This window comes from Enterobacter sp. RIT637 (genome assembly GCF_019718755.1).
Lineage (GTDB): Bacteria > Pseudomonadota > Gammaproteobacteria > Enterobacterales > Enterobacteriaceae > Enterobacter.
In genome coordinates, this window is the sequence record NZ_JAIHAZ010000004.1 from 80788 (window position 1) to 138035 (window position 57248).

The 57248-nt window shown below is 55.4% G+C and carries 52 protein-coding genes and 6 tRNA genes (1 of these 58 running past the window's edge); 27 read left to right on the forward strand and 31 right to left on the reverse strand.

All coding sequences use genetic code 11. The features are described from left to right. Positions 1–1475 (reverse strand): thiamine pyrophosphate-binding protein (locus K5E19_RS09070; RefSeq protein ID WP_221551060.1); only part of this gene is annotated, 1475 nt, incomplete at its 3' end. A 185-nt stretch (positions 1476–1660) separates the two neighbouring features. Here K5E19_RS09070 and mgrA point away from each other — a divergent pair. Together mgrA and K5E19_RS09080 are read left to right on the forward strand one after the other, a co-directional pair. Next, on the forward strand, positions 1661–2650 hold the full coding sequence (gene mgrA, locus K5E19_RS09075; protein ID WP_221550914.1) for an L-glyceraldehyde 3-phosphate reductase: 990 nt from the start codon (positions 1661–1663) through the stop codon (positions 2648–2650). A gap of 133 nt (positions 2651–2783) precedes the next feature. Further along, positions 2784–3140 carry a DUF2502 domain-containing protein gene (locus K5E19_RS09080; protein WP_221550915.1) on the forward strand — a complete coding sequence of 119 codons (357 nt, stop codon included), beginning with the start codon at positions 2784–2786 and terminating at the stop codon, positions 3138–3140. Positions 3141–3172: 32 nt separating this feature from the next. Here K5E19_RS09080 and K5E19_RS09085 read toward each other — a convergent pair whose 3' ends face one another. Next, positions 3173–4411 carry an Nramp family divalent metal transporter gene (locus K5E19_RS09085; RefSeq protein WP_221550916.1) on the reverse strand — a complete coding sequence of 413 codons (1239 nt, stop codon included), beginning with the start codon at positions 4409–4411 and terminating at the stop codon, positions 3173–3175. A gap of 350 nt (positions 4412–4761) precedes the next feature. On the opposite strand from K5E19_RS09085, the gene nupC reads away from it, so the two are divergent. Next, positions 4762–5949, forward strand: a complete 1188-nt coding sequence (nupC, locus tag K5E19_RS09090; RefSeq protein ID WP_010433166.1) for a nucleoside permease NupC — start codon at positions 4762–4764, stop codon at positions 5947–5949. Positions 5950–5995: 46 nt separating this feature from the next. Here nupC and K5E19_RS09095 read toward each other — a convergent pair whose 3' ends face one another. From K5E19_RS09095 to K5E19_RS09105, 3 genes are all read right to left on the reverse strand, one after another. Next, positions 5996–8185 carry an EAL domain-containing protein gene (locus K5E19_RS09095; RefSeq protein ID WP_221550917.1) on the reverse strand — a complete coding sequence of 730 codons (2190 nt, stop codon included), beginning with the start codon at positions 8183–8185 and terminating at the stop codon, positions 5996–5998. Positions 8186–8397: 212 nt separating this feature from the next. Then, positions 8398–8473, reverse strand: a tRNA-Ala gene (locus tag K5E19_RS09100). A 41-nt stretch (positions 8474–8514) separates the two neighbouring features. Further along, positions 8515–8590: transfer RNA gene (locus K5E19_RS09105), tRNA-Ala, on the reverse strand. Between the two features lie 217 nt (positions 8591–8807). Between K5E19_RS09105 and K5E19_RS09110 the strand changes: the two genes are divergently transcribed. Then, positions 8808–9170 carry a YfeC-like transcriptional regulator gene (locus K5E19_RS09110; protein ID WP_221550918.1) on the forward strand — a complete coding sequence of 121 codons (363 nt, stop codon included), beginning with the start codon at positions 8808–8810 and terminating at the stop codon, positions 9168–9170. A gap of 1 nt (position 9171) precedes the next feature. Beyond that, a complete protein-coding gene (locus K5E19_RS09115) occupies positions 9172–9558 on the forward strand; it encodes a YfeC-like transcriptional regulator (RefSeq protein WP_221550919.1) in 387 nt (128 codons plus the stop codon). A 51-nt stretch (positions 9559–9609) separates the two neighbouring features. Here K5E19_RS09115 and gltX read toward each other — a convergent pair whose 3' ends face one another. After that, positions 9610–11025 (reverse strand): glutamate--tRNA ligase, encoded by a 1416-nt coding sequence (gene gltX, locus K5E19_RS09120; protein WP_221550921.1) that lies wholly within the window; start codon positions 11023–11025, stop codon positions 9610–9612. Between the two features lie 257 nt (positions 11026–11282). Here gltX and K5E19_RS09125 point away from each other — a divergent pair. From K5E19_RS09125 to K5E19_RS09145, 5 genes are all read left to right on the forward strand, one after another. Continuing rightward, positions 11283–11358 (forward strand) — tRNA-Val (locus K5E19_RS09125). Positions 11359–11400: 42 nt separating this feature from the next. After that, positions 11401–11476, forward strand: a tRNA-Val gene (locus K5E19_RS09130). Between the two features lie 29 nt (positions 11477–11505). Beyond that, positions 11506–11581, forward strand: a tRNA-Val gene (locus K5E19_RS09135). A 4-nt stretch (positions 11582–11585) separates the two neighbouring features. Next, positions 11586–11661 (forward strand) — tRNA-Lys (locus K5E19_RS09140). Positions 11662–11797: 136 nt separating this feature from the next. After that, positions 11798–12139: a FlxA-like family protein gene (locus K5E19_RS09145; RefSeq protein WP_221550922.1), complete on the forward strand. Its 342-nt coding sequence runs from the start codon at positions 11798–11800 to the stop codon at positions 12137–12139. Here K5E19_RS09145 and K5E19_RS09150 read toward each other — a convergent pair. After that, positions 12130–13062, reverse strand: a complete 933-nt coding sequence (locus K5E19_RS09150; protein ID WP_221550923.1) for a LysR family transcriptional regulator — start codon at positions 13060–13062, stop codon at positions 12130–12132. The two genes, K5E19_RS09145 and K5E19_RS09150, sit on opposite strands and share 10 nt — an antisense overlap. Positions 13063–13151: 89 nt before the next feature. Here K5E19_RS09150 and K5E19_RS09155 point away from each other — a divergent pair, with 89 nt between their 5' ends. Further along, positions 13152–14147 (forward strand): bile acid:sodium symporter family protein, encoded by a 996-nt coding sequence (locus tag K5E19_RS09155; protein ID WP_221550924.1) that lies wholly within the window; start codon positions 13152–13154, stop codon positions 14145–14147. On the opposite strand, the gene K5E19_RS09160 is transcribed toward K5E19_RS09155, so the two are convergent. The 3 genes from K5E19_RS09160 to zipA form a co-directional block, all read right to left on the reverse strand. Beyond that, a complete protein-coding gene (locus tag K5E19_RS09160) occupies positions 14144–14359 on the reverse strand; it encodes a DUF3820 family protein (protein WP_003861328.1) in 216 nt (71 codons plus the stop codon). The genes K5E19_RS09155 and K5E19_RS09160 overlap by 4 nt on opposite strands. A 1-nt stretch (position 14360) precedes the next feature. Beyond that, positions 14361–16376 (reverse strand): NAD-dependent DNA ligase LigA, encoded by a 2016-nt coding sequence (gene ligA / locus K5E19_RS09165; RefSeq protein ID WP_221550925.1) that lies wholly within the window; start codon positions 16374–16376, stop codon positions 14361–14363. Between the two features lie 69 nt (positions 16377–16445). Further along, on the reverse strand, positions 16446–17435 hold the full coding sequence (gene zipA / locus K5E19_RS09170; protein ID WP_221550926.1) for a cell division protein ZipA: 990 nt from the start codon (positions 17433–17435) through the stop codon (positions 16446–16448). Between the two features lie 230 nt (positions 17436–17665). Here zipA and cysZ point away from each other — a divergent pair, with 230 nt between their 5' ends. The 5 genes from cysZ to crr all read left to right on the forward strand — a co-directional run bounded on the left by cysZ (position 17666) and on the right by crr (position 22459). Beyond that, on the forward strand, positions 17666–18427 hold the full coding sequence (gene cysZ, locus K5E19_RS09175) for a sulfate transporter CysZ (protein ID WP_221550927.1): 762 nt from the start codon (positions 17666–17668) through the stop codon (positions 18425–18427). A 163-nt stretch (positions 18428–18590) separates the two neighbouring features. Beyond that, positions 18591–19562, forward strand: a complete 972-nt coding sequence (gene cysK / locus K5E19_RS09180; protein ID WP_010433759.1) for a cysteine synthase A — start codon at positions 18591–18593, stop codon at positions 19560–19562. A gap of 317 nt (positions 19563–19879) precedes the next feature. Continuing rightward, a complete protein-coding gene (ptsH, locus tag K5E19_RS09185; protein WP_000487600.1) occupies positions 19880–20137 on the forward strand; it encodes a phosphocarrier protein Hpr in 258 nt (85 codons plus the stop codon). 44 nt (positions 20138–20181) lie between these two features. Then, a complete protein-coding gene (gene ptsI, locus K5E19_RS09190) occupies positions 20182–21909 on the forward strand; it encodes a phosphoenolpyruvate-protein phosphotransferase PtsI (RefSeq protein WP_221550928.1) in 1728 nt (575 codons plus the stop codon). A gap of 40 nt (positions 21910–21949) precedes the next feature. Beyond that, on the forward strand, positions 21950–22459 hold the full coding sequence (gene crr / locus K5E19_RS09195) for a PTS glucose transporter subunit IIA (RefSeq protein ID WP_003861316.1): 510 nt from the start codon (positions 21950–21952) through the stop codon (positions 22457–22459). Positions 22460–22503: 44 nt separating this feature from the next. Here crr and pdxK read toward each other — a convergent pair whose 3' ends face one another. The 10 genes from pdxK to K5E19_RS09245 form a co-directional block, all read right to left on the reverse strand. Then, the gene (gene pdxK / locus K5E19_RS09200) at positions 22504–23340 is read right to left on the reverse strand and encodes a pyridoxine/pyridoxal/pyridoxamine kinase (RefSeq protein ID WP_221550929.1); all 837 of its coding nucleotides are present in this window, start codon (positions 23338–23340) and stop codon (positions 22504–22506) included. A 5-nt stretch (positions 23341–23345) separates the two neighbouring features. Then, positions 23346–24257 (reverse strand): cysteine synthase CysM, encoded by a 912-nt coding sequence (cysM, locus tag K5E19_RS09205; RefSeq protein ID WP_221550931.1) that lies wholly within the window; start codon positions 24255–24257, stop codon positions 23346–23348. A gap of 113 nt (positions 24258–24370) precedes the next feature. Then, complete coding sequence (cysA, locus tag K5E19_RS09210; RefSeq protein ID WP_221550932.1) at positions 24371–25465, reverse strand: sulfate/thiosulfate ABC transporter ATP-binding protein CysA; 1095 nt, start codon at positions 25463–25465, stop codon at positions 24371–24373. Continuing rightward, on the reverse strand, positions 25455–26330 hold the full coding sequence (cysW, locus tag K5E19_RS09215) for a sulfate/thiosulfate ABC transporter permease CysW (protein WP_221550933.1): 876 nt from the start codon (positions 26328–26330) through the stop codon (positions 25455–25457). Before cysW ends, cysA begins: the two co-directional genes overlap by 11 nt. Continuing rightward, a complete protein-coding gene (gene cysT / locus K5E19_RS09220; protein WP_126544309.1) occupies positions 26330–27163 on the reverse strand; it encodes a sulfate/thiosulfate ABC transporter permease CysT in 834 nt (277 codons plus the stop codon). Before cysT ends, cysW begins: the two co-directional genes overlap by 1 nt. Next, positions 27163–28176 (reverse strand): thiosulfate/sulfate ABC transporter substrate-binding protein CysP, encoded by a 1014-nt coding sequence (gene cysP, locus K5E19_RS09225; RefSeq protein WP_221550934.1) that lies wholly within the window; start codon positions 28174–28176, stop codon positions 27163–27165. The genes cysT and cysP overlap by 1 nt, the downstream gene beginning before the upstream one ends. Positions 28177–28349: 173 nt before the next feature. Beyond that, entirely contained in the window at positions 28350–29249 is a 900-nt protein-coding gene (locus K5E19_RS09230) for a Dyp-type peroxidase (protein WP_221550935.1), read from the reverse strand. 92 nt (positions 29250–29341) lie between these two features. Then, positions 29342–29917 carry an RpoE-regulated lipoprotein gene (locus K5E19_RS09235; protein WP_221550936.1) on the reverse strand — a complete coding sequence of 192 codons (576 nt, stop codon included), beginning with the start codon at positions 29915–29917 and terminating at the stop codon, positions 29342–29344. 63 nt (positions 29918–29980) lie between these two features. Next, positions 29981–30430, reverse strand: coding sequence for a DUF2919 domain-containing protein (locus K5E19_RS09240; protein WP_221550937.1), 450 nt, complete (start codon positions 30428–30430; stop codon positions 29981–29983). Next, the gene (locus K5E19_RS09245) at positions 30417–30842 is read right to left on the reverse strand and encodes a GNAT family acetyltransferase (protein WP_003861292.1); all 426 of its coding nucleotides are present in this window, start codon (positions 30840–30842) and stop codon (positions 30417–30419) included. Before K5E19_RS09245 ends, K5E19_RS09240 begins: the two co-directional genes overlap by 14 nt. A gap of 212 nt (positions 30843–31054) precedes the next feature. Between K5E19_RS09245 and amiA the strand changes: the two genes are divergently transcribed. Beyond that, positions 31055–31930: an N-acetylmuramoyl-L-alanine amidase AmiA gene (amiA, locus tag K5E19_RS09250; RefSeq protein WP_221550938.1), complete on the forward strand. Its 876-nt coding sequence runs from the start codon at positions 31055–31057 to the stop codon at positions 31928–31930. After that, complete coding sequence (gene hemF, locus K5E19_RS09255; RefSeq protein WP_221550940.1) at positions 31930–32829, forward strand: oxygen-dependent coproporphyrinogen oxidase; 900 nt, start codon at positions 31930–31932, stop codon at positions 32827–32829. The genes amiA and hemF overlap by 1 nt, the downstream gene beginning before the upstream one ends. Positions 32830–32908: 79 nt before the next feature. Here hemF and maeB read toward each other — a convergent pair whose 3' ends face one another. Next, positions 32909–35188: an NADP-dependent oxaloacetate-decarboxylating malate dehydrogenase gene (maeB, locus tag K5E19_RS09260; RefSeq protein WP_221550942.1), complete on the reverse strand. Its 2280-nt coding sequence runs from the start codon at positions 35186–35188 to the stop codon at positions 32909–32911. Positions 35189–35477: 289 nt separating this feature from the next. Here maeB and tal point away from each other — a divergent pair, with 289 nt between their 5' ends. Together tal and tkt are read left to right on the forward strand one after the other, a co-directional pair. Continuing rightward, on the forward strand, positions 35478–36428 hold the full coding sequence (tal, locus tag K5E19_RS09265; protein WP_221550944.1) for a transaldolase: 951 nt from the start codon (positions 35478–35480) through the stop codon (positions 36426–36428). Positions 36429–36447: 19 nt separating this feature from the next. Continuing rightward, the gene (tkt, locus tag K5E19_RS09270; protein WP_221550946.1) at positions 36448–38436 is read left to right on the forward strand and encodes a transketolase; all 1989 of its coding nucleotides are present in this window, start codon (positions 36448–36450) and stop codon (positions 38434–38436) included. 96 nt (positions 38437–38532) lie between these two features. On the opposite strand, the gene K5E19_RS09275 is transcribed toward tkt, so the two are convergent. From K5E19_RS09275 to aegA, 3 genes are all read right to left on the reverse strand, one after another. Next, a complete protein-coding gene (locus tag K5E19_RS09275) occupies positions 38533–39576 on the reverse strand; it encodes a DUF1176 domain-containing protein (protein WP_221550948.1) in 1044 nt (347 codons plus the stop codon). Positions 39577–39685: 109 nt separating this feature from the next. Next, positions 39686–40276 carry a GDP-mannose pyrophosphatase NudK gene (gene nudK / locus K5E19_RS09280; RefSeq protein ID WP_100165781.1) on the reverse strand — a complete coding sequence of 197 codons (591 nt, stop codon included), beginning with the start codon at positions 40274–40276 and terminating at the stop codon, positions 39686–39688. Between the two features lie 67 nt (positions 40277–40343). Next, positions 40344–42320: a formate-dependent uric acid utilization protein AegA gene (gene aegA / locus K5E19_RS09285; protein WP_221550950.1), complete on the reverse strand. Its 1977-nt coding sequence runs from the start codon at positions 42318–42320 to the stop codon at positions 40344–40346. A 151-nt stretch (positions 42321–42471) separates the two neighbouring features. Here aegA and narQ point away from each other — a divergent pair, with 151 nt between their 5' ends. Together narQ and acrD are read left to right on the forward strand one after the other, a co-directional pair. Then, positions 42472–44166: a nitrate/nitrite two-component system sensor histidine kinase NarQ gene (gene narQ, locus K5E19_RS09290; protein ID WP_221550951.1), complete on the forward strand. Its 1695-nt coding sequence runs from the start codon at positions 42472–42474 to the stop codon at positions 44164–44166. Positions 44167–44308: 142 nt separating this feature from the next. Further along, positions 44309–47422, forward strand: coding sequence for a multidrug efflux RND transporter permease AcrD (gene acrD, locus K5E19_RS09295; protein ID WP_221550952.1), 3114 nt, complete (start codon positions 44309–44311; stop codon positions 47420–47422). 107 nt (positions 47423–47529) lie between these two features. Here acrD and ypfM read toward each other — a convergent pair whose 3' ends face one another. Next, positions 47530–47589, reverse strand: coding sequence for a protein YpfM (gene ypfM, locus K5E19_RS09300; protein ID WP_015572204.1), 60 nt, complete (start codon positions 47587–47589; stop codon positions 47530–47532). Positions 47590–47976: 387 nt separating this feature from the next. On the opposite strand from ypfM, the gene K5E19_RS09305 reads away from it, so the two are divergent. The 3 genes from K5E19_RS09305 to K5E19_RS09315 are packed head-to-tail and all read left to right on the forward strand — an operon-like array spanning position 47977 to position 49685. Continuing rightward, positions 47977–48327, forward strand: a complete 351-nt coding sequence (locus tag K5E19_RS09305) for an ArsC family reductase (RefSeq protein WP_221550953.1) — start codon at positions 47977–47979, stop codon at positions 48325–48327. Between the two features lie 10 nt (positions 48328–48337). Next, positions 48338–49465: a succinyl-diaminopimelate desuccinylase gene (gene dapE / locus K5E19_RS09310; protein WP_221550954.1), complete on the forward strand. Its 1128-nt coding sequence runs from the start codon at positions 48338–48340 to the stop codon at positions 49463–49465. Between the two features lie 22 nt (positions 49466–49487). Further along, a complete protein-coding gene (locus tag K5E19_RS09315; RefSeq protein ID WP_000383991.1) occupies positions 49488–49685 on the forward strand; it encodes a YpfN family protein in 198 nt (65 codons plus the stop codon). Positions 49686–49723: 38 nt separating this feature from the next. On the opposite strand, the gene ypfH is transcribed toward K5E19_RS09315, so the two are convergent. The 6 genes from ypfH to dapA form a co-directional block, all read right to left on the reverse strand. Continuing rightward, complete coding sequence (ypfH, locus tag K5E19_RS09320) at positions 49724–50419, reverse strand: esterase (RefSeq protein WP_221550955.1); 696 nt, start codon at positions 50417–50419, stop codon at positions 49724–49726. Between the two features lie 73 nt (positions 50420–50492). Beyond that, on the reverse strand, positions 50493–52439 hold the full coding sequence (locus K5E19_RS09325; protein WP_221550956.1) for a tRNA(Met) cytidine acetyltransferase TmcA: 1947 nt from the start codon (positions 52437–52439) through the stop codon (positions 50493–50495). Beyond that, positions 52439–53308 (reverse strand): neutral zinc metallopeptidase, encoded by an 870-nt coding sequence (locus tag K5E19_RS09330; RefSeq protein ID WP_221550957.1) that lies wholly within the window; start codon positions 53306–53308, stop codon positions 52439–52441. Before K5E19_RS09330 ends, K5E19_RS09325 begins: the two co-directional genes overlap by 1 nt. A 120-nt stretch (positions 53309–53428) precedes the next feature. Further along, positions 53429–54142 (reverse strand): phosphoribosylaminoimidazolesuccinocarboxamide synthase, encoded by a 714-nt coding sequence (gene purC / locus K5E19_RS09335; protein ID WP_010433825.1) that lies wholly within the window; start codon positions 54140–54142, stop codon positions 53429–53431. A 109-nt stretch (positions 54143–54251) separates the two neighbouring features. Beyond that, positions 54252–55286: an outer membrane protein assembly factor BamC gene (gene bamC, locus K5E19_RS09340; protein ID WP_126544286.1), complete on the reverse strand. Its 1035-nt coding sequence runs from the start codon at positions 55284–55286 to the stop codon at positions 54252–54254. A 16-nt stretch (positions 55287–55302) separates the two neighbouring features. Then, positions 55303–56181, reverse strand: a complete 879-nt coding sequence (gene dapA / locus K5E19_RS09345; protein ID WP_089597856.1) for a 4-hydroxy-tetrahydrodipicolinate synthase — start codon at positions 56179–56181, stop codon at positions 55303–55305. Between the two features lie 145 nt (positions 56182–56326). Between dapA and K5E19_RS09350 the strand changes: the two genes are divergently transcribed. After that, on the forward strand, positions 56327–56896 hold the full coding sequence (locus K5E19_RS09350; protein WP_221550958.1) for a glycine cleavage system transcriptional repressor: 570 nt from the start codon (positions 56327–56329) through the stop codon (positions 56894–56896). Further along, positions 56896–57248 carry the 5' portion of a thioredoxin-dependent thiol peroxidase gene (gene bcp / locus K5E19_RS09355; protein WP_221550959.1) on the forward strand. 118 nt of this gene lie beyond the right edge of the window, so 353 of the gene's 471 nt are visible here — the first part of the coding sequence; its start codon is at positions 56896–56898; its stop codon lies beyond the right edge, outside the window. The genes K5E19_RS09350 and bcp overlap by 1 nt, the downstream gene beginning before the upstream one ends.

The following is a 57248-nucleotide window of genomic DNA, read 5'->3' on the forward strand; positions in this document are numbered from 1 at the left end:
GCCTGCGGGATCTGCGTCCAGTTCCACAGGGCGATATCGTTATACCGCTGTTCAGGCCCGTGTATGGCCCTCTCAACCGTGTAGCCTTCGTTGTTGAGCACCAGGATAATCGGGTGCTGTTTATCGCGCAGCATTGAGCCCATTTCCTGAATCGTCAGCTGGGCAGCACCATCCCCGGTCAGGACAATCACGCGCCGGTCCGGACATGCCGTCTGCGCGCCGAAGGCCGCTGCCAGCGTGTAGCCAATCGACCCCCAGAGCGGCTGAACGATAAAATTCACGTCCGCAGGTAAGCGAAGATCGATCGCGCCAAACGCCGAGGTGCCCTGATCGGCAAGAATAATGTCGCCGGGGCGAATGAAGGTTTGCAGCATACTCCAGAAGTTCTCCTGCGTGAGCGAAGCGCCCTCTGCAGGCCAAGAAAAACCAGTTTGTGTTGAGGTGACAGGGCTTTCATGTACATGCTGTTTGCATAACTCTGCCAGCGTCTCAATCGCCTGCAGCATAGGAATGCCCGTGAACCAGACGTCGCCCACGCGGGAAGCATGAGGCTGCACTTCGATGGTCTGAGCAGGCGTGAGCTGATGAGTGAACCCGGCGGTCAGGGTATCGGTAAAGCGCGTTCCAATACACAGCACCGTGTCGGCTCTTTCAATCGCCTCTTTGACAGGCTCCGCACTTGCTGAACCACTGTAGGTACCGTAAAAACCCGCCTGCCGCTCGTCAAAAATGCCTTTCCCCATCAGCATGGTGGCGTGCGCCATCGGCACCTCTTTCACCCATTTCTGCAGCGCAGGTTTCAGCCCATGGCGGAGCACCAGAAAATCAGCCAGCAGCGCGGTCCGCTTGCTCATGGCCAGGCGACTCCGGGCGGCATCACGAAACGCTTTGAGACAGGCATTGTCCGCGTGAACAGGCTTGACGGTGAGAGCGCTTACAGGCGGAGTCGCAGCTTTTTTCGCCACATCCGCAGGCAACATCAAATAGCCAGGACGGCGTTCGCGCAGCATGGTGGTCAGCACGCGGTCGATTTCGTAGCAGGCATTTTGTTCGGTCAGGATCGCCTGCGCGACGGTGATGGGCTCGCTCATATGGTAAAAATGACGGAACTCACCGTCACCTAAGGTATGGTGCAATAACTCTTTTTTTTGCTGCGCCGCCATTCCCGGCGCCCCCACAATATGCAGCACCGGAACGTGTTCGGCAAAGCTCCCCGCCACCCCGTTCATGGCGCTTAGCTCTCCGACGCCGAATGTGGTTAACAGCGCGGCAAAGCCCTTACATCGGGCATAACCGTCTGCGGCATATGACGCGTTAAGCTCGTTGGCACAACCCACCCAACAGATATCCGGGCTGTCTATTACATGGTCGAGAAACTGCAGGTTATAGTCGCCCGGCACGCCAAACAGATGATCGGTTCCACAATCAGTCAGACGGTCCAGCAGGTAATCGGCGACGCAGTATGGGGTACGCATAAACAGGTATCCTTCTAATGTTGTTCTCACCTTGAGTATTAAATAAGCGTGATGACTGTCCAGAAATGGCAGTAAGAAGGAGTTGGAAAGAATGCTTTACAAAAAATGCTGCGCTATTCTCTCTTTTTTCGCGTTAGTGTAACCGTATACACACGTTTTTCTTATCAGCGTCAGAGGTCACGATCATGCATTATCAGCCGGATAAAAATCGTTATCAGACAATGCAGTATCGCCGCTGCGGACAAAGCGGGCTGAAACTTCCCGCTATCTCGCTTGGGCTTTGGCATAACTTTGGCGATGCCACGCTCATCGAAAACAGCCGTCAACTTTTACAGCGCGCGTTCGATTTGGGGATTACGCATTTCGACCTTGCCAATAACTATGGTCCTCCTCCCGGTTCAGCCGAACGTAATTTTGGGCGCATTTTGCTGGAAGATTTTCTCCCCTGGCGCGATGAGTTAATTATTTCGACGAAAGCAGGATATACCATGTGGGACGGTCCCTACGGCGACTGGGGCTCGCGTAAATATCTGGTATCGAGTCTGGATCAGAGCCTGAAGCGCATGGGGCTGGAGTATGTCGACATCTTCTATCATCACCGCCCGGACCCGGAAACACCGCTTCAGGAAACAATGAAAGCGCTCGACCATCTCGTTCGACAGGGCAAGGCACTGTACGTGGGGTTATCCAACTACCCTGCGGAACTGGCGCGTCAGGCAATTGAAATCCTTCACGACCTCGGTACCCCTTGTCTTATCCACCAGCCTAAATATTCGATGTTTGAGCGTGCCCCAGAAGCAGGTTTGCTGGAAGTACTGCAGCAGACAGGGGTTGGTTGCATACCTTTCTCTCCTCTCGCGGGCGGGCAATTAACCAACCGTTATCTGAACGGCATTCCAGCGGACTCCCGCGCGGCCAGCGGCAGCAAGTTCCTGAACCCGGATCAGCTCACCGAAGAAAAGCTGGAAAAAGTGCGCAAGTTAAACGCCCTGGCCGAACGCCGTGGTCAGAAGCTGTCGCAGATGGCACTGGCCTGGATTTTACGCCACGACGCCGTGACCTCCGTACTGATTGGGGCCAGTAAAACCGCGCAAATTGATGACGCTGTGGGCATGCTGGACAATCGCCATTTCTCGGAAGAGGAATTAACGCAAATCGAAGATATTCTGAGCTGAACAAATTAAAGTCAATTTTAGCAAAAAGTGCTCTTATCCAGGAATTCGGAGTTGAGGCGATGAAACGAGGCTTTACCAACTCGTAATATTGCGTTAACAGGCCCACAAGGCCCCGATCGTGAAGGAGAAGAGTATGTTCAGGTCACTGATTTTTGCAGCGGTACTTATGGCTGCGGCCCCGCTGGTCGCCAATGCTGGCGAAATCACCCTGTTGCCATCAGTAAAATTACAAATTGGCGATCGTGATGATTACGGCAGATACTGGGACGGTGGCTACTGGCGCGACCGTGACTACTGGAACCGTCATTATGAATGGCGTGGTGACCGCTGGCGCAGGCACGATAATGGCCTGCATCGCGGCTGGTATAAAAACAACGCCTATGAACGCGGCTACCGTGAAGGCTGGAACGATCGCGATGACCGTCGCGGTGGCTGGGGCGGACGCGGTGGTAAAGGACATGGTCATGGTGGTCACGGCCATCGTCACTAACGTAAAAAGGAGCCTTTTGGCTCCTTTTTGTTTTAAAGACCCAGCGCGGTTCCGACTAACAACCACAGATTCAGCGCCACCACCACGACCACAATCGCCCACCCGGCCCTTTTCACCAGCGTCGAGTTCACGAGATCGCCCATCAGCGTTTTATCGCTGGTAAAAATCAGCAATGGCACCAGCGCAAGAGCAATACCAAAACTCAGCAGGACCTGGCTCATCACCAGAATGCGGGTAGGATCCAGCCCCATCAAAATTACAATAAATGACGGCAGCATGGTGACGGCGCGACGCACCCACAGCGGAATATGGAAACGCACGAACCCCTGCATCACCACCTGCCCCGCCAGCGTGCCTACCACCGTGGAAGAGAGGCCCGCAGCCACCAGGCTCAGCCCAAATATCGTTGCTGCGGCATGGCTCAGTAACGGTTCCAGCGTCAGATAAGCCTGATCGAGATCGGCAATCCCCGTGTGACCATTAAAGTGGAAAGCGGCAGCGGCGGTGGCCATCATCGCCAGATTCACAAAACCGGCAATCGTCATGGCAAACGCGACATCCCATTTTGTCGCGGAATAGCGTTCCTTGCGCGTTCCACCGTGCAGATGCTGTGTCAGGGAGGAGTGCAGGTAAATCACATGCGGCATAATGGTCGCCCCGAGGACGCCAGCAGCCAGGAATACCGCTTCAGAGGTGGGCAGACTTGGAATCACCATCCCTTTACTCAGTTGCACCAGACTCGGCTGGGAGAAGATCAGCTCCACAATATAGGCTGCAGCAACGAACAGCAGCAAACCACCGATGACTTTTTCCAGCGGCTTCTGCCCGCGGCGCTGCAGCATCAGAATCAGGAAAGTCGCAATCCCGGTCAGCACCGCCCCCTGCAACAGCGACACCCCGAGGATCAGTTTAAATCCAATGGCAGCCCCAATGAATTCAGCAAGGTCGGTCGCCATGGCGATAATTTCAGCCTGGACCCAGTACAGCCATACCGCCGGACGCGGGTAGTGGTCGCGGATCTGCTCCGCCAGATTTTTCCCCGTGGCAATACCGAGCTTCGCTGAGAGCATCTGGATCAGCATGGCCATCAGGTTTGCCCAGACTACCACCCACAGCAATGTGTAGCCGAAGCTGGCTCCGGCCTGAATGTTGGTCGCAAAATTGCCCGGATCGATATAGCCAATGGCAGCAATGAACGCAGGTCCCATTAATGCGAACCGCAACTTGCGCGCTGCCCTGCCACTGCTACCCTCTACGCGACTGTTTGTCATTTCTGCCTCTGAAATATAGCCTTTGCTATGTTTAATGCTATCAAAATGAGAATGATTATCAAGATCATTTGTAAGGTTTGTAATGATTTCTCTGATAGCTTTTGACAATAGATGGGCAGGTGAGATGCGGGTGCTCTAAATCAAACATAGTTAGCGCACACTTTTGTGAAGCCTAGCACACAAACTTAACTTTTCACTCATTTACCTAACATAACAAAAATGTATTGTTGATCACTATTTTTGAGACTCGTCACAGGATGTAACTATAGTGTGTTCTTGATCTCGTTTTCTTTTCGCTTGTTACATAGAATGTGCACGAAAATTAAACCTGCCTCATATTTGGAGCAAATATGGACCGCGTCCTTCATTTTGTCCTGGCACTCGTTGTCGTTACTGCACTCGCATTGCTGGTCAGCACAGACCGCAAAAATATTCGTATTCGCTATGTTGTCCAACTGCTGGTCATTGAAGTATTACTTGCGTGGTTCTTCCTGAACTCCAACGTTGGCCTCGGCTTCGTGAAAGGCTTCTCCGAGATGTTCGAAAAACTGCTCGGGTTTGCTAACGAAGGGACTAACTTCGTCTTTGGTAGCATGAACGATCAAGGTCTGGCCTTCTTCTTCCTGAAGGTGCTGTGCCCTATCGTCTTCATCTCTGCACTGATTGGTATTCTGCAGCACATCCGCGTTCTGCCGGTGGTAATCCGCGCGATTGGCTTCCTGCTGTCCAAGGTGAACGGCATGGGCAAACTGGAATCGTTCAACGCCGTAAGCTCTCTGATCCTCGGTCAGTCAGAAAACTTCATCGCGTACAAAGATATCCTGGGCAAAATGTCCCGTAACCGCATGTACACCATGGCGGCGACCGCAATGTCTACCGTATCTATGTCTATCGTGGGTGCGTACATGACGATGCTGGAGCCAAAATACGTGGTGGCGGCGCTGGTCCTGAACATGTTCAGCACCTTTATTGTACTGTCGCTGATCAACCCTTACCGTGTTGACGCAAGCGAAGAGAACATCCAGATGTCAAACCTGCATGAAGGACAGAGCTTCTTCGAAATGCTGGGTGAATACATTCTGGCAGGCTTCAAGGTCGCCATTATTGTTGCCGCGATGCTGATTGGTTTTATCGCGCTGATCGCCGCCCTGAACGCCCTGTTCGCAGCGGTTCTCGGTATCTCCTTCCAGGGCATCCTGGGCTACATCTTCTATCCAATTGCATGGGTGATGGGTGTTCCGGCTCATGAAGCGCTGCAGGTTGGCAGCATCATGGCAACCAAACTGGTTTCTAACGAGTTCGTGGCAATGATGGATCTGCAGAAAATTGCCAGCACGCTCTCTCCACGTGCGGAAGGCATTCTTTCCGTGTTCCTGGTTTCATTCGCAAACTTCTCTTCCATCGGTATTATCGCCGGTGCGATTAAAGGCCTGAACGAAGAGCAGGGTAACGTGGTTTCTCGCTTCGGCCTGAAGCTGGTGTACGGTTCTACGCTGGTGAGCGTACTGTCTGCCTCTATCGCAGCGCTGGTACTCTAACTCACAGCGTGAAAAAAACCGGGAGCATGAAAGGCTCCCGGTTTTTTTATGCCCGTAATTCGGCAAGCGGTCTGGGTTTACCGAAGAGGTAGCCCTGCAGATAATCGACGCCAAAGTGCAGCAACATATCCCGCTGCGCCGGGGTTTCCACATATTCCGCAACCACACAGAGCGATTTTGTTTTTGCCAGATTACAGATCGACTGCACAATCATCGCATCCATGTTGTCGCTACAGATATCTTTTACGAAGCAGCCATCAATCTTGATGATGTCGGCCTGCAGGCGCTTCAGACGCTCAAAGTTGGCATAGCCAGTTCCAAAGTCATCAATAGCAATACGGAACCCATGATCCCTCAGCTGCTGGATATTGTTAATGCTACTGCCCGAATTGGAGAAAGCCTGTTCTTCGGTTATCTCGATGACCACGGCCTGGGGCGGGACGGTATAGCGAGCGAAGAGCGCGATAATCTCCGTGGCAACCTCTTTTTGCATCAAGGTCATCGGCATCAAATTGACGGAGAAACGCGTACCGGCATGCGTGGCGGGATTGTCCCGCAGCCAGACCAGTAGCTTCTCAACCACATTCATATCAAAGCGATGGCTCAGGTTAAACTGGGCAATCAGCGGAATAAAGCGATCGGGGGTGATCATCTCTCCCTCGCTCTCCAGGCGCGAGAGGATTTCGTAATATCCCTTCCCCTCGGCATTCTGAATCGACTGGGCATACAGCTGAAGCCCGTCGGCATCAAGCGCACGCTTAATACGCCCTAACATCAGCACCCTGTCGGTGGTTTGCCCGGAGACGTCCTCAATGCTGTTGGTTAAAGCGAGCACATTATGCGCAGCACACGACTGCTCCGCCAGCCAGCTAAGCTGCCCTAGCGTATGGTGCAGATTCTCACCGTCTTCAACCTCACCCCAGGACGCCCCAAACTCTATATCCAGCCCAGTATTGTTCCAGTAAATCTTACGGCTATTCAGTTGATCGACCATATGTTGCAGACGCTCTGAGGTTCCCGGCCCCAGCAATACCAGCACCAGCTCACTGCCGGGCAACTGGAAAAGCTGCTCGTCTTTTTGCAGCAGGGGCTGGAGCGACGCGGTAATCATCCGCTTGCAGTGAACCCGCATCAGAATGCCGTAGTGGCGGCTCAGAAACTCCAGGTTATCCATTCGCAGACAACACACCTTGGCATCAGGGTGAATCAGGAGAAAGTCATCCAGCGCGCGAATGTTAGGCAAACCGGTCAACGGATCGGTTAACGCCCTGTCCTGCCAGCCCTTCTTCATCCATTCGCTTCGCCGGTAAATCCGCGACATGTAAAGCAAACAGATGGCGAAAGAGATGAGTACAGACAGGATAAAGGAGAGCGAGTGCCCCGACTCCACGCCGTTAAGAAAGTTGTCGTTGTAGGTCAGTAGCAGGAGTGCGGATCCCGCCCATAGCAATGACATGAGCGCATAGCTTAAACAGCTGATGCCCAACGTAAAAAGAATAAAAATAATGGGCACAAGATATCCTGCAATTATAGGTGACTTTAGTGGTGCACATAAAATTGCCATAAGAGCGATCAGAAGCGTCAGCCAGACTAATATAAACAAGGATTTTTTGTGAAAAAACACGGGCTTTACGCTCCGCCGCCAGAAGGTTCTGGCGTAGCGGGGATTAATAATCATTCTTAATGGATAATAGAACATCATGGTGAAAATCAACGCCGCGCAGATCAGGCTTTGAATATCCACAACGCTGTAAATAAGGGTGCCTTCACCGAAGTACGTGGAGATTGTTACCGGGAAATGGAATAAATAGCCAGCCAGATACATTGATATTTTGATACCTATCGGCACCATAAAACCCAGCCAGAAAATACGGATCCCGATGTATTTATTCGGCACGCTGTGGCGCCAGCGCCTGCCCAGCACAAGGCGGATGATGCCACACGCAGCGAACACTGAAAAAGTCTGACAGAAAAGAAGAACTGCATATTGTAGCGGTGCTAAATCAACGGCATATATATTAGCAATAGTAAAACCTAACAAAACGGGAATAATTGCCCGGCGTCCAAACAACAAAATTACCGCCAGCATAACGCTTAATGGTAACCATGCTAAATAGACGTCATGCCCGTTAACAATAGCGCGCGGGGAGATATAACGGGAAAATGGCACCGCAATCAGGCATAGCGCCAGGGCAAGCATAAATATTTTTACATTATTGTAAGTTTTTCTATTCATTCAGTCAGGGAATCTATTTTACCAACGTATCATTGACCGGATGGATAATAGGTTTATTAATTGCTCGAATCAAGTTCAAGTCTATTTATAGACTCGTTTATTGATTTGAATTGAGGTGAGGTATAGAAAAAACGTTTTATCGCAACAAAAGCAGTATAAACATTTTACAAAGGCATAAAAAAACCCCCGTCTTTCGACGAGGGTTCAAATTTTGGTGGAGCTAAGCGGGATCGAACCGCTGACCTCTTGCATGCCATGCAAGCGCTCTCCCAGCTGAGCTATAGCCCCACATGTTACTTTACTTACCGCACTCTGTTGGGTTCAGAGTTTGGTGGAGCTAAGCGGGATCGAACCGCTGACCTCCTGCATGCCATGCAGGCGCTCTCCCAGCTGAGCTATAGCCCCGTCGTAAAGCTGTCATGTTGACGGGCGGCATAATATGAATTCCGCTGCTGAGTGTCAACGGCAAAATCAATCCCTCCCTTTCAATCGCTGAAAAATCATGCAAATGAAACACTTTGCGAGCCTGCTCGCAGTCAGGAGTTAAGCCTGTCACGTTTTCGTGTAAAACGGTGCTATAAGATGAACCACTAATTAACCCTACGAACACTCAGGAAATTGCATGATCAAGGAACGAATGACGCCAGAAGAGTTAGCCCTGCTCACTGGCTATAGCCGTCAGACCATCAATAAATGGGTACGTAAAGAAGGCTGGATTACATCGCCAAAACCAGGCGTTCAGGGTGGCAAGGCGCGTCTGGTACATGTGAATGAAAAGGTACGGGAATTTATCCGCAGTGCCCGCAGGGCCTCAGAGACGCCTGACGCGTCAGAAAGCGCCTGCTACGAGGGTTCACTTCATACGTTACTTCTGACACTGGCAAATGAGATGACGCCGGATGAGCAAAAGCAGCTGACATCGCTGTTACTGCGGGAAGGGATTACCGGATTGTTGCAACGTTTAGGGATTCGCGACCAGAACTAATATGAAAAGATTACGCAGCAAAATGACCACGGATGAACTGGCTGACTGTCTGGGTGTCGCCAGGCAAACCGTTAACCGCTGGATACGCCAGAAGGGATGGAAAACGGAAGGTGTTAACGGCGTAAAAGGTGGAAGAGCAAGACTGATCCATGTCGATGCGCGAGTGAAGGAACATATTATTAGCCTTCCTGCCATCCGTCACCGACAGGCGATTTACCAGGTAGCCGAAACGCCCTCTCTCTATGGGATACCGTCATCGTCTACCCTGCTCCCACAAATTATCGACTCGCTGGAGAACATGACGCAGGGTGAACAGGAGCGTCTTCTCATATTGCTGAAGCGGGAAGGGGTAAAAGGATTTCTGTCACGTCTCGGTATTGCTGAATAGCAGATAAAAAAAACGGCAGGTTACCCTGCCGTTTGATTGACTGGCGATTGATTACTGCTGGCTTTCACGCTCAGCAATAAAATCCAGTGCCTTATTGATACGCGCCACGCTACGAGACTTCCCAATAGCATGAACAGTGACGTCCAGCGCTGGAGACTGGCCCGCACCGGTCACGGCGACGCGCAGCGGCATCCCCACTTTGCCCATACCGACTTCAAGCTCATCTGCGGTTGCCTGAATCGCATGATGGACATTCTCCGCGGACCATTCTGTGATGGCAGCGATTTTGTCACGCACCACTTCCAGCGGCTGGCGGGCGACCGGACGCAGGTGTTTCTTCGCCGCGTCGGCATCAAACTCGTCGAATTCTTCGTAGAAGTAACGGCAGCTTTCGGCGATCTCTTTCAGCGTTTTGCAACGTTCGCCGAGCAGTTTCACCAGATCCGCCAGCTCAGGGCCAGTGCGGGTATCAATATTTGCCTGCTCAATGTGCCACTGCAGATACGTCACGACATATTCTGGCTGCATGGTATTGATGTAATGATGGTTCAGCCACAGGAGCTTATCGGTGTTGAATGCGCTTGCTGATTTGCTCACAGAGCTCAGAGAGAACAGTTCGATCATCTCTTCGCGGCTGAAGATCTCCTGGTCGCCGTGGGCCCAGCCCAGACGCACCAGATAGTTCAGCAACGCTTCCGGCAGATAACCGTCGTCGCGATACTGCATCACGCTCACCGCACCATGACGTTTAGACAGCTTTTTACCGTCGTCGCCGTTGATCATGGACACGTGCGCATACACCGGCACGGGTGCATTCAGCGCCTTGAGGATGTTGATTTGACGTGGCGTGTTGTTGATATGGTCTTCACCACGGACAACATGGGTGATCTCCATATCCCAGTCGTCTACCACCACACAGAAGTTGTAGGTTGGTGAGCCGTCGGTACGGCGAATGATCAGATCGTCCAGCTCCTGGTTGCTGAATTCAATCGGGCCACGGATCTGGTCATCAAAGATAACAGAACCCTCTTGCGGGTTAGCAAAACGCACAACGCACGGCTCATCAGCAGTGTGCTCGCTATGGTCGTGGCGGCAACGACCGTCATAACGCGGCTTGTCACCGTTCGCCATCTGCTCTTCACGCAAGGCATCCAGACGCTCTTTGGAGCAATAGCACTTATACGCCGTGCCCGCGACCAGCATTTCATCAATGACAGCGTTATAGCGGTCAAAACGTTTGGTCTGGAAATACGGACCTTCGTCCCATTCCAGATTCAGCCAGTTCATACCATCCATAATGGCTTCAATTGCTTCCGGCGTGGAGCGCTCAAGATCGGTGTCTTCAATACGCAGCACGAACTCACCTTTGTTGTGGCGTGCAAAAAGCCAGGAATAGAGAGCGGTACGTGCACCACCGACGTGCAGATAGCCTGTCGGGCTCGGCGCGAAGCGAGTTTTGATTTTCATGAAATGGCCTTACGTTATAAAGATGCCGGCAATCGGCAAATCCTGGGGGAAAACAATGGGCAATATTCTATCACTGTGCGGCGATTCCTCAATGTTGTTCCCTGAATCGGGCTTGAGTTTACTGTTTTTGTTTAGAAATCATGCGCCATCGCCCGTTTCGCGATCGTTTTGTCTAATTTTACGACGAACGAATAAAAACTTTAGAAAATGCGTTGACTCATTTTCAACTCTCCCTATAATGCGACTCCACACAGCGGGGGTGATTAGCTCAGTTGGTAGAGCATCTCCTTTACACGGAGGGGGTCGGCGGTTCGAGCCCGTCATCACCCACCATCTACTTTAAGTAGACTCGCAGTGTAGATAAGAATTGAGATTGGGCGATTAGCTCAGTTGGTAGAGCATCTCCTTTACACGGAGGGGGTCGGCGGTTCGAGCCCGTCATCGCCCACCATTCTCACCTTATCGCAGCAGTTCCGAAATGGGCGATTAGCTCAGTTGGTAGAGCATCTCCTTTACACGGAGGGGGTCGGCGGTTCGAGCCCGTCATCGCCCACCATTTCGGGTCGTTAGCTCAGTTGGTAGAGCAGTTGACTTTTAATCAATTGGTCGCAGGTTCGAATCCTGCACGACCCACCAATGTAAAAAAGCGCCCTAAAGGCGCTTTTTTGCTTTCTGCGATTTAATCCATTCGAACCTGCCAGATATGGCAGTTTTACTCAAGCTAATCCTTTCCTTGCCGATACCTCTGTTTTATGGCGAAAAGGATCTCATTATGACAACCCTCAATGCAGTTTCTCTGTCGGCGATGGAAATCGGCAGCGCTGATAACAGTTCTGGTAGCAATGACATTGCCTCCCAGATCAATCGGCTGATGAAACAGATAACAAAAGCCACTCAGCAGCTCAAAGAAGTGGCACTGAGTGATGCAACAGCGGAAGAGAAACAAAAGCAGCAGGAGCTACTCGAATCTCAGTTGACTATGCTCCAGGCACAGCTGGCACAATTGCAGCGTCAGCAGGCAGAAGAAGAAATGCCCAAACAGGAAAGCAGTCAGCCAGTGGCGGAAGGCGTCAACAAGCCCTCTGCTGAGCACAAGATTGATATCTATATCTGATCGTTAAACAGGGGATCGCGCGTGCGGGCTTCCATTAAGCGCTGAGCCTGCATGCGCACCACGTCCCAGCAGGCGTGAGCCGCCCCTGAGAGAGAACGGTTTTTGCGTCGGACCAGCATCAGCTGGCGTTGAACGCAGGGCGTAAAACGCCTCACCGTTAAGCGACTCCCCTGCGGTAACGGCAGCGCAAGCGCCGGTAGTACGCTTATCCCAATCCCGGCTTCGACCATGGGGAACAGCGTGGCCGGGTGCCCTATCTCCTGCACAATGGTTGCCTTCACGCCTTGTGCGACAAGCGCGGCATCAATCAACGGGCGGCTTCCTGAAGCATAATCCTGTAGCACCAGATTTGCCCCTTGCAACGCCTGCCATGTCACGTGCGGCAGCGATGCCAGCGGGTCGTCATCGCGGCAAAGCAACAAAAAGGGCTCTGAGAGCACCGCTTCACATTCAAGGTCGCTTACCGCACCAGGGTCAATAACAATGCCGAAATCCACATCCCCCTGACGGATACTCTCCAGCACCCACTGCTGCGGCCTGTCATGCAAAACAAAATCAATATCCGGATAGCGATGATTACTTTCAGCAATACACTGGGGAATGAGATGCGCGGAGATGGTCTGGCTCGCCGCCACCCTCACCGTGCCGGAAAGCTGTTGTCCGAGTCGCCCCACATCCCTGAGCGTGCTGTTCAGCTCGTCCAGCAGCCTCTCCAGACGCGTCGCCAGCTGCTGTCCCGCTTCGGTAAGCACCACCTCACGCGTCGTTCGGTCGAGCAGTTTCACTCCCGTCTGCGTTTCCAACTCCTTAACGCTATGGCTGACGGCCGACTGGCTGAGGCCGATCATCTCCCCCGCCCGGCTAAAACTGCGAGCCTGCGCCACTGTGACAAAAACACGAAGCTGCCGTAGTGAATAATTCATCTGTTTAATTCATGAATGGATGCAATAAATCAATTTTATTTCTCAAACGGAAGAAAGCACAATAGCGACATCTGCTTTCAGGAGTGATTATGAAACTTTTTCGTATCCTTGATCCGTTCACGCTTACCCTGGTGGTGACCGTTTTACTGGCTTCGTTTTTCCCGGCTCGCGGTGGCTTCGTCCCCTTCTTTGAAGGACTGACCACGGCGGCCATCGCCCTGCTGTTCTTTATGCATGGTGCCAAACTCTCCCGCGAGGCCATTATCGCAGGCGGTGGTCACTGGCGGCTGCATCTATGGGTAATGTGCAGCACCTTCATTCTGTTCCCGATACTCGGCGTACTGTTTGCCTGGTGGGCACCGGTCAATGTCGATCCTGCCCTGTATACCGGGTTCCTGTATCTGTGCATTCTCCCCGCTACCGTGCAGTCTGCCATCGCCTTTACCTCGCTGGCAGGCGGTAACGTAGCGGCAGCAGTCTGTTCAGCATCCGCCTCCAGCCTGTTAGGGATTTTCGTCTCCCCGCTGCTGGTGGGCCTGCTGATGAACATGCACGGCGCAGAGGGCAACCTGGAGCAGGTCGGAAGAATTTGTCTGCAACTGCTGCTGCCGTTTGTGCTTGGGCATCTTTCCCGACCGTGGACCGGCGCATTTGTGGCGAAGCATAAAAAATGGATTTCAAAAACCGACCAGACGTCGATTCTGCTGGTGGTTTACTCCGCCTTCAGCGAAGCGGTGGTAAACGGCATCTGGCATAAGGTGGGCGCAGGTTCACTGCTGTTTATCGTGGTGGTCAGCATTATCCTGCTGGCGATAGTGATTGCGGTGAATGTGTTTGTGGCGCGCAAATGCGGCTTTAATAAAGCGGATGAAATCACGATTGTCTTCTGCGGCTCGAAGAAGAGCCTGGCGAACGGGATCCCGATGGCGAACATTCTGTTCCCGACCTCGGTGATTGGGATGATGGTGCTGCCGCTGATGATTTTCCACCAAATCCAGCTGATGGTCTGCGCGGTGCTGGCGCGTCGCTACAAGCGCCAGACCGAAAAGCTGGCGCAGGAAGAGACCCGCGCCGCGAAGGCTTAAGGACGTTTCAGGGGCTGAACCAGCTGGGTCAGCCCCTCGGTTTTAATCAGTAACGTGATAGCCATCAGCTCGCCCAGTCGCCCGGCCGGGAATTCATCCTTGCGGGCAAACCACAGCAGATACTCCTCCGGCAAATCAATCAGCCTGCGGCCCTTGTATTTACCGAACGGCATCTCGGTATTGGCGATCTCAACGAGCTGCTCTTTCTCCACGTTACTCTCCTAACAGGCGCATCATTTCGGCTTCGTCGATAACGTCAATGCCAAGCTCCTGGGCTTTAGCAAGCTTCGAACCCGCAGCTTCCCCGGCGATCACCAGGTCGGTTTTCTTCGATACGCTGCCCGCCACTTTGGCCCCCAGCGCCACCAGACGCGCTTTAGCGTCGTCGCGGGAAAGCTGGCTCAGGCTGCCGGTCAGCACCACGGTTTTACCGGCAAACGGGCTGTCGATCTCTTCGGCGTTAACCACTACCGGCGCGGGCCATCTGATGCCCTCTTCCAGCAGCTTGCCGATGACTTCGCGGTTGCTCTCTTCGGCAAAGAAGTTAAAGACGTGCGTGGCAACCACAATACCGACGTCCGGTACTTTTTGCAGTTCGTCAATGCTCGCTTTCTCCAGTGCGTCAAGCGTGCCGAAGTACGCCGCCAGCCCTGCCGCGGTCGCTTCGCCCACTTCACGAATGCCCAGCGCGTACAGGAAACGGGCGAAGGTGGTCTCTTTCGCCGCCTCCAGCGCGTTAACGACATTCTGCGCTGACTTCGGCCCCATGCGATCCAGTCCGGTCAGTTTACCTGCGGTCAGTTTGAAGAGATCCGCCGGCGTGTGGACATACTCTTTCTCAACCAGCTGATCGATAATTTTATCGCCCATGCCGTCAACGTCCATGGCCCGACGGGAGACGAAGTGCTTCAGCGACTCTTTACGCTGCGCACCACAAATTAAGCCACCCGTACAGCGCGCCACCGCTTCACCTTCCACACGCTCAACGTCGGAGCCGCACACCGGGCAATGGGTCGGGAAGGCAATCTCGCGCGTTTCGGCAGGGCGTTCTGACTCTACGACGCTCACCACCTGCGGGATAACATCGCCCGCGCGGCGGATCACCACTTTGTCCCCAATGCGCAGGCCCAGGCGTTCGATTTCATCAGCGTTATGCAGCGTGGCGTTACTCACCAGCACACCCGCAACCTGGACCGGCTCCAGACGCGCAACGGGAGTAATTGCCCCCGTACGGCCAACCTGGAACTCTACGTCACGAACGAAGGTCATCTGTTCCTGAGCCGGGAACTTAAACGCCACCGCCCAGCGCGGCGCGCGCGCCACAAAGCCCAGCTGTTCCTGCAGCGCCAGTGAATTGACCTTGATGACAACACCGTCAATATCAAAGCCGAGCGTTGGGCGATCATCTTCCACTTTATGGTAGAACGCCAGGACCTCCTCCGGAGAGTCGCAGAGCTGAACGCGGTTACTGACCGGCAGACCCCACGCCTTAAACTGCAGCAGACGCCCGAGGTGCGTGTCCGGCAGCTCGCCGCCCTCCAGAATACCGACACCGTAGCAGAAGAAAGTAAGCGGTCGCTTCGCGGTGATACGCGGGTCAAGCTGGCGCAGAGAGCCTGCCGCCGCATTACGTGGGTTAGCAAACACCTTCCCGCCGGTGCGGCGCGCCTCTTCGTTTATTTTCTCAAAGCCCGCCTGAGGCAGGAACACTTCACCGCGCACTTCCAGACGCGCAGGAATATTCTCACCATGCAGCTTGAGCGGGATCGCGCGGATGGTACGCACATTGCTGGTGATGTCTTCGCCCGTCGTACCGTCACCACGCGTCGCGGCACGCACCATCACGCCGTTTTCATAAAGAATGCTGACCGCCAGGCCATCCAGCTTTAGCTCGCAGCACCAGCTCAGCGAATCACTGCTTTTCAGACGATCCAGGACGCGCTTGTTAAACGCCAGGAAACTCTCTTCATCAAAGACGTTATCCAGCGACAGCATCGGAACTTCATGGCGTACCTGACTGAAAGCACCCAGCGGTTCCGCACCGACGCGCTGCGTCGGGGAGTCCGGCGTGATGAGCTCTGGATGCTGCGCCTCTAATTCGCGCAACTCGCGCATCAGGCGGTCATATTCCGCATCCGGTACTTCCGGCGCGTCCATAACATGATAGAGATATTCATGATGGCGAAGCGTGGTTCGCAGTTCAGTGAGTTGTTGTTCGATTGAGTCCATATCGCACCATCAATGAGAAAAAACCCCCGACAGGCGGGGGTTGAGGAGGAGTTGAAGTAAACGCGACGATTACGCGTTGGCTTCCTTAACTTCGCGGATGCGGTCCTGATACTCGCGCAGCTTCTGCGGGGTCATCATTCGACGCTGATCGTCGAGCACTACACCACCCACTTCGTCGGCAATGTGCTGAGCGGACTGCAGCATCAGCTTGAAGTTTTGCAGCTCGTCACCGTAGGACGGGACCTGCATAAAGATAGTCACACCCGGGGTCACGAAATCCCCGGTCATTTCAGGGTCAAAGGTACCTGGGTTGACCATATTTGCCAGGCTGAACAGCGCCGGGCCGCTACCGTCAGGGCTCAGGTGGCGATGGAAAATATTCATGTCGCCAAATTTGAAACCTGCCTGCTCAATGCTGTTGAGCAGCACGTCACCATTAAGGTGGCTACCGTGATGGGCGCCAACGTTCATGATGATTACTGCCTCTTTGCGCTGCGGTTTTTCGACAACAGGTTCCGGCTCGACAACGGGCTCTGGCTCAACGTGTGGCGCAGGAGCTGGCTGAGGCGCAGGCTGCACGTGGACAGGCTGCTGTTGCTGTTGCGGCTGCTGAATCGGCTGCACTGGCTGCTGTACAGGTTGTTGCGCAGGCTGTTGAGGCACAGGTTGCGGCGCAGCGGGCTGCTGATGAACCGGCTGTTGCGGCGGCTGACGCACCGGCTCTTCCACAGACTGCGGCGCTGACTGGCGCGGCTGTGCGGAAGCGTACGGCGGTTGATACTGGTGCTGCGATGGACGAGGCGCTTCTTGCTCCCCATGTCCTGCGCCGGGCGCAGTATTGACCCGATGAACACGAACTTCACCCACGCCGTCGTCGTCGCTACCGTCGATGTCGTCTTCAACATCATCGTCATCACGACTGGACTTCATGCGCTTCAGTGGGCGATCGCGAAACATAGAAGAACGCTCTTTACGGCTGGTCCAGAAACCATGTACCAGTAAAGCGATTATGGCGATCGCGCCAACAATGATTAATATCAGACGCAAATCCTGCATCATTATATTCTCTGTTGTTCTAACACCTTGCCACCACGGCAAACATTTACTCACTAAGAGTATTTGCCGTTTAACTCAAGTGCAAGTGTATGCAGAGCATTCACAGCATAAAGATGCGCTAAAACGTGCTTTTTGCTGTTTTTTCGAACATTTCCGAACTGGTGATTGGTCCGTAACTGGATAATATAGGCGGGCAATTCCACTGGTTGTGTAAAAAGGAGTACAGCCTGGTTATGGTTTCAACATCTTCTTCATCCCCGCGCAGCGGTGTCTGGTATTTTTCTCAGGGCTGGAAACTGGTCTCTCTACCGGGTATTCGCCGCTTCGTCATACTGCCCCTGCTCATCAACATTGTGCTGATGGGCGGCGCGTTCTGGTGGCTGTTCACAAAGCTCGAGAGCTGGATCCCGTCGCTGATGAGCTACGTGCCGGACTGGCTGCAGTGGCTTGACTACCTGCTCTGGCCGGTGGCGGTGATCTCCGTGCTGCTGGTGTTTGGCTATTTCTTCTCGACCATCGCGAACTGGATAGCCGCACCGTTTAACGGCCTGCTGGCAGAACAACTCGAAGCACGGCTCACCGGCGCAACGCCGCCGGACACGGGCGTACTGGGGATCATGAAAGATCTCCCGCGCATCATGAAACGCGAATGGCAGAAGTTTGCGTGGTACCTTCCTCGCGCAATTGTGTTGCTTATTCTGTATTTCGTGCCCGGTATCGGCCAGACGGTAGCGCCCGTGCTGTGGTTCCTGTTCAGCGCCTGGATGCTGGCTATTCAATACTGCGACTACCCGTTCGATAACCATAAGGTGCCGTTTAAAGAAATGCGCACCGCCCTGCGCACGCGGAAAGTGACCAATATGCAGTTTGGCGCGCTGACCAGCCTGTTCACCATGATTCCGTTCCTGAATCTGTTCATCATGCCCGTTGCCGTTTGCGGCGCGACGGCGATGTGGGTCGACTGCTACCGTGCTAAGCACGCGTTATGGAAATAATGCAAAAATGTGTAAAGCAGGGGTGGCTTATGCCGCCCCTTATTCCATACTGATCCCCATTATTTCCCTGCAGTATATAGATATGCGAATTCCTTACTTCCCCCTACCTGTTCAACAGGTATGCTGGGTCGGTATCCCAATTTCATACAGTTAAGGACAGGCCATGAGTAAGATTTATGAAGACAACTCGCTGACTATCGGTCACACGCCGCTGGTTCGACTGAACCGTATCGGTAATGGACGCATTCTGGCGAAGGTCGAATCACGTAACCCGAGCTTCAGCGTAAAATGCCGCATCGGTGCAAACATGATTTGGGATGCGGAAAAACGTGGTGTGCTGAAACCAGGCGTAGAGCTGGTGGAGCCGACCAGCGGCAACACCGGTATCGCTCTGGCTTATGTCGCTGCAGCACGTGGCTACAAGCTGACGCTCACCATGCCTGAAACCATGAGTATTGAACGTCGCAAGCTGCTGAAAGCGCTGGGGGCAAACCTGGTCCTGACCGAAGGCGCGAAAGGCATGAAGGGTGCCATTCAGAAAGCCGAAGAGATTGTGGCCAGTGATCCGGCAAAATATCTGCTGCTGCAGCAGTTCAGCAACCCGGCTAATCCGGAAATCCACGAGAAAACGACCGGTCCGGAAATCTGGGAAGATACGGACGGTCAGGTTGATGTGTTTATTTCCGGCGTAGGCACCGGCGGAACGCTGACCGGCGTGTCCCGCTATATTAAAGGCACGAAAGGTAAAAAAGACCTGATTACCGTTGCCGTCGAACCGACTGACTCACCGGTTATTACTCAGGCTCTGGCAGGTGAAGAGCTGAAACCGGGCCCGCATAAAATTCAGGGTATCGGCGCAGGCTTCATTCCAGGCAACCTGGATCTGAAGCTGATTGATAAAGTTGTGACCATTACCAACGAAGAAGCGATCTCAACCGCACGTCGTCTGATGGACGAAGAAGGCATTCTGGCGGGTATCTCTTCCGGTGCTGCCGTGGCGGCCGCGCTCAAACTTCAGGAAGATGAGACCTTTACCAATAAGAATATTGTGGTTATCCTTCCGTCTTCGGGTGAGCGTTACTTGAGCACTGCACTGTTTGCCGATCTCTTCACTGAGAAAGAACTGCAACAGTGATGCCAGCATGTTAAAAACGCGTAAAAAAGCACCTTTTTAGGTGCTTTTTTGTGGCCTGCTTCAAAGTTTTACCCCTCCTGGCATTGCTTCACCCCGTTGTGTCTGGTATTTAAACCAGCAATTATTTTGATGCGTGAAATTAATCAGTGAACGAAATAGCCTTGCTGAATCGATTTTATGATTTGGTTCAAGTCTTGCTTTCGCTGCATAATGTTTAATGACGATTGAAACGTCAGCGCTAACAATACAGGCTAAAGTTAAGCCGCCAGGCTAGACTTTAGTTCCACAACACTAAACCTATAAGTTGGGGAAATACAATGTTCCAGCAAGAAGTTACCATTACCGCTCCGAACGGTCTGCACACCCGCCCTGCTGCTCAGTTTGTTAAAGAAGCGAAAGGCTTCACTTCTGAAATCACTGTAACTTCCAACGGCAAAAGCGCTAGCGCAAAAAGCCTGTTCAAACTGCAGACTCTGGGCCTGACTCAGGGCACCGTAGTCACCATCTCTGCGGAAGGTGAAGACGAGCAGAAAGCAGTTGAGCATCTGGTTAAACTGATGGCTGAGCTCGAGTAAGTTTACGGGTTCTTTTCAATATCAGTCACAAGTAAGGTAGGGTTATGATTTCAGGCATTTTAGCATCCCCGGGTATCGCTTTCGGCAAAGCACTGCTGCTGAAAGAAGACGAAATCGTCATTGACCGGAAAAAAATTTCTGCCGACAAGGTTGATCAGGAAGTTGAACGTTTTCTGAGCGGTCGTGCCAAGGCATCTGCGCAACTGGAAGCGATCAAAACTAAAGCTGGCGAAACTTTCGGTGAAGAAAAAGAAGCCATCTTCGAAGGGCACATCATGCTGCTCGAAGATGAGGAGCTGGAGCAGGAAATCATAGCCCTGATTAAAGATAAAGGCATGACGGCCGACGCGGCTGCGCATGAAGTTATCGAAGGTCAGGCAACTGCCCTGGAAGAACTGGATGATGAATACCTGAAAGAGCGTGCTGCTGACGTACGTGACATCGGTAAGCGCCTGCTGCGCAACATCCTGGGTCTGGCCATTATCGATCTGAGCGCGATTCAGGACGAAGTTATCCTGGTTGCCGCCGACCTGACCCCGTCAGAAACCGCACAGCTGAACCTGAAAAAGGTGCTGGGTTTCATCACTGATGCAGGTGGCCGTACTTCCCACACCTCTATCATGGCGCGTTCTCTGGAACTGCCAGCCATCGTGGGTACCGGTAGCGTCACTGCTCAGGTGAAAAACGACGATTATCTGATTCTGGATGCCGTAAACAACCAGGTTTACGTCAACCCAACTAACGAAGAGATCGAGCAGCTGCGCGCCGTTCAGGAGCAGGTTGCAACCGAGAAAGCGGAACTCGCTAAACTGAAAGACCTGCCAGCCATTACGCTGGACGGCCATCAGGTAGAAGTGTGCGCGAACATCGGTACCGTACGCGACGTTGAAGGCGCTGAGCGCAACGGTGCGGAAGGTGTGGGTCTGTATCGTACTGAATTCCTGTTCATGGACCGCGACGCACTGCCAACTGAAGAAGAACAGTTCGCTGCGTACAAAGCCGTGGCTGAAGCCTGTGGCTCTCAGGCGGTTATCGTCCGTACCATGGACATCGGTGGCGACAAAGAGCTGCCGTACATGAACTTCCCGAAAGAAGAGAACCCGTTCCTGGGCTGGCGTGCAGTGCGTATCGCCATGGATCGCAAAGAGATCCTGCGTGACCAGGTTCGCGCTATCCTGCGTGCATCCGCTTTCGGTAAACTGCGCATCATGTTCCCGATGATCATCTCTGTTGAAGAAGTGCGTGCACTGAAGAAAGAGATCGAAATCTACAAACAGGAACTGCGCGACGAAGGTAAAGCGTTTGACGAGTCAATCGAAGTGGGTGTGATGGTGGAAACACCAGCAGCCGCGACAATTGCGCGTCATTTAGCCAAAGAAGTTGATTTCTTTAGTATCGGTACCAATGATTTAACGCAGTACACCCTGGCAGTTGACCGTGGTAATGATATGATTTCACATCTCTACCAGCCAATGTCACCGTCCGTACTGACGCTTATTAAGCAAGTAATTGATGCTTCTCATGCAGAAGGTAAATGGACTGGCATGTGTGGTGAGCTTGCAGGCGACGAACGTGCTACACTTCTGTTGCTGGGTATGGGTCTGGACGAATTCTCTATGAGCGCCATTTCCATCCCGCGCATTAAGAAGATTATCCGTAACACGAACTTCGAAGATGCGAAGGTGTTAGCAGAGCAGGCTCTTGCTCAACCGACAACGGACGAGTTAATGACGCTGGTTAACAAGTTCATTGAAGAAAAAACAATCTGCTAATCCACGAGATGCGGCCCAATTTACTGCTTAGGAGAAGATCATGGGTTTGTTCGATAAACTGAAATCTCTGGTTTCTGATGATAAGAAAGACTCCGGAACTATTGAGATTGTTGCTCCGCTCTCCGGCGAGATCGTCAACATCGAAGACGTGCCGGATGTAGTGTTTGCTGAGAAAATCGTTGGTGATGGCATTGCTATCAAACCAACTGGCAACAAAATGGTTGCTCCAGTTGACGGCACCATCGGTAAAATTTTTGAAACCAACCATGCGTTCTCTATCGAATCTGATAGCGGTATCGAACTGTTCGTTCACTTCGGTATCGACACCGTTGAACTGAAAGGCGAAGGCTTCAAGCGTATCGCAGAAGAAGGCCAGCGTGTGAAAGTTGGCGACCCGGTGATTGAATTCGATCTACCACTGCTGGAAGAAAAAGCGAAGTCTACTCTGACTCCGGTTGTCATCTCCAACATGGACGAAATCAAAGAACTGATCAAACTGTCCGGCAGCGTGACCGTGGGCGAAACCCCGGTTATCCGCATCAAGAAGTAATTCTTGCCGCACAAAGAAATGGCGCCTTCGGGCGCCATTTTTGTTTATACGGGGAGAATAAGCTCGTCGTAACCTTTCGACTGGGTATAAAGCATCACGTCAGTCACTCGATCGCCGGCCATGCGAATGGCGTCGGCGACGGTTTTCCCCTCTACAATTCCGCTCACCAACTCCGAACAGAACAGGTCGCCCGTCCCTTTCAGATCGGTTTCTACGCGCGGGTGCGCGCTGACGGTCACGCCTTCATTCGTCACCAACACCACGTGGATGTTTTCCGGGTCGTCAGCGACCGGCGCGCTGGTGATCGCCACCCATTTCAGGGTGTCGGAGAGAAGTCCCTGCGCCGCCGTGATGGCGCTTTCCGGCGTGCGGCACGGTTTGCCACTTAACACTTCCAGCTCAAAGACGTTCGGCGTAATCCCCTGCGCCAGCGGCAGCAGGTGCTCGCGATACGCTTCAGGGATATCCGGTTTCACATACATCCCGCTGTCGATATCGCCGATAACCGGGTCGACCAGCACCAGCAGATCGGGATGCTGTATTTTGATGATCTTGAGCCACTGGGCCAGCAGTTTTATCTGGCTGGCACTGCCCATATAGCCGGTAGTGACCGCTTTAAGCTCGCGCAGGATCTCGCGCTCGTTAAGGGCCTTAAGATAGCCGCTAAACCACTCGTCGGGGATCACCCCACCGTAGAAGGTGTCGTAGTGCGGCGTGTTGCTGAACAGCACCGTCGGCACGGCAGTCACGTTCAGCCGATGGGTACGAATATTTGGCACAGCGATACTGTTGCCCACGCTGCCGTAAACCACCTGCGACTGCACCGCAACAATATCGGTTTGCTGCGCCCGGGTTTTATCCCGGAATAGAATCATCTCCATGACGCTTAAATCCCCGCCCCCTGCGAATAACTCTCTTCACCAAAGACGCCGGTAGAGAGGTAACGATCGCCGCGATCGCAAATAATCGCCACCACTACGGCACCCGGGTTTGCCTTTGCCACCCGAATCGCACCCGCTACCGCGCCGCCCGAGCTGACCCCGCAGAAAATACCTTCGCGCACGGCCAGCTCACGCATGGTATTTTCCGCCTCGCGCTGGTGAAGATCCAGCACCTGATCCACAAGCTGCGCATTAAAGATGCCGGGCATATACTCCGCAGGCCAGCGGCGGATACCCGGAATGCTGCTCCCCTCTTCCGGCTGCAGACCAACAATGGTGACGGCCTTTTCCTGCTCGCGCAGAAAACGCGATATCCCGGTAATGGTGCCGGTGGTGCCCATGCTGGAAACAAAATGGGTGATGCGCCCGTCGGTTTGTTGCCAAATCTCCGGGCCGGTGGTGGTGTAGTGCGCGTACGGGTTGTCCGGGTTGTTAAACTGATCGAGCAGTTTACCTTCGCCGCGCTCGGCCATTTCAAACGCCAGATCGCGCGCGCCTTCCATTCCCTGCTCTTTGGTCACCAGGATCAGCTCGGCCCCGTAGGCACGCATCGCGGCACGGCGCTCCTGGCTCATGTTGTCCGGCATCAGCAGCTTCATGCGGTAGCCTTTCAGCGCGGCGATCATCGCCAGCGCGATGCCGGTGTTGCCGCTGGTGGCCTCAATCAGCACGTCGCCAGGCTTGATTTCACCGCGTTTTTCGGCCTGAACAATCATCGACAGCGCGGCACGGTCTTTCACCGACCCCGCCGGGTTATTGCCTTCGAGTTTGACCCAGATTTCACTGCCGTTGTCTGGCCCCATGCGCTGAAGCTTGACCAGAGGAGTGTTGCCGATGGTGTGTTCTAATGTATTCATGATCGCTGTCCAATAAAAAGCCCGGTGGCGCTTCGCTTACCGGGCCTACAGACGTCATATTGTAGGCCGGGTAAGCGCAGCGCCACCCGGCAAAACTACGTAATCCTAACCTATCAGGCTGTCTCTGCCAGAGCAATATCCTCGCGCGTCTCGATGCGCTCCTTCCCGTGATAAATACGCGCGTGCTGCAGCCCGACAAACAGGCGCTCGCCCCGGTGCGGCGGCTCATCGTCGCGCATCACCACGGTCAGCGGCTCGGTGTACCAGCCCAGCGGCTGTACCACCAATTGGGTGTAGTGACCTTTAGGGCTAGCTTCCAGCACCTGCACCGGCAGCGGTGAATCCAGGCTGGTTCGGCGGCTCACGTCCACTTCCCACGGACGCAGGAACAGATCGACCGGCCCCTGATGCGCGGAGGTATAGCCCAGCGGCCAGCGGTGCGCGCCGACGTGGAACTGGCCGCCGCGAATGGTGCCCTGCAGACGGTTCACTTCGCCCATGAACTCCAGCACGAAGCGGGTCGCCGGTTCACGCCAGAGCTGTTCCGGCTCGTCAACCTGCTCAATGTTGCCCTGGCTCATGACCACCACGCGATCCGCGACTTCCATCGCCTCTTCCTGATCGTGGGTCACGAAGACGCTGGTAAACTTCAGCTCTTCATGGAGCTGACGCAGCCAGCGGCGCAACTCTTTACGCACCTGCGCGTCCAGCGCGCCGAAAGGTTCATCCAGCAGCAGGATTTGCGGCTCAACGGCTAACGCGCGCGCCAGCGCCACGCGCTGTTTCTGACCGCCGGAAAGCTGGGCCGGGAAACGATCTGCCAGATGCGCAAGCTGCACCATCTCCAGCAGTTTGGTCACTTTGGCTTTGATAGCCGCTGCATTTGGACGCTCGCGACGCGGCAGCACCGTCAGACCAAACGCAATGTTGTCGAACACCGTCATATGGCGGAACAGCGCGTAATGCTGGAACACAAAGCCCACTTTACGGTCGCGGGCATGCAGGCGGCTCACGTCGGTGCCGTGAAAGCGGATATGCCCGCTGGTCTGATGCTCAAGCCCGGCGATAATACGCAGCAGCGTGGTTTTACCGGAACCAGACGGCCCCAGCAGCGCGACCATTTGTCCGGAAGGGATATCCAGCGAGATATCATTCAGCACCTGGGTGCGACCAAAAGACTTCTTAATATTGGCAATCTCAATGCTCATGATTTCCCTCCTGATGCAGACGTTTTTCCTGATTCTCTAAACGCCACTGCACCACACTCTTCAAAAACAGGGTCAAAATCGCCATCAGCGTCAGCAACGCTGCGGCAGTAAAGGAGCCGATGGTGTTGTAGTCCTGCTGCAGCAGTTCAATCTGTAGCGGCAGCGAAAGCGTTTCACCACGAATGGAGCCGGATACAACAGAAACAGCCCCGAACTCCCCAATCGCGCGGGCGTTGGTTAGCACCACGCCGTAGAGCAGCGCCCAGCGGATGTTCGGCAGCGTCACGCGGCGGAACATCTGCCAGCCGGAAGCGCCCAGCAGTACCGCCGCTTCGTCTTCGTTGCTCCCCTGGCTTAACATCACCGGCACCAGCTCACGCACCACAAACGGACAGGTCACAAAGATGGTCACCAGCACCATGCCCGGCCAGGCGAACATGATCTGCAGGTTGTGCTCATCCAGCCAGCCGCCCAACGGGCCGTTAGAGCCGTAAAAGAGCAGATAAACCAGACCGGCAACAACAGGCGACACGGCAAACGGAATATCCAGCAGGGTCAGCAGCATCTGACGTCCAGGGAAGTTGAAGCGCGTCACCAGCCAGGCGAGCAGCGTGCCGAACACCAGGTTGAACGGAACCGTGATCAGCGCAATGAGCACGGTCAGCCAGATGGCGTGCAACATATCCGGGTCCGCCAGATTTTCCAGCGCGGGCATAATCCCTTTACTGAATGCCTGGACAAAGATATAGACCGTCGGCACAACGAGAATAAGTGCGGAAACCAGCACGCCCGTCCCAATCAGAAACCATTTTGCCCAGTTGATGCGGGGCGCATCGTAACGCTTCAATTGAGTAACCTCCGCCATCAGTGACCTACCACACGTCGACCAAAGCGACTTTGCAGAGTGTTAATTGAGTACAGCAGCAGCAGCGACGCGGCGAGGATCACCGAAGCAATCGCGCTCGCAGCCGGATAATCAAACTCCTGCAAACGCACAAAAATCATCAGCGAGGTCACTTCCGTTTTCCACGCGATGTTCCCGGCGATGAAGATCACCGCACCAAACTCGCCGAGGCTGCGGGTGAAGGAGAGCGCCACGCCCGCCAGCAGCGCCGGAGAAAGCTCCGGCAGCACAACCTTGCGGAAACTCTGCCAGCGCGTCGCACCCAGCGTTTCCGCCGCTTCTTCATATTCCGGGCCTAAATCTTCCAGCACCGGCTGTACGGTACGCACCACAAACGGAATGCTGGTGAAGGCCATCGCTACGGCGATACCGAGCCAGGTATAGGTGACTTTGATGTCAAACTTCGCCAGCCACTCGCCGTAAAACCCGTTAACCGAGAACAGCGACGCCAGCGTTAAGCCCGCCACCGCCGTCGGAAGGGCAAACGGCAGATCCATCAACGCATCAAGCAGCGTGCGGCCCGGGAAGCGGTAGCGGGTTAAGATCCACGCCATCAGCAGGCCGAACACGCCGTTAAAAATCGACGCCACAAACGCCGACAGCAGCGTTACCTTATAGGCCGCCACCACCTGCGGGTTGGTGATCACCTCCCAGTACTGGGCCCAGCTCATATCAGAGAGCTGCACCACCAGCGCGCTGAGCGGTAACAACAAAATCAGACAGACGTACAGCAGGCTGGTCCCGAGGCTTAAGGTAAAGCCCGGCAGCACGCGTTTTGTCGAGACTGCAAACATTACTTACGCCCCGCCGCCAGCAATTTATCTAACTCACCGCCGCTGGCAAAATGCGTTTTCATCACTTCAGGCCATGAGCCGAAATGGTCTTCGACGCGGAACAAATCGGTCTGCGGGAATTTATCTTTCAGCTTGCTCATCACGTCCGGGTTATTCACGCGGTAGTAGTAATCGGTAATGATGGTCTGCGCCTGCGGGCTGTACAGATAGTTGAGATAGGCTTTTGCCGCTTTCTCGGTACCGTTTGCCTGCACGTTTTTATCCACCCAGGCCACCGGGAACTCGGCCAGAATGTTAGTTTTCGGGATTACCACTTCGAAGCCCTGCGCTTCGTACTGTTTACGGATATTGTTTACTTCGGATTCGAAGCTAATCAGCACATCGCCAAGACCGCGCTCTGCGAAGGTTGTGGTCGCGCCGCGGCCGCCGGTATCAAACACTTCGACGTTTTTCAGGAACTGGGTCATGAACTGCTCGGTCTTCGCTTTATCGTTACCGTCAGCTTTATCCGCCGCGCCCCACGCCGCCAGATAGGTATAGCGCGCGTTGCCGGAGGTTTTTGGGTTCGGGAAAATCAGCTTCACGTCGGAACGCACCAGGTCGTTCCAGTCGTGGATGTTCTTCGGGTTGCCCTTACGCACCAGGAAGCCCATGGTGGAGTAGAACGGGGAGCTGTTGTTTGGCAGACGGCTCTGCCAGTCCGCCGGGAGCAGCTTGCCTTTGTCGTGCAGGATCTGCACGTCAGTCACCTGGTTGTAGGTCACCACATCGGCTTTCAGCCCCTGCAAAATCGCCAGCGCCTGTTTGGACGAGCCGGCATGAGACTGCTTGATCGTCAGCTTGTCGCCGTTATTATCTTTTGCCCACTGCTGTTCAAACGGTGGGTTAAGGGCGGCAAACAGCTCGCGGGAGACATCATACGAACTGTTAAGCAGCTCGGTTGCCTGCGCCTGCGCCACCAGCAGTAAACCTGCCAGTGCCAGCGATCCTTTTTTTAGTACAGTAACGGCCATTGCGCACCCTTATAAATGTGATGACTATCTTATAGTCATAATATTTATAACGAGGTCGAAAGGAGTAACGGTTTTATATACCGTTTGGTGATTTACAAGCAGAAAAGGGAATAAGGGGTGCGGCCTGATGCCCTCACCCCGGCCCTCTCCCACAGGGAGAGGGAGAAAGGCCATTACAGCGCCAGCAGACGCTCAACGGACGGCGCGAAGTAATAGCCGCCGGTCACCGGTTTTGTGAAGCGCAGCATGGCGTCGCGCTTGCCGTCGGTATCGCCGAACATGCTCAGCAGCTGCTGTTCGATGTTATACAGGCGCGCGCAGTAGGCGCAGAAGTAAAGGCCGTGCGTGCCGCTGGCCGTACCGTACGGCAGGCTCTGGCGAACAATCTTCAGCCCTTTGCCGTCTTCCTTGAGATCAACGCGAGTCAGGTGAGACGTTACCGGACGGTCATCGCCGTCGATCTCTTCGTTGGCTTCTTTAGTACGACCAATCATCATCTCCTGGTCGTGCACGCTCATGCGGTTAAGCTGCTTGAGGTTGTGCTCCCAGCGCTGCACGAACACGTAGCTGCCGCCCGCGTCCACGCCGTCTTTGATCACCGCCACGTCGCGACGAACTTCCTCACCTGCCGGGTTTTCGGTGCCGTCGACGAAGCCGCTCAGATCGCGCTCTTCCACCCAGCGGAAGCCGTGAACCTCTTCCTGCACGTCAATGCTGTCGCCAAATGCCGCTACCGCCGCCTGGGCAACGGAGAAATTCACGTCGTGACGAAGAGAAAGAATGTGGATCAGCACGTCGTACTGCGTGGCGGGTGCAAGGCCTTTGCCGTAAGGGATAAAGTCTTTGAGCTCTTCCGCCCCTTCGCCACCGCTCAGCTGACGCCAGACGTTGTTGCCAAAGGCGACAACGGCGCCGAGGTGGGCTTCCGGGAATTTGGCCTGGAAGGTGGCCAGCTTATCAACAAACGCTTTACTGGCCGCACGCAGGGCATCCACGTCCCCTTTAACATTGGCTTCAATCCAAATCGCCGCGCGGCAATGTTCTGGCAAAATGCCACTCTGAACCTGAGACATCGCTCCTCCTGAAATAAAGATGCCACGTCAGCGTGGCATTGATGGCGGCTATTATACCCAGATTTCAGCGAGGCGGTTTGTTCAGGCGCAAATTACTTCGTCCAGAGTATTTTGCTCACTTTCCAGTTTTTTAGGGTGTCGTCAGACGGCATCAATCCTTCCGGGCCGCTCCACTCTCCGGTGAACAGGTAGTTAATATGCTGACTGCCTTGCGCCTTACATTCCACCGCAACCTTGTCGTCAGACGGGACGCTGGAGCAGTTGCCGAAGGCCCGTTTATAGAGATCGCTAAACGGGGTACCTACTTTCACACCGGTTGCGGTTGGAATGTCTTCATCCATCACCGCAATACGGTTTACCGTGCCTTTTTCGCCGTTAATCACCAGCGCCAGCGTGTCGCCCTTCAGCGCTTCGAAGTAGCGCACGATATTGCCATTTTCGGTTTTCATGCCGCTGCGCAGGCGATAATCACTGCTCAGGGCATCCTGAATGGCATCCTGATCCAGCGCGGTTGACGCGGTAATTTTTCCTACGCCCTGCTCGGTCACTTCGGTGGAAGAACCAAACCAGTTCCACGGATAGGCGGCAGACCAGTTAATAGAGGAGAGCGTCGAACAGCCGGTTAACGCCAGCGGAAGAGCGCATAAAAGTAAACGCAGCGATTTCATTGAAACGTCCTTTCTAATTAAATCAACGCTTGTTGGAGTGCGACTTCGGCAAAAAGTGCCGAATTAATCATCCTGATGTCTAAAACAGGCGCGAAGGCGTGGATTGGTCAGCAGCCACAGCAGCGCCACGATATCGGCCACAACCAGCGCAATACCGATGCCCGTGAGCGGCTCACCGTACCACCAAAGTACCGGCTGCCAGAAGAGCAGCGCAATCTGGGCAAGGATCAGCAGCCAGCGGAGCGCGCCCCAGAAGCGAGGGAGCAGATGCCGCCGTCCGCTGACCAAAAACGCCAGCACGGCCGGAATGCCCGGCAGTAATCCAATCCAGAAGGCATCGTGATCGGGATAGAAGAGATTCAGCAGCGTGTCGCCCTGCCCGCGCGATGCCCCGGCCATCACAAACAGCACCCAGGTGCGGGCCTGTAGCAGCAATACGCACCAGAACAAAAAAGGCAGCCTGACGCGGCCCTGCGCGTCATAGTCAGCCGGATGGATCTCAATACTCTTCATCTTCAATCAAACGCTTGCCCAAAGTCAGCACGTCGGCGTGCTCGTAGCCCAGACGCTCATACATGCCCAGCACCACGTCGTTATCTTCCCGCACCATAATCTGAATTTTCGGGCAGCCGCGGGCGATGAGTTTCTTTTCCAGGCGATTAAGCAGCGCATTGGCAATGCCGCGAGCCCGGTATTCCGGGTGCACGCCCAGATAATAGGCCGAACCGCGGTGGCCGTCGTAGCCGCCCATCACCGTACCGACAACCTCCCCGTTCACCTCCGCGACCAGAAACAAACTGACGTCGTGATTCACCTTACGTTCGATGTCCATTTCCGGGTCGTTCCACGGACGCAGCAGATCGCAGCGCTCCCAAAGGGTAATTACCTCTTCGAAATCTTCCTGGCGAAAAACGCGTATCTCCATGGTATTAACCGCCTTTTTGGGTTTAAAAACAGTGATTATGGCGTGAACACTGCGTTTAGCCAATAACCGGGGAAAATCTCGCCAAAATTTGGCATAATGTCACTTTGTCACGTATTGAAATGAAAAGTAAAACAATTATCAATAAGGACTGTCGTAACGGTAATCACGATACGATATAACACCAGGATCGCAATTTTTACTATTCAGGCCGCATGAGCACATTCAAACCATTAAAAGCACTCACATCGCGTCGTCAGGTTCTTAAAGCGGGGCTGGCGGCCTTAACGTTAACGGGCATCGCTAAGCAGGCTCAGGCAAAAGACGAGAGCACGCTTAAAACCAGCAACGGGCACAGTAAACCGAAAACCAAAAAGCCGGGCGCGAAGCGTCTGGTGATGCTCGATCCGGGCCACGGCGGCATTGATACCGGTGCCATCGGCAGAAACGGGTCGAAAGAAAAACACGTCGTGCTGGCGATTGCAAAAAATGTGCGATCGATTTTACGCAGCAACGGCATTGACGCCCGCCTGACGCGCTCCGGCGACACCTTCATTCCGCTGTACGACCGCGTAGAGATCGCCCACCAGCACGGCGCGGATCTGTTTATGTCGATCCATGCCGATGGCTTCACCAACCCTTCCGCAGCAGGCGCATCGGTGTTTGCGCTTTCCAACCGTGGTGCCAGTAGCGCCATGGCAAAATACCTCTCCGACCGTGAAAACCGGGCAGATGAGGTCGCCGGAAAGAAAGCCACTGATAAAGACCATCTGCTACAGCAGGTGCTGTTCGACCTTGTGCAGACGGACACCATCAAAAACAGCCTGACGCTCGGCTCACATATCCTCAAGAAGATTAAGCCGGTGCATCGTCTGCACAGTAAAGGCACCGAGCAGGCGGCGTTCGTGGTGCTGAAATCACCGTCGATTCCGTCGGTGCTGGTGGAAACCTCCTTCATTACCAACCCGGAAGAAGAGCGACTGCTTGGCACCACGGCCTTTCGTCAGAAGATCGCCAACGCCATCGCCTCCGGCATTATCAGCTACTTCAACTGGTTCGATAACCAGAAAGCGCACTCCAGGAAACGTTGATGAAACCCAATGCACAGCTGGTCAAAACCTTCCTGCTGCAGCTGCAGGATGATATTTGCCGGAAACTGGCCGCCGCAGACGGCGGTGAATTTCAGGAAGATAGCTGGCAGCGCGAAGCGGGCGGCGGCGGGCGCAGCCGCGTGCTGCGTAACGGCGGCATCTTCGAACAGGCGGGCGTGAATTTTTCCCACGTTCACGGCGACGCCATGCCCGCGTCCGCGACGGCGCACCGTCCTGAGCTGGCGGGCCGCAGCTTTGAGGCGATGGGCGTCTCGCTGGTGGTGCATCCGCACAACCCGTTTGTGCCAACCAGCCACGCCAACGTGCGCTTTTTCATTGCGGAAAAACCGGGCACCGACCCGGTCTGGTGGTTCGGCGGCGGTTTCGACCTCACGCCCTACTACGGTTTTGAAGAGGATGCCGTGCACTGGCACACTACCGCGCGTGACATTTGCCTGCCGTTTGGCGAAGACGTCTACCCGAAATTTAAAAAGTGGTGCGACGACTATTTCTATCTGAAGCACCGCGACGAGCAGCGCGGCATCGGCGGGCTGTTCTTTGACGATCTCAACGCGCCTGATTTTGATACCGCGTTCAGCTTTATGCGCGCGGTAGGCGAAGGCTATACCGACGCCTATCTGCCCATCGTCGAGCGCCGTAAAAACACCGACTACGGCGTGCGCGAGCGTGAGTTCCAGCTTTACCGCCGCGGGCGCTATGTGGAGTTCAACCTGGTGTGGGATCGCGGGACGTTGTTCGGCCTGCAGACCGGCGGGCGCACGGAGTCGATTTTGATGTCGATGCCGCCGCTGGTGCGCTGGGAGTACAGCTACGAACCAAAAGAAGGCAGCCCGGAGGCTGCCTTGAGTGAGTTTATTCGGGTTCGGGACTGGGTGTAGCTGCCGGATGGCGCTGCGCTTATCCGGCCTACTCAACCCGTAGGTCGGGTAAGCGAACGCGCCACCCGACACGCAGCGATTACAGAGGCTGAGTCTGCGCCTCAACCACCGCCAGCGCCACCATATTCACGATACGGCGCACAGAGGCAATCGGCGTTAACACATGTACCGGTTTCGCCACGCCCATCAGCACCGGCCCCACGGTTACCCCTTCAGAGCTGGAAACGCGCAGCAGGTTATAGCTGATACGCGCCGCTTCCACGTTCGGCATAATCAGTATGTTGGCCGATCCCTTCAGCGGGCTGTCCGGCATACGTTCGTTACGGATGCTCTCCACCAGCGCGGCATCGCCGTGCATCTCCCCGTCAATCATCAGCTCCGGCGCACGCTCGCGCACCAGCTCCAGCGTCTGACGCATTTTGCACGCCGCCGCGGATTTAGACGAACCAAAGTTAGAGTGCGACAGCAGCGCCACCTTCGGCTCGATGCCAAAGCGACGCACGGTCTCTGCGGCCATCACGGTGATCTCCGCCAGCTCGTCCGGGGTCGGATCGTCGTTGACGTAGGTATCCGCAATAAAGGTGTTGCCGCTCGGCAGCAGCAGCGCGTTCATCGCCCCGGCGGTATGGACGCCGTCGCGATAGCCGAAGATCTCCTGCACCACGCTAAAGTGCTCGTGGTAATCGCCGATGGTGCCGCAGATCAGCGCATCCGCCTCGCCGCGATGGACCATGATCGCGCCGATCACCGTGGTGTTGCTGATCACCGCTTTTTGCGCCTGCTCCTGGGTGATCCCCCGGCGCTTCATGATCGCGTAGTATTCGCTCCAGTACTCCTTGAAGCGCGGATCGGATTCGTTGTTCACGATCTCGAAGTCGACTCCCGGCTTGATCTGCAGGCCCAGCTTCTGAATGCGCATCTCAATCACGCTCGGACGACCAATCAGGATCGGCTTCGCCAGCCCTAAGGTGATCAGCTCCTGGGTGGCGTGCAGCACGCGCGCCTCTTCCCCTTCCGCCAGCACCACGCGCTTCGCGTCGGCACGCGCCTGGGAGAAGATCGGCTTCATAAACAGGTTGGTTTTGTAGACGAACTCGGTGAGCTTATCGACGTAAGCGTCGAAATCCTGAATCGGACGCGTCGCCACGCCAGAGTCCATCGCCGCTTTGGCGACGGCTGGGGCAATTTTGACAATCAGACGCGGGTCGAACGGCTTAGGAATGATGTAGTCCGGGCCAAAGCTCAGATCCTGATCGCCGTACGCAGACGCGACCACTTCGCTCTGCTCGGCGTGCGCCAGCTCCGCGATGGCGTGAACGGCGGCCAGCTTCATCTCTTCGTTGATCGCCGTCGCGCCCACATCCAGCGCGCCGCGGAAGATGAACGGGAAGCAGAGTACGTTGTTCACCTGGTTCGGGTAGTCCGAACGGCCGGTACAGATAATGGCGTCTTCACGCACCGCTTTCGCCAGCGGCGGCAGGATTTCCGGCTCAGGGTTCGCCAGGGCCAGGATCATTGGCGCACGCGCCATCTTCTTCACCATCTCCTGGGTCAGCACTTTCGGACCGGAGCAGCCGAGGAAGATATCCGCGCCGTCGATCACGTCCTCAAGCGTGCGCTTGCCGTCGTCTTCTACCGCGTACGCCGCCTTGGTTTCCGCCATGTTCGGCTCACGGTCTTTATAGATAACGCCCTTGGAGTCGCAGACCACAATGTTGTGTTTCTGCATGCCCAGCGCCACCAGCAGGTTCATACAGGCAATCGCCGCCGCGCCCGCACCGGAGACCACCATGCGCACGTCGGAGAGATTTTTCTCGACCACGCGCAGGCCGTTCAGAATGGCGGCGGTGCTGATAATCGCGGTCCCGTGCTGGTCATCATGGAACACGGGAATGTTCATACGCTCGCGCAGCTTCTGCTCGATATAGAAACATTCCGGCGCTTTGATGTCTTCCAGGTTGATGCCGCCGAAGGTTGGCTCCAGCGCGGCCACCACGTTGATGAATTTGTCAGGATCGAGTTCGTCCACCTCAATATCGAACACGTCGATACCGGCGAATTTCTTGAACAGTACCCCCTTCCCTTCCATCACCGGCTTACCGGCCAGCGCGCCGATGTTGCCGAGACCCAGCACCGCCGTGCCGTTAGAGATCACGGCGACAAGGTTACCGCGCGCGGTGTATTTGTAGGCCGCCAGCGGGTCTTTTTCGATTTCCAGACACGGGGCAGCGACGCCCGGCGAATAGGCCAACGCCAGATCGCGCTGGGTTGCCAGCGGCTTGGTTGGGGAGACCTGGATTTTACCGGGGACGGGGAACTCGTGAAAATCGAGGGCACTCTGTTTCAACTGCTCATCCATCTTATTTTTCCTTTCACGTATCGGTCAAAAGGGTGACGAAAGCGATCCTGTTGCACACCCTGGTGTGCCGCCTAGTATCGCCTCAGGCCGCCTCCTAAACTTTGAAGGCTGCCAAACTCTCACCATCACACATTAAAAATTGTTATCAATTTATAACAGCCATGTTACCCGTCTCAAAAGCAATGCCTCCCCCGTCTGCTATGCTTTTTTGTTAAGTCCATCATGATTTTCTCAGAAGTGTGAACTAACGCACTCATCTAACTCTTTTATTTCCAAGGAGTAATGATTTATGAACCAGCTAGACGGCATCAAACAATTCACCACCGTGGTTGCAGACAGCGGCGATATCGAGTCGATTCGCCACTACCAGCCGGAAGATGCAACCACCAACCCTTCGCTGCTGCTCAAGGCGGCCGGGCTTACCCATTTTAGTCATCTGATTGATGACGCCATTGCCTACGGTAAGCAGCGCGGAAAAACCCAGGAGCAGCAGGTCGCCGAAGCCAGCGACAAACTGGCGGTTAATTTTGGTGCAGAAATTCTGAAAAGCATCCCGGGGCGCGTGTCGACCGAAGTGGACGCCCGCCTCTCGTTCGATAAAGAAAAGAGCATTAACAAAGCCCGCCGCCTGGTGGAACTCTACCAGGAGCAGGGGATCGATAAATCACGCATTCTGATCAAGCTCGCGTCGACGTGGGAAGGCATCCGCGCGGCAGAGGTGCTGGAAAAAGAGGGTATCCACTGCAACCTGACGCTGCTGTTCTCCTTTGCGCAGGCGCGCGCCTGCGCCGAAGCGGGTGTGTTCCTCGTCTCGCCGTTTGTCGGGCGCATCTACGACTGGTATCAGGCGAAACAGCCGATGGATCCGTACGTGGTGGATGAGGATCCGGGCGTGAAGTCGGTGCGTAATATCTACGACTACTACAAACAGCACCGCTACGACACCATCGTGATGGGGGCCAGCTTCCGCCGTACCGAGCAGATCCTCGCCCTGGCAGGCTGCGACCGCCTGACCATCTCCCCTAACCTGCTCCAGGAGCTGCAGGACAAAGAAGAGACGGTGATCCGCAAGCTGGTGCCGACCTCCACCGTTCTGCCAAAACCGAAAGCCATGACCGAAGCGGAGTTCCGCTGGGAGCACAACCAGGACGCGATGGCCGTCGATAAACTGGCGGAAGGCATCCGCCTGTTCGCCGTCGACCAGCGCAAACTCGAAGATCTTCTTGCCGCCAAACTTTAACCTTGCCACGGAGTGAATTATGTCCCGTAAAGAGCTCGCCAATGCCATTCGCGCCCTCAGCATGGATGCCGTGCAGAAAGCCAATTCCGGCCATCCGGGCGCACCGATGGGCATGGCCGATATTGCCGAAGTGCTGTGGAACGACTTTCTGAAGCACAACCCGAATGACCCCACCTGGTACGATCGCGACCGTTTTATTCTTTCCAACGGCCACGCCTCAATGCTGCTCTACAGCCTGCTGCACCTTTCCGGCTACGACCTGCCGCTTGAGGAGCTGAAAAACTTCCGTCAACTGCACTCCAAAACGCCGGGGCACCCGGAGATTGGCTATACGCCAGGGGTGGAAACGACGACCGGACCGCTCGGTCAGGGGTTAGCCAATGCGGTTGGGCTGGCGATTGCCGAACGCACGCTGGCGGCGCAGTTTAACCAGCCGGACCACGAGATTGTCGATCACTACACCTATGTGTTTATGGGCGACGGCTGTCTGATGGAGGGGATCTCGCACGAGGTCTGCTCGCTGGCGGGCACGCTGGGGCTCGGCAAGCTGATCGGCTTCTACGATCACAACGGCATCTCCATCGACGGGGAGACCGAAGGCTGGTTTACCGACGACACGGCAAAACGCTTCGAAGCCTACCACTGGCACGTGGTGCATGAGATCGACGGCCACGACCCTGAGGCGGTGAAAAAAGCGATTCAGGAAGCGCAGAGCGTGAAGGACAAACCGTCCCTGATTATCTGCCGCACGGTCATCGGCTTCGGCTCGCCGAACAAGGCGGGCAAAGAGGAGGCGCACGGCGCGGCGCTGGGTGACGAGGAAGTGGCGCTGACCCGACAGAAGCTGGGCTGGAAATACCCGCCGTTTGAGATCCCGAAAGAGATCTACAGAGCCTGGGATGCCCGCGAAGACGGTGAGAAAGCTCAGCACGCCTGGAACGAAAAATTTGCCGCCTACAAAAAAGCGCATCCTGAACTGGCAGCCGAGTTTTCACGCCGCATGAGCGGCGGCCTGCCGGAAGACTGGGACGATAAAACCCAGGCGCTGATTGAAAACCTGCAGTCCAACCCGGCGAAAATTGCCACCCGTAAAGCGTCGCAAAATACGCTGAACGCGATCGGCCCTATCCTCCCCGAACTGCTCGGCGGCTCGGCGGACCTGGCGCCAAGCAACCTGACGATCTGGTCCGGCTCGAAATCGCTCAAAGAGGACATCGCCGGGAACTACATTCACTACGGCGTGCGCGAGTTCGGGATGACGGCCATTGCCAACGGCATCGCCCATCACGGTGGGTTTGTGCCGTACACCGCCACCTTCCTGATGTTCGTCGAGTACGCCCGTAACGCGGCGCGCATGGCGGCGCTGATGAAGGCGCGGCAAATCATGGTTTACACCCATGACTCCATCGGGCTGGGGGAAGACGGGCCGACGCACCAGGCGGTTGAACAACTGGCGAGTCTGCGCCTGACGCCGAACTTCAGCACCTGGCGTCCGTGCGACCAGGTCGAAGCGGCGGTGGGCTGGAAGCTGGCGGTGGAACGCCACAATGGCCCAACGGCATTAATTCTGTCACGCCAGAACCTGGCGCAGATTGAGCGCACGCCGGAGCAGGTGAAAAACATTGCCCGCGGCGGTTACATCCTGAAGGACAGCGGCGGCAAGCCGGACGTGATCCTGATTGCCACCGGCTCCGAGGTGGAAATCACGGTGAAAGCGGCGGAGAAGCTGACCGCCGAAGGTCACGCGGTGCGTGTGGTATCCCTGCCTTCAACGGACATCTTTGACGCCCAGGATGAGGCGTACCGGGAATCGGTTCTGCCGTCCAGCGTCTCGGCACGCGTGGCGGTGGAGGCCGGTATTGCCGACTACTGGTACAAGTATGTTGGGCTCAAAGGGGCGATTGTCGGCATGCGGGGTTACGGTGAATCCGCCCCTGCCGACAAGCTGTTCCCGTACTTCGGCTTTACCGTTGAGAACGTGGTGGAGAAGGCGCTGAGCGTGATTTAGTGCGGTCTGCGTTGCCGGGTGACGGCTACGCCTTAACCGGCCTACAAAACCACCAAATCGTAGGCCGGGTAAGCGACAGCGCCACCCGGCAAAAAACTACCGCGTGATCCACAGCGTAGGCCAGGCATCTGGCCCGTTCCAGTTATCACAGCTGGGCTCTTCCGCATAGCGGACCAGACGGAAGCGCTGACCGTCAAAACGCCAGCGCGTCTGGATCCCGCAATCCCCAATGCCACGCCCTAATGCCAGCGTGGTCAGTTCACGCGATTTCTCATCAAAGCTGGCATTCATCAGCTCCATCTCGCTGCTGTCGCTGGAAGGGGTAAACGGCAGACGCAACCTGACGCTGCGGGCAGCAAACGGCTTTTTGCGCGAAACTTGCCACGCCAAATCGACGGTGTTATACGCCCCGGCTTCACAGCTGACGATCAGCAGCGCTTTGTCATCGGTTAACGCGGTAACGCGGACTTCACGGCGGTTCGGGTCAAGCGAGCACTGACTGTTATTCATCCGCCAGGTGCCGTAATCCAGCAGGTCGTTCAACTCTTCATGCGTCAGCGGCGTCGGCGTCGGGTTGACGACCGCCACCTCTTTTAATGCGGGTGCGGGCGGCACGCTCAGCGGCGGACTGTTCCCTTTTTTTATCCAGGCTGTTTTGCTGCCGACGCGTTTTTGCTGGGCGTCGATAAACAACAGCGCCGCCTTCAGGCCATCCAGTGAAATGACCTGCTTACCCCCACGCAACGTCAGGGCGTGCCCTTCCTGAATGTTTTTCAAAAAAGCGGTGATGGTGGCGGCATCTTCAGTCTTCAGATGCCAGGGCGTTAACTGCCAGTGCTGAGGAGAAAGCTTAAGCGGTGCGCCATCCAGCAGCAGTCGCGGCGCAATATCAGGCTCTTTCACGGCGGGGGCAGAAAGCCCACCGAGATCGATCCGCAGCGTGGCGTCCGTTTTCGCGCCCGCGCTGCGGCTGAGCGTCATGACCAGACCGCGATGTTCACCGGTATTGCGCGCAACGCAAAAATTCTGGTTATTGCAGGTGACCTGCCAGTCAGAGAAGGACTGCTGGGCGGGGGCAGCCCACACCAACGGCGCGGGTAGCACGCAAAACAGGAAGAGAATAAAAACGCAGTAGCGCATGAATGGCACAATCCCGGAAACGAAAACGTCAATCTGGGCAGTATCTTCGTGTCCGAACCGGGCTTGCTCAATCGGATTTATCGGATAGATTTATCTGAAATGTAATCTACTACCGTTCGAAAGAGGGGCTCATGATCCCGGTCGTTTGTAAGTACTGCAACAATATTACGGCTTTACCGTCCCTGATCTCTCCGCTTCTCACCATTGCCAGTGCCTGAGAAAACGGCATTTCCAGCACCTCAATATCCTCGTCTTCAACGCCACCGCCCCGGTGAGTGCGCTGCGCATCGTTGTATTCCGCAATGAAGAAGTGGACAATTTCCGTCACGCCGCCTGGCGACATGAACAGTTCGAACACCTTTTTCACCTCACCCACTTCAAAGCCCGTTTCTTCAACGGCCTCTTTGCGGATACAAACCTCAGGCTCATCATCGTCAAGCAGGCCTGCACAGGTTTCAATTAGTCGGCCGTCAGGATTGCCATTCACCCATGTCGCCACCCGAAACTGGCGAATCAATACCACGGTCTGTTTTTCACGGTTGTAGAGCAAAATGGTTGCGCCATTGCCACGGTCGTAGACCTCGCGCTTGTGGCGGATCACTTCACCATTCTTACGCGTTAAATCATAGGTGATGTTACGCAGGACAAAGTAATTTTCGGACAGGATTTTGTCTTTAATAACGTCAATTTTGAGGGTCATACGGGCTCCACGACATAATGAGTGCAATTATACTACGCCGTGGAGCGCGCTTTGTCGCCGGTCGGATTTAGTGCGCCTTTGGCGCTGTTATCTCAAGCCAGTCGAGAATACCCTGCGCCGCGTGGCGCCCCTCTGCCATCGCGGTGACCACTAAATCGGCACCGCGCACAGCGTCACCTCCGGCAAAAATTTGCGGGTTGCTGGTCTGGTAACGATACTGTCCCTCGACAGAGGCAATGATGCGCCCCCAGTCATCCGTTTCCACGCCCTGGGCCTGCAGCCAGGGCATCGCGTGCGGGTTAAAGCCAAACGCCATGATCACCGCATCGGCAGGCAGAACGAACTCACTGCCTGCAACCGGAACGGGACGCCGACGGCCCTGCGCGTCCGGCTCACCCAGTTCGGTGCGCAACATCCGGATTCCGTTGACCTGTCCGTCCGGGGCAAGCGTCAGCTCGACGGGCTGGACGTTAAATTCAAACGCCGCCCCCTCGTCTTTCGCGTTCTTCACCTCTTTCTTCGAGCCCGGCATGTTGGCCTCGTCCCGGCGATAGGCGCAGGTCACTTTGGCGGCCCCCTGTCTCAGCGCGGTTCGCACGCAATCCATCGCCGTATCGCCTCCGCCGAGTACCACCACATTCAGCCCCTGCGTGTCGATAAACGGCTCAGAGGCGGTCGACTCAAGCCCCATCACGTGGCGGGTGTTCGCCACCAGGAACGGCAGCGCGTCATAGACACCCGGCGCATCTTCATGAGGGATACCGGCCTTCATGGAGCGGTAGGTTCCTACGCCAATAAACAGGGCATCATAATCACGCTGCAGCTGCGTGAGCGAGACATCGCGCCCCACTTCGCAGTTGAGTTCAAACCGGATCCCCATCGCGGTAAATATCTCTCTGCGCCGCGCGAGCAGGGATTTATCCAGCTTGAAGGCAGGAATGCCAAACGTCAGCAGTCCGCCGATTTCCGGATGGCGGTCATACACCGTCACGCTCACGCCGCTGCGCACCAGCACGTCGGCGCACGCCAGCCCTGCCGGGCCCGCGCCAATAATGGCCACCCGCTTGTCCACCGGGAGGACGCCGCTCATGTCCGGCGTCCAGCCCATCGCCAGCGCCTGGTCTGAGATGTAGCGCTCGATATTACCAATGGTCACGGAACCAGACTCATCGCGCAGCGTGCAGGCTCCCTCGCATAAGCGGTCCTGCGGGCAAACGCGGCCCGTAATTTCCGGTAAACAGTTGGTTTGGTGGGAGAGCTCTGCCGCGCCGGTGATATCTCCCGCGTTGACGCGCGCAATCCACTGCGGAATAGGGTTGTGCAGCGGGCAGGTCCACTCGCAGATGCTATGCTCCCCGCAGGTCAGACAGCGGGATGCCTCACGCCTGGCCTGTTCAGCCCGAAACGGCAGATAGATTTCGTTAAAATGACAGGCGCGTTCCTGCGCCGGCAGCTTGTCTGGCTCGCCCCGTTTAGGGGTATTGTGCATCTGCTGTAGTTTGGTTTGCGGCTGAACCTGTTGCACCGCCTCGCCGTGCCACGGCTGCGCTTCCAGTCGCGCGGTGCGCGTGCGCCGCGCTTTCGACAGGTTATCCAGCACGGCGGGTGTGGCAAGCGTGAGCACGTCAGCCGGGCAGTTTTCAATACAGGCAGGCCCCTGTGGCCGCGTCAGGCAGAGATCGCATTTATGTGCCGACGCCTTCACGCTCGCGTTTTCCAGCGGCGTAACGATGATTTCCATCGTGCCGAACGGGCAGGCTACCACGCAGGCTTTGCAACCAATGCATTTGTGTTGATTCACCTGTACGCTGTCGCTGTGCTTGCTGATAGCCCCGTTCGGACAGCTGTGCGCGCAGGGAGCATTTTCGCAGTGGTGGCAGGTAACGGGACTGTTCTTCCCCTTTGATTTGAGGACCGTTATGCGGGGATGAAAATGGCGCTCGCTCAGAACATGTTGCTCATCGTTGTGCGCCATCACACACGCGACCTCGCAGGCACGACACCCTATGCATTGCTGGCTGTTGGCCATAATAAAACGATTCATAACAATACCTGTTTTTGGTTCAATAACCTTATTCTTTCTATATGTACTGTATTTAGCCACGGTGACGTGTTCAGGCAATGTTCAAATGCCCAGAAAGCCGAACTATCTCCAGTGAACCTGTGGCAGATCAATTTATTCAGGAAGCTGATTTGTGACCGTTAAACGCCCTGTTTCCGGAAGCCTGGCTCGGGCTTTCTTTTCGATGATTGTGTTATCCGTTATGACCAGCGCCATCGCGCTGATGACCCTCGCCAGCAGCCAGCGAGACGCGGAGGCAATTAACATTGCGGGCTCGCTGCGTATGCAGAGCTACCGCCTGGGCTACGAGATGCAGCGCGCCAGCCCATCACTGATGGAACACCGTGAAGCCTGGCAGCAGACGCTGAGCGCCCCTGCGCTGCAAACGTTGAACCGCTGGTATGTGCCGGACGATGTTAAACAGCGCTACCACCAGCTGCATCTTGCCTGGCAGGAGATGAGCCAGCGCATCGCCAGCGGCGACACCGCATGGTATCAGGCTCACATCGAGGATTTCGTCGGCCGTATTGATGCCTTTGTGCTGGCGCTTCAGCACTACACCGAACATAAAATTCAGCTGGTGATCCTGATGTCGCTGGCGGGCGGACTTAGCATTTTGCTGCTGGCGATGGCGACGCTGCGGCGGATCCGCCGTCAGGTGGTACTGCCGCTGAACAATCTGGTCGCGGCCAGCGAGCGTATCGAACAGGGACAATTTGATACGCCCGCAGCGGATACCGCCCTGCCCAACGAGCTGGGCCAGCTTTCCCGCGCGTTTAACCATATGTCTGCGGAACTGCATTCGCTTTATCGCTCGCTGGAGCAATCCGTGGCGGAAAAAACGCAGCACCTGAATGAGGCGCACCAGCAGCTCGAAATGCTGTTCAAATGTTCTCAGGCGCTGAATACCGGACAGATAGACAGCCATTGTTTCAGGCATATTTTGCAGATCGTGCATGAGTACACGCAGATAAATTATCTGGCACTGCGGACCAGTGACGACTGGCAGCTGTTTGAAGGCAGCGAAGCCGAAGGCGCGGAGCTGCACAGTTTGCCTGTTCTGATGCAGGACACCCTGTATGGCGAACTGCGCTGGCAGAGCGAGACCGGGGGCGTGTCACTCCCGTTGATGAAGAGCGTGGCGACGATGCTGGGGCGCGGGCTTTACTTCAACCAGGCGCAAAAACACTATCAACAGCTGCTGCTGATGGAAGAGCGCGCCACCATTGCCCGCGAGTTGCATGATTCGCTAGCGCAGGTGTTGTCCTATCTGCGCATTCAGCTTGCCCTGCTCAAACGCGCCGTCCCGGAAGAGAATGCGCAGGCGCAGACCATCATCACGGACTTCTCGCGCGAGCTTAACAACGCCTGGCACCAGCTGCGAGAACTGCTCACCACCTTCCGCCTGACGCTCAACCACGCGAACCTGCCCGCCGCGCTGCAGGAGTCTCTCGAGGGGTTGAAAACCCAGACGAAGGCGAAGCTGGTTCTGGACTGTCGACTCTCATCCCTGGCGCTGGATGCGCAAAAACAGGTGCATCTGCTGCAGATTGTGCGTGAAGCGGTGCTGAACGCCATCAAACATGCCGACGCGAGCGAGATCACCGTCAGCTGCATTACCGCTGCTGACGGTACGCACAGCGTGGCTGTACGCGATAACGGTATTGGCATTGGCGAGGCGAACGAACCGCCGGGCCATTACGGGCTGAACATCATGCGCGAACGTGCGGAACGGCTCGGCGGAACGCTGCGCTTTTTACAGCCGAAAAACGGCGGAACGGAGGTCACCGTCACCTTCCGCACGCCCGCAGCGCTGGCGGGTAAATAACGGTAAAGGGGAACGCGCAGGGAAAAGCGCATGATAATTTACATTATCTCCTTTATTTCTCCACGTTTGACCTGGGCCTAACCGCTAAAGTTATGCGGGCAATAAACAATAATGACGTGCAGCAAAACGAGGTCACATTTTCATGGCGAATTTCTTCATCGATCGCCCCATTTTTGCCTGGGTACTTGCCATTCTGTTATGTCTGACGGGCGTTCTGGCGATTACTTCACTTCCTGTTGAGCAATACCCCGATCTGGCGCCGCCAAACGTGCGTGTCACGGCAAACTATCCTGGCGCATCAGCCCAGACGCTTGAAAATACCGTCACCCAGGTGATCGAGCAGAACATGACGGGTCTCGATAACCTGATGTACATGTCCTCACAGAGCAGCGCCACCGGTCAGGCCACGGTGACGCTAAGCTTTACGGCGGGAACCGATCCGGATGAGGCGGTGCAGCAGGTGCAAAACCAGCTGCAGTCGGCCCTGCGTAAGCTCCCGCAGGCGGTGCAGAACCAGGGCGTCACCGTACGTAAAACCGGTGACACCAATATTTTGACCATCGCGTTTGTCTCCACCGATGGCTCGATGGATAAGCAGGATATCGCTGACTACGTGGCCAGTAATATCCAGGATCCGCTCAGCCGCATTAACGGCGTGGGGGATATCGACGCCTACGGCTCGCAGTATTCCATGCGCATCTGGCTGGATCCCAACAAGCTGAACAGCGTGCAGATGACGGCCAAGGACGTGACTGACGCCATCGAATCGCAGAATGCCCAGATCGCCGTCGGTCAACTGGGCGGTACCCCCTCTGTCGATAACCAGGCGCTGAACGCGACCATTAACTCTCAGTCCCTGCTCCAGACGCCCGATCAGTTCCGTAATATTACCCTGCGGGTCAATCAGGACGGCTCTGAAGTGCGGCTGGGCGATGTCGCGACCGTGGAAATGGGCGCGGAAAAGTATGACTACCTGAGCCGCTTTAACGGCAACCAGGCATCCGGTTTAGGGGTGAAGCTGGCCTCCGGCGCGAACGAAATGGCAACCGCGCAGTTGGTATTAGACCGACTGGACGAACTGTCGCACTATTTCCCGCACGGGCTGGAATACAAAGTCGCCTACGAAACCACCTCCTTCGTTAAAGCCTCCATTGAAGACGTGGTGAAAACCCTGCTGGAAGCGATCGGGCTGGTGTTCCTGGTCATGTACCTGTTCCTGCAAAACTTCCGCGCCACGCTGATTCCCACCATTGCCGTTCCGGTGGTGCTACTCGGCACCTTCGCCGTGCTGTATGCCTTTGGTTACAGTATCAATACCTTGACCATGTTCGCGATGGTGCTGGCGATTGGCCTGCTGGTGGATGACGCCATCGTGGTGGTGGAAAACGTCGAACGCATCATGAGCGAAGAAGGGCTCTCGCCGCGCGAAGCCACGCGGAAATCGATGGGGCAAATTCAGGGCGCGCTGGTCGGTATTGCGATGGTGCTCTCAGCGGTGTTTATCCCGATGGCCTTCTTTGGCGGCACCACCGGTGCGATTTACCGCCAGTTTTCCATCACTATCGTCTCCGCGATGGTGCTCTCGGTACTGGTGGCGATGATCCTCACCCCTGCCCTCTGCGCCACCCTCCTCAAGCCGTTACATAAAGGCGAGCATCACGGGCAAAAAGGCTTTTTCGGCTGGTTTAACCGCATGTTCAACCGCAACGCGGCGCGCTATGAAGCGGGCGTGGGCAAGATCCTGCATCGCAGCGTGCGCTGGATGGCGATTTATGTCCTGCTGTTAGGCGGAATGGTGTTCCTGTTCCTGCGTCTGCCAACCTCCTTCCTGCCGCTGGAAGATCGCGGCATGTTTATCACCTCCGTTCAGTTGCCGAGCGGTTCTACACAGCAACAAACGTTGAAAGTGGTGCAGAAGGTTGAGAACTATTTCCACACCAAAGAGAAAGATAACGTTGTTTCCGTCTTCTCCACCGTCGGCTCGGGCCCGGGCGGGAACGGGCAGAACGTCGCACGCATGTTCGTGCGCCTGAAAGACTGGGATCAGCGCGACAGCGACACAGGCTCCTCGTTTGCCATTATTGAACGCGCGACGAAAGCCTTCAGCCATATCAAAGAAGCGCGCGTATTTGCCAGCAGCCCTCCTGCCATCAGCGGTCTGGGGAGTTCCGCCGGGTTTGATATGGAACTGCAGGATCACGCGGGCGCAGGCCACGACGCGCTCATGGCCGCCCGCGATAAGCTGCTCGATCTGGCAGGTAAAGATCCCCAGCTGACCCGCGTTCGCCACAACGGTCTGGACGACAGCCCGCAGCTGCAGGTGGATATCGACCAGCGTAAGGCGCAGGCGCTTGGCGTCTCCATTGATGACATCAACGACACGCTGCAAACGGCCTGGGGCTCAAGCTACGTCAACGACTTTATGGATCGCGGCCGCGTGAAGAAGGTCTACGTTCAGTCTGCCGCCAAATACCGCATGCTGCCGGACGATATTAACCGCTGGTACGTGCGTAATAACGCAGGCGGCATGGTGCCGTTTTCCGCCTTCGCCACTTCGCGTTGGGAAACCGGCTCGCCGCGCCTCGAGCGCTATAACGGCTACTCGGCGCTGGAGATCGTAGGTGAAGCCGCGCCGGGCGTCAGTACCGGTACCGCAATGGATATTATGGAAAAACTGGTGCAGCAGTTGCCAACCGGGTTTGGCCTGGAGTGGACGGCGATGTCGTATCAGGAGCGGCTCTCCGGCGCGCAGGCCCCTGCGCTGTACGCCCTGTCGCTGCTGGTGGTCTTCCTCTGCCTTGCCGCGCTGTATGAGAGCTGGTCAGTACCGTTTTCGGTGATGCTGGTGGTGCCATTGGGCGTCATCGGCGCGCTGCTGGCAACCTGGATGCGCGGCCTGGAGAACGACGTGTACTTTCAGGTGGGTCTGCTCACCGTTATCGGCCTGTCGGCGAAAAACGCCATTCTGATCGTAGAATTTGCCAACGAGATGAATGCGAAGGGCCAGGATCTGTTAGCCGCAACGCTGTACGCATGCCGCCAGCGCTTACGCCCGATTCTGATGACCTCTTTGGCGTTTGTCTTCGGGGTACTGCCGATGGCGACCAGTTCGGGTGCCGGCTCCAGCAGTCAGCACGCGGTCGGTACTGGGGTGATGGGGGGAATGATTTCAGCCACGATTCTGGCTATTTATTTCGTGCCGCTGTTCTTTGTGCTGGTGCGGCGTCGCTTCCCGTTGAAGGAAAAGCCTGAGTAACCAATGAAATAAAAAAGGCGGCTTTCGTAGCCGCCTTTTTAAAGTGTGATTCATTCACACTATGGTTATTTTACTTATTTAAGTGCTCTTGCAATTCTTACTGAATGTCATTTACGAAGCATGCCTTCGATAAAATCTTTCCAGTTCCCCAGTTCACGTTCAATCATAACACCCTCTCTTATTATTATGCGCATTCTACGGAAACCTATCATCATTGTGAAGACTATTTAACCAATTGCAGTGATTATACCCCGCGCCCCCAGTGGATTTATGATAAATATGAACGTCCTCCCTTAAATTTTGTGTGACCGCCAGCAATATTTTGAAATAACCCTACGAGCAGATGAGCAGATATTTAGCCACTGACTTTATTAGAGATTTAAACCTGATAGACATCTATGCTTAAATGATGAAAGAATATTCAGCTTACAGGTGTGAGGTGAATTAAGGAGAATTGTAAATCAAGAGAATTCCTGAATGTGTTATATTCCACTTAAGGATATATCTTCGAATTTATTGAACATGCTTTCTGCGTAAGGACAAAAGGATTCACTATGGTTGTGATGTACGGCATTAAAAATTGCGACACCATCAAAAAGGCACGCCGCTGGCTGGAAGCGAACAACGTAGAGTACCGCTTTCATGATTACCGTGCCGACGGTCTTGATGCAGAATTTCTGCATACCGCGATCGGCGAACTGGGCTGGGAAGCGCTACTCAATACCCGGGGCACAACCTGGCGTAAACTGGATGAATCCGTCCGCGCCGGTATCACCGATGCAGACAGCGCGGCAAAACTGATGCTTGAAATGCCAGCAATTATCAAACGCCCATTGCTCTGCAAGCCAGGTCAGCCTATGCTGCTGGGTTTCAGTGAAACCCTTTATTCTGACTTTTTTCGTTGAGGTGTAGTCTATGTCATGCCCGGTCATTGAGCTGACTCAGCAGCTTATCCGCCGTCCTTCCCTTAGCCCGGACGATGCAGGTTGTCAGGCATTAATGATTGAGCGTCTGCGTGCCATCGGTTTTACCGTTGAGCGCATGGATTTTGGCGATACGCAGAACTTCTGGGCCTGGCGCGGCCAGGGGGAAACGCTGGCGTTTGCCGGGCATACGGATGTGGTTCCCGCGGGTGATGCAGACCGCTGGATCAATCCCCCGTTCGAACCCACCATCCGCGACGGTATGCTGTTTGGCCGCGGTGCGGCAGACATGAAAGGCTCACTGGCGGCCATGGTCGTGGCCGCAGAGCGTTTCGTTGCCCAGCATCCTAATCATAAAAATCGTCTCGCGTTTCTGATCACCTCTGACGAAGAAGCCAGCGCGCACAACGGTACCGTAAAAGTCGTTGACGCGTTGATGGCGCGTAACGAACGTCTGGACTACTGCCTGGTGGGCGAGCCATCCAGCACCGAAGTGGTGGGAGATGTCGTGAAAAACGGTCGCCGCGGGTCCATGACCTGTAATCTGACCATTCACGGCGTGCAGGGGCACGTGGCCTATCCTCACCTGGCCGACAACCCGGTGCACCGCGCCGCGCCGATGCTGAACGAGCTGGTAGAGATAGAGTGGGACAAAGGCAACGAATTCTTCCCGCCAACCAGCATGCAGATTGCCAACGTCAAAGCCGGAACCGGCAGCAACAACGTCATCCCTGGCGATTTCTTTGTCCAGTTCAACTTCCGCTTCAGCACGGAACTGACCGACGAGATGATCAAAGCCCGCGTGATCGCACTGCTGGAAAAACACCAGCTGCGCTATACCGTGGAGTGGTGGGTGTCCGGCCAACCGTTCCTGACGCAGCGCGGAAAGCTGGTGGATGCGGTAGTGAACGCCATCGCACACTATAATGAAATTAAGCCACAGCTGCTGACGACCGGCGGCACCTCTGACGGACGCTTTATCGCCCGTATGGGTGCACAGGTTGTCGAACTGGGTCCAGTAAACGCGACCATTCACAAAATCAATGAATGCGTCAACGCGGCAGATTTACAACTGCTGGCCCGTATGTATCAACGTATTATGGAGCAGCTCGTCGCTTGACGACTGCTTAGAGGATTAGCGAATGGACTGGCTTTCAAAGTACTGGTGGATTCTGGTGTTGGTGTTTCTGGTAGGCGTGCTGCTGAACGTGATTAAAGATCTGAAGCGCGTTGACCATAAAAAGTTTCTCGCCAACAAACCGGATCTTCCGCCACATCGTGATTTTAACGATAAGTGGGACGATGAAGACGACTGGCCGAAAAAGGACCAGAAGAAGTAATCGTTAAGCTTCCCCTCTCCCCGGGAGAGGGGGAAACCTCACATAAACTCAACAATATCATCATCATCCGGCTTACCGCCGCTGAGCGCTTCATCAAAGTAGTGCTTCGGTACGGTATAGCGCAAACGATCGAGCGCGAACTGCATGCTACGGTCGTCAATCGCGTGGCCCAGCTCGTCAACGATATCCAGCGTCACATCCCCACCTTCGCGAATCAGCGCTTCCTGGGCGGCAACCGCATGCGAGAGCTCAATCACGCGGTCTTCACCACCGTGGATCAGGTGGATCGTGGTCTGCGTGGTCGCGCTGGTCGGTAACGTCGCAAAGCGGCCGTTAAACGCGATGACGCGTGAAACCAGACCCGGCTGCGCTTTCACGCTCTCCAGAGACATAATTGACCCCTGTGAAAAACCAATCAGCGCCGTTGCGTCCGCGCCCACGCCGCTTTGCTGCTGCCAGTAGCGTACGGTATCGATGAAGGTCGGCATGATGGCATCGATGCGCGCCTGACGGTTCTCTTCCGTCACACCCTGAACAGAGAACCACTGGCGTCCGTTCGGACCACATGGCTCTACGCCACCGATGCTGACAATCAATGCCTCCGGAAAAATGGGCGCAAACCAGCTGCCAATCTGCCCCATATTGACGGCGTTATCGCCAACGCCATGAAACAGCAGCAGTAACTGTTTAGCCGGTTTTTCAGGGCTTTGAACAACAAAATGGTCGTGTTTCATGGCGATCTCCTTAAGTGATGAGCAGGATTCTACGCCTCTCTGGGGTAATGACCATGCCACTTTACTGATGAAGTCATTGAAAAAATTGCCATTGCAAAATGTCGTCTTTCAACTGCTGGCTGCGCGTTTCATCAAGACTTTCAAGCGCTTGAGCTGTTTCTTTGCGCAGGTTTGCCAGCAAGGATTTTTGCCCGGTATTTTCCATTTCCCCCGCCAATTTACCGCGCAAAAGCGGGAGGGGCATGTCCACATTTAACAGCAGGCGGGTTAACGCTGCAACGGAGGTCGAGAACGCACGATGCGCAAAGGCAAATCCCGCCAGCTCCTGCCAGTCGTCATCATTAAGGGTAGCTTCCCAGCCATCTGATACCGGGATCTTTTCGCCATTCCAGGCCGAGAGCACCCGGGCATCTCGCCGCAAACGCTGATGTGCCTGCCCGCACAGCTGATGCCCCGCCTCGCTGAGCGGCAGCAGCGCCATTGCGGTAAAGCAGCCGCTGCTCGCTTCGCGGTGGCTGCCTATCCGCACCAGCACAAAGCCGCACTGCTGCCAGAAGCGCCACAGCTCGTCGGTATAGCCAAAACTCACGGAGAGATAATCCTCCCCGCTGGCGCTACGAACAAGCAGACGACCAATACCTTCCCGCTGACGATGAGGATGAACGGCAATACGCGTGATCCGTCGGCCCTTAAGCGTCGCCGCCAGAGGTGAGCCGCCGTGTGCCGCCAGAGACTGCGCTACCAGATTCCCACGCGGGCGACGAAATCCCGCCCACACCGCGCGGCTAAGCTCAGGGGATAAGCCGCCCTCCTCCACCAGCCAGAGAGCGCCGGCGAGGGCTGAGTCGGTTTCAGCAACGGTAAAATGCTGGCCCGGCGCGTCCATCATCCGGCGTAAATCAAGCGGGGACGTCCGGTAATGCGCGGCACATAACAACTCATAAACGCCTGCCACAAGCGCCGGATTGCTTTCCCACATTTGCGGCTCCAGCGACGTTAAACGCACGTCACCTTCCGGTTTCTGGTCGATGAGCGCATCGTCAAACAGCAGAATGTCAGACACCACCCGCTCGAGGGGGCACCCGGCCGCCCAGCGAACCGGCGTTGATAAGGTTAAAGACTTCAACCCGCTGAACCGGGCGCAAAACTTCAGCAGAAAACCCCGTCCGGTTCCTTCATAACCCTGAACGGTAGTGGTCAACAGAACGCGGGGAAAACGCTCAACCAGCTTTTCAAGAAGCGGTCCCGGAATGGCGGCCGCCTCATCGACAATCAGCCAGTCGGCCTGAAGCGTCGAAGCGAGTAGCGCATCCGGCGCCATAAAGTGAAAATGCTCTCCCGCAAAACGGGCTATAACATCCGTTGCCCCTTTCGCCGGTGCAGTCACTACCGCAGTGCCCGGAATACGCCTGAGCAACATTCCTGCAAGCGCTGACTTTCCGCGTCCGCGAGGGGCCGTGACCGCCACGACGCCCGTATTCATAGCCATGAGCGTGCGCAGAATGTCAGCCTGCTCACGCTGCGGGTCGCCGCTGGCTGGCTGCCAGTCAGGGATATCAGGAAACGGAGGAAGCGCTAGCGGTTGGTTTTGGCACCACAGGATGGTGTCAGGGTCGGCGGCGATGGTGCGCTGGAAATGGTGCACAAAATGCGGCGTGGCGATAGGCTCGGCGCTGTCGCTCCAGCGAACGGAGTCGCTGTCCGGTGTTTCCGCCCAGATGGAGAAAGGCGGAACCAGCAGCACCAGCAGGCTCCCGGCGCGCAGCGTTCCGCTGAGGGCGGCAAAGGCCGCGACATCGAACCCCGCGCGAGCATCAAAAACCGCGTGCTGGAACTCTCGCCCCAGCAGCCCGCTGATGGCTTTCGACGGGTGTTCATCCAGCCAGAGCCAGTCTCCGGGGTGGGCATCGCGCAGGGCGACCGCCTGCGTCAATGTCCAGTGCGCATCGCCGGTGAGTACAACCAAACGACGATGACCTTTACGCCTGAGCTGGCTAATCAGATGTTCAAACGGCAACATTACATCGCTTTGCCGAAGGTATTACATTGCGCAGGATCACCGCTGTCGAAGCCGCGTTTAAACCAGCTGTAACGCTGCTCCGATGTCCCGTGAGTGAAACTGTCCGGCACCACTCTCCCCTGGCTTTGCTGCTGGAGGCGGTCATCGCCGATGGCCTGCGCGGCGTTCAGCGCTTCTTCAAGGTCGCCCGTTTCCAGAACGCCCTGCTGTTTCATGCTATTGCCCCAGACGCCGGCGAAGCAGTCTGCCTGCAACTCCATACGCACGGAAAGACGATTCACCTCCGCCTGGGAGGCATTCTGCTGAAGCTGGCGCACTTTAGGCTCAATGCCGAGCAATTTTTGCACGTGGTGGCCGACCTCATGCGCGATCACATAGCCCTGGGCGAAATCGCCGTCGGCGCCCAGTTTGCTTTTCATGTCATCGTAAAATGAGAGATCGATATAGACAGTGCTGTCCGCCGGGCAGTAGAACGGCCCCATTACGGACTGTCCGGTACCGCAACCGGTGCGCGTCGCACCGCGGTACATCACCAGCTTCGGCTGCTGATAGGTACGCCCCATTTTCTCGAATTGCTGGCCCCAGGTTTCTTCTGTTGTCGCGAGAATAACGGAGGTAAATTTGGCCGCTTCATCTTCGTTCGGACTGATGGAGCGCTGAGAATATTGCTGTTGCTGGAGCGGCTCCCCGGTCATCAAACCGGTGAGATCGACACCGTAATACCCCGCGACCAGCACCACAATCAGCAGGATGATACCGCCCTTTCCACTGGGCAACCGGAAGCCGGGACCGCCCATTGAAGGGCCGCCACCACCACTGCTGCGCCTGTCTTCTACATTGTCACTTTCACGACGCCCTTGCCAGCGCATAACCACCTCGAACTATTCCATTAATAATAGCTATGATCGTAGGCGGTTAATGACAGGATTACCATAGTAAACAAGGGTAAGACGCCAAAGGATGTGAATATCCTTTGGCAATTGAGGAGATTAGTCGAGCTTAACGCCTAAACGGTGAGCAACCGCTTCGTACGCTTCAATCAGGCCACCCAGGCTCTGACGGAAACGGTCTTTGTCCATTTTATCCAGGGTTTCTTTATCCCACAGGCGGCTGCCGTCCGGGGAGAACTCATCGCCCAGCACCACTTCGCCTTTGAACAGACCGAACTCCAGCTTGAAGTCGACCAGGATCAGACCCGCGTCATCAAACAGCTTTTTCAGCACGTCGTTCGCCTTGTAGGTCAGCTCCTGCATGCGCGCCAGATTCTCTTTGCTCACCCAGCCGAAGGTTTCGCAGTAAGATTCGTTGACCATTGGGTCGTGCATGGCGTCGTTTTTCAGGAACAGGTCAAACAGCGGTGGATTCAGTTCGATACCTTCTTCAATGCCGAGACGCTTCACCAGGGAGCCTGCGGCACGGTTACGAATGACGCACTCAACCGGAACCATGTCCAGTTTTTTCACCAGACATTCCGTATCGGACAATAACGCTTCCATCTGGGTCGGGATACCCGCTTCGGCCAGTTTGCTCATAATGAAGTGGTTGAACTTGTTGTTCACCATGCCTTTACGATCGAACTGCTCAATGCGTGCGCCATCCCCTGCTGACGTATCATTGCGGAACTCGAGCACCAACAGATCCGGGTTTTCCGTGCTGTATACGGTCTTCGCTTTGCCACGATACAACTCAGCTTGCTTCTGCATCTTCATTACTCCTGGTGTGATGATTTGTGTTCAAAACTGGGCATATTATGCCACGCACACGTTTGCGTAGCACGAAAATAAAAAGGGCTGGATTCACCAGCCCTTGTATTTATTTGCTGAATGCTGCCTGGAAGACAGCGACCAGCGCATCGTTCTGCGACTGGGTCAGCGTGTGACCTTTTGGATCGATAAACTGCAGGCTACTGCGGTTATCGAGGTCACCTACCTGAATTTTGTAGTCACCGGAGGCAAGCTGAGGATCTTTCGCGCCCAGTTCCTGCCAAGCGCTGTCAGACAACGGCTTGTAGGTTGCGGTCATGCTACCGGTTGAACGCGTGCTGTCGGTCACTTTCATGCCCACTTTTTCCAGCGTCGCTGGCAGACGCTGCCAGGTCTGGTTAAACGGTGCACGAACCACCAGCATTGGCAGGCCGGTATCATCCGCCGCGCTCTGCACGTCGTAGGAAGAACCACTGCGGTTCTGCGCTGCGTTAGCGGCGTCAGTCGCGTTCTTATCCAGACCTGCTGCAATGACGTTCAGCATTTCGGTGCTGTAACGCTGCATGGAGGCTGCATCAGCAACCGGTTTACCCGCCTGCTCCAGGTTTAACAGCTTAACGGTAACCGCCTGCTGATAGCCCTGCGGTTTAACGGAGACTTGATAACGACCACGGTACTGCTGATCTTCATCCAGGCGGTTCCACTCGATCCAGTCCGTTGTTAACGTCTGGCTCGCATCATCGCGTTTATCAATCGTGTAGTTCTTCGACTGAATAACGCTGACAACCTGCGGCCACAGCGTGCTGTTGCGGCTGTTTTCAACCATCAGGGATGCCGTATCACCGGTAAACTGGGTACGCGCGCCGCTCACCAGCGCCAGAGGCTGAGCAGGTGGACGAATATCAAGCGCTTTACCGACAAGACCACTGCCGTTAGTGACGGGAATATTATAATCGCCGTTTTGAATCGGCAGGATCATACCAGCCGGTGCGTGAAGTTCAGCAAGCGGCGCCGCATCCAGATAGGATTCATCACCGCTCACCTGGCGCTTGTAGCGCGAGTCCGAACTACAGGCAGCGAGCAGCATAACAAGCGAAACACTCGCAACCTTCGCCAGGCGCGACTTCTGTACTGAATAAGCCATCAAATCTCCCTAAACTTTACAGCAAACCGGCATGCTTCAGCGCGCCAGCGACAATTTCACGACCGTGGTCGGTAATCGGTGTCATTGGCAGGCGCAGCGTGTCGGATGCTACAAGTCCCAATTCCTTACACGCCCATTTCACTGGGATCGGATTGGGTTCGACAAATAATTTATTGTGCAATGGCATCAGACGCTGATTAATCACGCGAGCTTCATCAAAATGACCGGCCGCGGCCAGTTTGCACATTTCCGCCATATCGCGGGCCGCAACGTTAGCCGTTACGGAGATCACGCCATGACCACCGAGCTGCATAAAGTCCAGCGCGGTCGCATCGTCGCCGCTCAACAGAATAAAGTCGTCTGAAACCAGCTCTTTGATCTGATGAACGCGGCTTAAGTTCCCTGTCGCCTCTTTAATCCCGATAATATTTTTTACTTTCGAGAGACGGCCAACGGTTTCCGGCAGCATATCGCAACCGGTACGGGACGGCACATTATACAGAATTTGTGGCAAGTCAGTATGTTCTGCGATGGCTTTGAAATGCTGGAACAAACCTTCCTGAGTTGGACGGTTGTAGTAAGGCGTGACGGTCAGACAGCCAACGATGCCGCTGTCGTTAAAACGTTGAGTCAGGCTGATAGCCTCTGCGGTTGCGTTAGCCCCAGTTCCTGCGATGACCGGGATACGTCCGTCAGCCAGCTCCAGGGTCAGCATAACCACATCGCCGTGCTCGTCGTGGCTCAGCGTTGCGGATTCACCGGTAGTCCCTACCGAAACGATCGCCGAGGTTCCATTGGCGACATGGTAATCAATGAGCTTCTTCATGCTTGACCGGCAGACATTACCTTTTTCATCCATCGGTGTAACAAGCGCGACAATACTTCCCGTGAACATGAGCCATCCTCTGTGCGAACAAGAGCCTCAATGTTACGTTTGGAACTGTAATAAAAGCAAGCGACCTGAGGCGCTCAGGCGGTTGTATGCATGTTTTTTTTATGCTTTCCTTAGGAAGACTTAACCAAGCAAAGGAAGAACAGGTTTGACAACCTCATCACAACATTACCTGGTTATCACTGCGCTGGGTGCTGACAGGCCGGGTATCGTGAACACCATCACCCGCCACGTAAGCAGCTGCGGCTGTAATATTGAAGACAGCCGTCTCGCTATGCTTGGCGATGAGTTCACGTTTATTATGCTGCTTTCCGGCACATGGAACGCCATTACGTTGATTGAATCAACCCTGCCGCTGAAGGGTGCCGAGCTGGATTTGCTGATTGTCATGAAGCGCACCACCGCGCGCCCGCGTCCGGCACTGCCGTCCACCGTCTGGGTGCAGGTTGAAGTGCCTGATTCACCGCATCTGATTGAGCGTTTTACGGCGCTTTTTGACAGCCATCAGATGAACATTGCCGAGCTGGTTTCCCGTACGCAGCCAAGCGATGACCCTGCTCTTCCGGTGCTGTTTATTCAAATTACCGCACACAGCCCTGCATCACAGGATGCGTCAAATATCGAGCAAGCGTTCAAAGCCCTCTGTACAGAATTAAACGCGCAGGGCAGTATAAGCGTCGTAAATTATTCGCAGCACGAACAGGATGGAGTTGAGTAATGAATCCACTGAAAGCCGGTGACATCGCACCGAAATTTAGCTTGCCGGATCAAGACGGCGAGCAAGTAAATTTGACCGACTTCCAGGGACAGCGTGTTCTGGTCTATTTCTACCCGAAAGCCATGACGCCCGGCTGTACCGTACAGGCCTGCGGCTTGCGCGACAACATGGATGAGTTGAAAAAAGCCGGTGTAGAAGTGTTGGGCATCAGCACGGACAAGCCAGAAAAACTGTCACGATTTGCGGAAAAAGAGATCCTGAACTTCACGCTTCTTTCCGATGAAGATCACCAGGTATGCGAGCAGTTCGGCGTCTGGGGTGAAAAGACCTTTATGGGTAAAACCTACGACGG

Coding starts and splice junctions, on each gene's coding strand:
- crr (WP_003861316.1), top strand. CDS start 21,950: ATGGGTTTGTTCGATAAACTGAAATCTCTGGTTTCTGATGATAAGAAA.
- K5E19_RS09245 (WP_003861292.1), bottom strand. CDS start 30,842: ATGGAGATACGCGTTTTTCGCCAGGAAGATTTCGAAGAGGTAATTACC.
- cysK (WP_010433759.1), top strand. CDS start 18,591: ATGAGTAAGATTTATGAAGACAACTCGCTGACTATCGGTCACACGCCG.
- mgrA (WP_221550914.1), top strand. CDS start 1,661: ATGCATTATCAGCCGGATAAAAATCGTTATCAGACAATGCAGTATCGC.
- cysM (WP_221550931.1), bottom strand. CDS start 24,257: ATGAATACATTAGAACACACCATCGGCAACACTCCTCTGGTCAAGCTT.
- aegA (WP_221550950.1), bottom strand. CDS start 42,320: ATGAATCGTTTTATTATGGCCAACAGCCAGCAATGCATAGGGTGTCGT.
- cysW (WP_221550933.1), bottom strand. CDS start 26,330: ATGGCGGAGGTTACTCAATTGAAGCGTTACGATGCGCCCCGCATCAAC.
- K5E19_RS09230 (WP_221550935.1), bottom strand. CDS start 29,249: ATGTCTCAGGTTCAGAGTGGCATTTTGCCAGAACATTGCCGCGCGGCG.
- amiA (WP_221550938.1), top strand. CDS start 31,055: ATGAGCACATTCAAACCATTAAAAGCACTCACATCGCGTCGTCAGGTT.
- K5E19_RS09240 (WP_221550937.1), bottom strand. CDS start 30,430: ATGAAGAGTATTGAGATCCATCCGGCTGACTATGACGCGCAGGGCCGC.
- maeB (WP_221550942.1), bottom strand. CDS start 35,188: ATGGATGAGCAGTTGAAACAGAGTGCCCTCGATTTTCACGAGTTCCCC.
- cysA (WP_221550932.1), bottom strand. CDS start 25,465: ATGAGCATTGAGATTGCCAATATTAAGAAGTCTTTTGGTCGCACCCAG.
- K5E19_RS09080 (WP_221550915.1), top strand. CDS start 2,784: ATGTTCAGGTCACTGATTTTTGCAGCGGTACTTATGGCTGCGGCCCCG.
- K5E19_RS09235 (WP_221550936.1), bottom strand. CDS start 29,917: ATGAAATCGCTGCGTTTACTTTTATGCGCTCTTCCGCTGGCGTTAACC.
- nudK (WP_100165781.1), bottom strand. CDS start 40,276: ATGACCCTCAAAATTGACGTTATTAAAGACAAAATCCTGTCCGAAAAT.
- K5E19_RS09095 (WP_221550917.1), bottom strand. CDS start 8,185: ATGAATAGAAAAACTTACAATAATGTAAAAATATTTATGCTTGCCCTG.
- acrD (WP_221550952.1), top strand. CDS start 44,309: ATGGCGAATTTCTTCATCGATCGCCCCATTTTTGCCTGGGTACTTGCC.
- K5E19_RS09085 (WP_221550916.1), bottom strand. CDS start 4,411: ATGACAAACAGTCGCGTAGAGGGTAGCAGTGGCAGGGCAGCGCGCAAG.
- nupC (WP_010433166.1), top strand. CDS start 4,762: ATGGACCGCGTCCTTCATTTTGTCCTGGCACTCGTTGTCGTTACTGCA.
- cysZ (WP_221550927.1), top strand. CDS start 17,666: ATGGTTTCAACATCTTCTTCATCCCCGCGCAGCGGTGTCTGGTATTTT.
- K5E19_RS09115 (WP_221550919.1), top strand. CDS start 9,172: ATGAAAAGATTACGCAGCAAAATGACCACGGATGAACTGGCTGACTGT.
- cysT (WP_126544309.1), bottom strand. CDS start 27,163: ATGTTTGCAGTCTCGACAAAACGCGTGCTGCCGGGCTTTACCTTAAGC.
- ptsI (WP_221550928.1), top strand. CDS start 20,182: ATGATTTCAGGCATTTTAGCATCCCCGGGTATCGCTTTCGGCAAAGCA.
- pdxK (WP_221550929.1), bottom strand. CDS start 23,340: ATGGAGATGATTCTATTCCGGGATAAAACCCGGGCGCAGCAAACCGAT.
- K5E19_RS09315 (WP_000383991.1), top strand. CDS start 49,488: ATGGACTGGCTTTCAAAGTACTGGTGGATTCTGGTGTTGGTGTTTCTG.
- ligA (WP_221550925.1), bottom strand. CDS start 16,376: ATGGACTCAATCGAACAACAACTCACTGAACTGCGAACCACGCTTCGC.
- gltX (WP_221550921.1), bottom strand. CDS start 11,025: ATGAAAATCAAAACTCGCTTCGCGCCGAGCCCGACAGGCTATCTGCAC.
- K5E19_RS09145 (WP_221550922.1), top strand. CDS start 11,798: ATGACAACCCTCAATGCAGTTTCTCTGTCGGCGATGGAAATCGGCAGC.
- K5E19_RS09325 (WP_221550956.1), bottom strand. CDS start 52,439: ATGTTGCCGTTTGAACATCTGATTAGCCAGCTCAGGCGTAAAGGTCAT.
- K5E19_RS09330 (WP_221550957.1), bottom strand. CDS start 53,308: ATGCGCTGGCAAGGGCGTCGTGAAAGTGACAATGTAGAAGACAGGCGC.
- ypfH (WP_221550955.1), bottom strand. CDS start 50,419: ATGAAACACGACCATTTTGTTGTTCAAAGCCCTGAAAAACCGGCTAAA.
- purC (WP_010433825.1), bottom strand. CDS start 54,142: ATGCAGAAGCAAGCTGAGTTGTATCGTGGCAAAGCGAAGACCGTATAC.
- K5E19_RS09305 (WP_221550953.1), top strand. CDS start 47,977: ATGGTTGTGATGTACGGCATTAAAAATTGCGACACCATCAAAAAGGCA.
- dapA (WP_089597856.1), bottom strand. CDS start 56,181: ATGTTCACGGGAAGTATTGTCGCGCTTGTTACACCGATGGATGAAAAA.
- cysP (WP_221550934.1), bottom strand. CDS start 28,176: ATGGCCGTTACTGTACTAAAAAAAGGATCGCTGGCACTGGCAGGTTTA.
- hemF (WP_221550940.1), top strand. CDS start 31,930: ATGAAACCCAATGCACAGCTGGTCAAAACCTTCCTGCTGCAGCTGCAG.
- K5E19_RS09110 (WP_221550918.1), top strand. CDS start 8,808: ATGATCAAGGAACGAATGACGCCAGAAGAGTTAGCCCTGCTCACTGGC.
- K5E19_RS09150 (WP_221550923.1), bottom strand. CDS start 13,062: ATGAATTATTCACTACGGCAGCTTCGTGTTTTTGTCACAGTGGCGCAG.
- tal (WP_221550944.1), top strand. CDS start 35,478: ATGAACCAGCTAGACGGCATCAAACAATTCACCACCGTGGTTGCAGAC.
- zipA (WP_221550926.1), bottom strand. CDS start 17,435: ATGATGCAGGATTTGCGTCTGATATTAATCATTGTTGGCGCGATCGCC.
- dapE (WP_221550954.1), top strand. CDS start 48,338: ATGTCATGCCCGGTCATTGAGCTGACTCAGCAGCTTATCCGCCGTCCT.
- bamC (WP_126544286.1), bottom strand. CDS start 55,286: ATGGCTTATTCAGTACAGAAGTCGCGCCTGGCGAAGGTTGCGAGTGTT.
- K5E19_RS09155 (WP_221550924.1), top strand. CDS start 13,152: ATGAAACTTTTTCGTATCCTTGATCCGTTCACGCTTACCCTGGTGGTG.
- tkt (WP_221550946.1), top strand. CDS start 36,448: ATGTCCCGTAAAGAGCTCGCCAATGCCATTCGCGCCCTCAGCATGGAT.
- K5E19_RS09275 (WP_221550948.1), bottom strand. CDS start 39,576: ATGCGCTACTGCGTTTTTATTCTCTTCCTGTTTTGCGTGCTACCCGCG.
- ptsH (WP_000487600.1), top strand. CDS start 19,880: ATGTTCCAGCAAGAAGTTACCATTACCGCTCCGAACGGTCTGCACACC.